Consider the following 56,283-nt stretch of genomic DNA (forward strand, 5'->3'; position numbering starts at 1 on the left):
GGCAGGACCTGGTAGATCGCCATCACGTCCATGAAGCTCTGGTGCTTGGCCGCGATCATGCAGCCGGTGGTAGGCGGCGTGCCGCGAAACTCGAACCGCAGGCCGATCATCCAGCCCGCCATCCACATCACCGCGCGGGCATACCATTGGCAGGTGTTGCGCGCCCCGTCGGCGTGCAGCAAGGCATAGGGCAGGAACACGATCCCCATCACCGCCATCAGAAGGTAGGATACGGCGCTGAACACGAGCGAGCGCATCCACTGCAGTGCATATCTCATAGATGGGACCTCAAGGTGGCGTTGGCCGCAAGCCGCGTGGCGAGAAAGGCGATGACGGCACACAGGACCGGGATCAGCAGCGGCACCAGCCAGCCCGGGCCCGTGAAGCCAAGCCCGGTCAGGAAACCGTCCGCCGGCCCTTCGGGAATGAGCAGGATACAGGCCATCCCCGCCGCGGTTCCGGCGACGGCACCGGCGGCGGCCCGCAGGGTGAAGCGGCGCACGAAGGCCCGCGCGATGTAGCTGTCGCGCGCCCCCACCAGTCGCAGCACTCGGATGACCTGCGCATTGGCCGACAGCGCCGATTGCGCGGCCAGCGTGACCATGGCCGCCAGCGCGCCCAGGATCAGCAGCAGGGCCGCCCAGCCCAGCGTGCGCAGCCGGTTGGCCGCGTCGACCAGCGGATCGCGCCAGCGGGTGTGATCGTCGAGGACGGCGCCGGGCACCTCGGCCTGCAGGCGCGCGCGCAGACCGGTGGCGTCGTAACCCGCCTCGGTCTCGACGATCTCGATCAGTTGCGGCATCGGCAGCGCGTCGAGCGGCAGGTCCGGGCCGAACCACGGTTCCAGCAGCGCCTGCTCCTCGGCTTCGGTCAGCGCCCGCGCCTCGGCGATGCCGGGGGTCTGCTCGAGCACCTGCAGGGCAGCGGCGGTCTGCGCCTCCACCTCCACCGCGGGGGCGGAGATGCGCAACGTCGAGGTGCGCGCCAGTTCCTGCGCCCAGCGGTCCGCCAGCCGCCCGGAAGAGACCGAGAACGCAAGTGCGAAGACCGCGAGAAAGGCCATCGCGGCGGCAGTGAACACCGTCAGGCGTGCCGTGAACCCGGAGGGCGGAACCGCGCGATCCGCCTGGCCGTCGCCGCGCAGCAGGGTCCAGAGCGCAGACAACCGTCCGGTCACAACGTCACCCCCGACTCCAGCCGTCCCCGCGTCAATCGCAGAAGCTGTGCGTTCACCTGCGACTTGGCCGCGCGGATCAGGTTCAGATCGTGGGTCGCGATCAGCACCGTCTTGCCCATGCGGTTGAGTTCCACCAGCAAGGTCAGCAGCCGCTGCGACATCTCCCAGTCGACGTTGCCGGTGGGCTCGTCGGCCACGATCACGTCGGGCGACGTGATGACCGCGCGCGCCAGGGCCGCGCGCTGGCGCTCCCCGCCGGAAAGCTGCGGCGGCGTCTGGTTCGCCTGCCGCGTCAGGCCGACCCAGCCGATCAGATCGTCGAGGTTCTGCGCCGCCTCGTCGGCCCGGCCGGAGACCTGCAACGGCAGCGCCACGTTCTCGGCCACGGGCAGATGGTCGAGGAACTGGCAATCCTGGTGCACCACGCCGATCCGACGCCGCGTGAGCGCCATCTGGTCGCGGCTCATCTCCGCTGCGTCCTGACCGAAGAGGGCCACCCGTCCCGACGTCGCCAGAAGATCTCCGTAGATCAGCTTCAGCAGCGTGGTCTTGCCTGCCCCGGACGGCCCGGTGAGAAACAGGAAGGACCCCGGTTGCACCGAAAGCGACAGGTCCGCGAACAGCGTGTCGCCCCCGTAGGCGTAGGATACGTCCTCTAGTTCGATCACCGACGGCCCCGCCTCGTTTTCGGTCGCCCTGTTTTGCCTAAATCTGCAACAGGTTACAATGCAAACCGCGCCGCTCCCTTTCCCGCGAGGTTCGGCAAGGCTAGTCTTGTCCCAGTCGGTCCGGGTCGGGCGGCGTATCGAGAGGTCCACCATGGCGAGCATCCGGTTGATCTGCCCCAATTGCGGCGCAACCTACGAGATCGAGGCCAGCGCGATCCCCGACACCGGGCGAGACGTGCAATGTTCCAACTGCGCCCACATCTGGTTCGAGGAACCGACCCGTCCCTTGGCCGAGGACACGGCGACGGCGGACCCAAGCGCCCCACCCGCCGAGCACGACACGCCGCCGAGCGGCGCGAAGGCAGCGGCAGAGGTCGAGGCCAACCCCACGGCGGCCTTCGGTCCTGAAAGTGCCGCGTCGCCAGACGATTCACCCGAACCGGGGCCGACGGTCAGCCGCCGCCCGACGATTTCGGTCAAAAGGCGCGCCGTAACCCCGGTCGAGCCCTCGGGCGATGATGATACGGCGACCGGCGCAGACCGCGCGGCGGATGTCCCATCCCCCGAGCCCGCGCCCGTGGCGGCATCCGCCGGCATCGATACCACGGCAGAAGCGACCGAGGACGGCCCGACCCCGCCCGCCGTCCAGTCGTCGCGCCGCACGCTCGATTCGTCCATCGCCGAGATCCTGCGCGAAGAGGCCGCGCGCGAAGAAGCCGCGCGCCGGGCCGAGGCCGGGGCCGCCGACCCCTTCGAAGAGCAGGGCGACCTGGCCCTCGACCCGCCGCCCGCGGCACCGGTCGAACCCCGCCGGGCCGAGGCGCGCGCCGATCGTCCGCGCAGCACGCCCGAGGTGGCGACCGGGAAAAGCCGCGGCGACGTCTTTCCCGACATCGAGGAGATCAACTCCTCGCTCGATACGCATCGCGTCACCGACCCCGACCTTTATGACGATCACGCGAAGACCAGATCGCGGCGCGGCGGGTTCCTGACCGTGCTGGGGTTGATCGTGCTGGCGATGCTGGTCTACGCGATGGCCGACGAGATCGGTCAGTCCCTGCCCGCGCTCGCGGATCCGCTGGACGGTTACGTCGATGTCGTGGATGTGGCGCGTCTCTGGCTCGACGCACAGGCCCGCGCGCTGGCGGATCTTCTCAACGCGGGCTGAGGGGCCTTCGCCGCGTGCCGTCCCGCCATTGGCCGGGTACGGAACACAAGGCGCACCGGTTTTCACGCTCTTACAGACCGTTTTCCCCGACGGTGTTTATCACGGCCCGGACAATGGCCGGCCCCGCGGCCTTTCGTGAGCGGCCCTAGAACCGATCCAGCAACCGGTTGAGATAATCCCGCTCGACCTGCGGGCGGTCCTGCTCTCCCGAGCGGCGGCGGAGTTCGTTGAGGAGATCCTCCGCCCGGCGGTAGGTGTCTTCGCCTTGCAGCATGTTCTCGTCGCTGCCGAACTGACCCGAATTGCCCAGCTGACGGCCCAGCGGATCGCGGCGGGAGGGCTGGACGTCGCCGCGCGCCTCGCCTTCGGCCTGGCCCTGGCCGGGTTGCTGGTCGTTTTCGGCCAAGGCCTCTCCCAGCGCGCGCATCCCGTCTCGCAACGCGTCGAGCGCTTCGGCCTGCCGGTCGATCGCCCCGCCCAGATCACCGTCGCGCAAGGCGTCCTCGGCGCGGTCCATCGCCCCTTCGGCCCGGTCGAGGCTGCGGCCCGCCCGGTCCCCTTCCTCGCCGCCGATGCCGGGAATCTGCCCGCGCTGGCGGTTCAACTCGTCACGCAGGGCTTGTTGACGTTGGGCGAGGCTTTCGCCGTCCTGCCCGGGCTGGCCCGGACCGCCCTGACCCTCTTGCGGTTCGCCGCCGGGCTGGCCTGGCGCGCCCGGTTGCCCCGGCTGCTGGCCCTGCCCCGGTTGCTGTCCGGGCTGCTGTCCTTGCTGCCCCTGGCCCGGCTGTCCGGGCTGCTGTCCTTGCTGGCCGGGCTGTTGGCCCTGCTCCGGACGGCGCTGGCGCTGCAGGTCGCGGAATGCGTCGTCCGACAGCTCCTGCTGCTCGCGCAACGTGTCGGCCAGATCCTGCATCGACTGCTCACCGGGCGTGCGCGGCCCGTCACCCTGCCCGTCACCTTGCGTGATACGCATGTTCTCGAGCATCTGGTTGAGCTGTTCCATCAGCGCCTGCGCCTCGGCCATGCGCCCTTCCTGCATCAGCTCCTCGATGCGGTCCATCATCGCCTGCAGCTGATCCTGGCTCATCTCGGTCGAGTTCTCGGACATGTCGGGCTGGTCGGTGCCATCCTCGCCCGGCTCCATCTGGTCGGCCAGCATCTGCATGTAGTCGTCGGTAGCGGCGCGCAGCTCGTCCATCAGCTCCGCGATCTCCGCCTCCGAGGCACCGTTACGCATCGCCTCTTCCAGCCGCTCCTGCGCCCGGCGCAGGCGTTCGCGGGCGTCGGCCAGCGTGCCGTCCTCCAGCTGGATCGCAAGATCCCACATCGCCTGCACCAGCTCCGCCTCGTTCTCTTCCGAAAGACCGGACTCGTTGAACGATTCCAGCCGCCGGATGATCTGGCGCAGTCGCAGGTAGGTCGTATCGTTGGTGAAGATATCCTCTGGCAGGTAGCTGATGGACCGCAGCACGCGGGCGACGCGGGGGCCGTTGTCGTGGCTCCACATCAGGTCGCGGCGCTGTTCGATCACGGCGCGGGCCATCGGCTGGAAGAACCGGCGCCCCGGCAAGGTCAGCGGTGTCGCAGCACTGGAGCCTTCGTTGCCCGCGGCGTCCGTCACCGTCAACGTCAGCGTCACCGGCAGGTTCGCGAGCGGATGCTGGGACAGGTTGTCGATCAGCGCTTCCTCGAACTCGGCGCGGTCGCCGCCGAAGGGCATCGGCAGGTCCAGCACCAGCGGCTCCACCGGGTCCGGCGCGACCGCCAGCCCGTAGCTGCGCTCCACCGCGTCGAGGTCGAGCGCTATGGTCGCGACTCCGGTTTCCACCCCGTAATCGTCCGAGGCGGTGAAGGGCTGGCTCAACTCGCCCATGGCGTCGGCCTCGATCTCGCCCGAAAGCGCGACCTCGGGGGCGGCATCGGCGATCACCTCGATCTGCCAGGCCGCGCCGCCGGGCCCGTCGATCGAGAGGATACCCGGAGAGGCCACCGTGAAGCTTTGCTGCGGCTCAGAGGCGGGGGGAATCTCCTCGGTGCGATCCGACACGGTCTCGGTCACGGTCAGCGCGCCGACCTCGCCGTAAAGCCGCAGGGTGATGTCCGACCCCGCCGGCACGGCCAGCGGACCCGGCGGCTGGTCGGCAAGGTAGAGCGTCGGCTTGCCGGTATAGGCGGGCGGCGCGATCCAGCCTTCCCAGACGGGACCGGTCGCCAGCGCCTCGCCACCTTGCGCGATGGTGGCGACGCTGCCGATCCGCAGCACGGAGCCGAAGAGCAGCGCGCAGACGAAGAACAGCAGGGCGATGAAGCGCAACCCATAGGGATCGTTCCGGCTGACGCGCAGATCGCCCGGCACGGCCCGCGCCCCTTCGGAGGCGCGGCGCATCCGGGCCACGTGGGCCTGCCAGACGGCTTCCGAATCCGCGTCGCCCGACCCGATGGCCTGGCGATCCGAGAGGGCCGCGATGGGGCGACCGGGCAGGCTGGCGTCCAGACGGGCCGTGGCCTCGGCCCGGCTGGGCCAGCGGAACCGGCGCGCGCCCCAGATCACCGTGGCGCAGATCGCGACGAGGGATGCGATGGCGAAGGTCCAGAAGACCTCCAGCGGCCAGCGGTCCTGCCAGCCGAACATCAAGGGCGCGAGGACGACGAAGACCACCGTGCACAACGGCCAGAATGCGCGGGTCGCGCGTTCGGCCACCAGTCCCGCGCGCGTCAGCGACACGGGCCGTTTCAGGTGCGGCAGATCGTCGTTCGGATGGGTCAGGCCCGGTCCTCCGGCGCTGGATCAGGCCGTGCGGGTCACAACCATGCGGGAAGTGTATCGCGCGCGATCATTTCGTCAAAGGTGGGACGCGCCCGGATAACCGCGAATTGATCGCGCTGCACCAGCACCTCCGGCACCATCGGGCGGGAGTTGTACTCGCTGCTCATCACGGCGCCGTAAGCCCCCGCCGAGCGGAAAGCCACGACGTCCCCCGGGCCCACCTGCGCCATCTCGCGCCCGCGGGCGAATGTGTCACCGCTTTCGCAGACCGGCCCGACCACGTCATAGGTCGCGCGTTCGGCCCCCGGCGCGGGCTCGACCAGGGGCACGATATCGTGGTGCGCGTCGTACATCGCGGGGCGGATCAGATCGTTCATCGCCGCGTCCAGGATCAGGAACTGGCGGTCCGCGCCCTGCTTGACGTAGATCACCTCGCTGACGAGAAGGCCCGCGTTGCCCGCGATCAGGCGGCCCGGCTCGATCTCGATCTCGCAGCCCAGGTGGCCGACGCTTTCACGGATGAGCGCGCCGTAATCGCTGGGCAAGGGCGGGTTGGCGTTGCCGGTGGCGTAGGGAATGCCAAGACCGCCACCGAGGTCGAGGCGCCTGATGTCGTGCCCGTCCGCGCGTAGGGCCTCGGTCAGGTCCGCCACCTTGCCGTAGGCGGCGCGAAAGGGCTCCAGCTCGGTCAACTGGCTGCCGATATGCACATCGATGCCGATGACCTCGATCCCCGGCAGGCGCGCGGCATGGGCATAGACGTCGCGGGCGCGGTCGATGGGGATGCCGAACTTGTTCTCGGACTTGCCGGTGGCGATCTTGGCATGAGTGCGCGCGTCCACGTCCGGATTTACGCGGATCGTGATCGGCGCCCGCAGGCCGAGCGAGACGGCGACCTCGGACAGCGCCTCCATCTCGGGCTCGCTCTCGACGTTGAATTGGCGAATGCCCCCCGTCAGGGCCGTGCGCATCTCGCCCTTCGTCTTGCCCACGCCGGAGAAGACGATCCGGTCGCCGGGGATGCCCGCCGCCCGGGCGCGGCAATATTCGCCTTCGGACACCACGTCCATGCCGGCACCCGCATCCCCCAGAAGCTGGATGACCGCCTGGTTCGACAACGCCTTCATCGCGTAGCAAACGAGGTGGTCCATACCCTCCAGAGCCGCATCGAAAAGCCGGAAATGCCGCAGGAGGGTCGCGCTGGAATAGACGTAGAACGGCGTGCCGACGGCTTGGGCAATATCCCGCAAGGGCACGTCCTCGGCATGCAACTCGCCGTCGCGGTAGAGAAAATGGTCCATCGCGCGCCCCCGCCCTTCAGTCAGCGCCCTCTTAGCAAATCCCGGGCGGGGCGCAATGGGACCGCGGGCGGCGTGCCGTCGCGCCCGGAACCACCATGCCGCACCGCGTCAGCGGACGGGCCTTGCGCGCAAAAACAGGTAAAGCGGCAACCCGCAGCTCACCCCGATGCAGAAGGTGGCCGGGATCGCGAGCAAGGCTTCCCAGTTGCGCCGCACCGCGACCTCCACCAGGACCCACAGGGTCAGGGTGATCGCCGCGATGGTCAGATCCCAGGTCAGGCCCGTGGTGGCCGCGTTCACGTACCAGGCATCTATCATGCCGCCGAGCGACCAGCCCTCGGTCCGGAACCAGGCGATGAACCAGGCCATCGGATGCACCGCCCCCCAGACCGCCAGCGCGGCCCAAAGCCAACGCAGAGGCGTCATGTCCCGCAGCAGGTGCGTCATCGCCCGATGCTCAACGGGATGCCCGCAGCACCCAGCCGCAGGCCGCCGGGTCCGATCGCCACGCGCCCCACCCCGTCCGAGACGCTGACCGCGGGCGACACGCCCCCCGCCCCTACGCCGATGCTGGGAGCGACCACGGGCGTCCGCGCCTGCGGATCGCCCTGCACGCCGCAGGCGCTCAGCAGCGCCAGCGCCAGTGTCAGGCCAAATGCTCTTTCCATGCCGCGATCGCCTCCCTCACCCGGACCGGAGCGGTGCCCCCGAAGCTCGTGCGGGAGGCCACCGAATTCTCGACCCCCAGCACGTCGAAGACGTCCTGACGAATACCATCGTGCACCGACTGCATCTGCGCAAGGCTCAGGTCGGGCAGGTCGCAGCCCTCGCTTTCAGCCATCGCGACCAGGGAGCCCGTCACGTGGTGCGCCTCGCGGAACGGCAAGCCCAGCTCTCGCACCAGCCAGTCGGCCAGGTCCGTCGCCGTCGAAAAGCCGGTCGCGGCGGCCGCCCGCAGCGCCTCGCGGTTGGCGGTCATGTCACCCACCATGCCCGCCATCGCGGCCAGGCTCAGCATCAGGTTGTCCGCGGCGTCGAAGACCTGCTCCTTGTCTTCCTGCATGTCCTTGGAATAGGCCAGCGGCAGACCCTTCATGACCGTCACCAGCGCCACGTTCGCCCCGAAGATCCGCCCGATCTTGGCGCGCAGCAGCTCTGCCGCGTCGGGGTTGCGCTTTTGCGGCATGATGCTGGATCCCGTCGACCATTTGTCCGACATCTTCACGAAGCGGAACTGGGCCGAGGACCAGATCACCAGCTCCTCCGCCAGCCGGCTCAGGTGCAGCGCGCAGATGGTTGCCGCGCCAAGGAACTCCAGCGCGAAATCCCGGTCCGACACCGCATCGAGGCTGTTGGCCATCGGCCCGTCGAAGCCCAGCGCCTCTGCCGTCATATGCCGGTCGATCGGGAAGGACGTCCCCGCCAGCGCCGCTGCCCCCAGGGGCGAGAGGTTCATCCGGCGGCGCGCGTCCGCGAACCGCGCGCGGTCCCGGCCCAGCATCTCGACGTAGGCCAGCATGTGGTGGCCCCAGGTCACGGGCTGCGCCACCTGAAGGTGCGTGAACCCCGGCATGACCCAGTCCGCCCCGGCCTCCGCCTGGCCCAGCAACGCTTGCTGCACCGCCTTCAGCGCGGCATCCGCGGCGTCGCACTGGTCGCGCACCCAAAGCCTGAAATCGACCGCCACCTGGTCGTTGCGCGACCGCGCCGTGTGCAGACGCCCCGCGGCCTCGCCCAGGATCTCCTTCAGGCGGGCCTCCACGTTCATGTGGATGTCCTCGAGCGCCGCGGAAAACCGGAAATCCCCGCCCTCGATCTCTGACAGAACCGTGAGAAGGCCTTCCCGGATCGCCTCGGCATCGTTATCAGAGATGATGCCGGTCGCGGCCAGCATCGCCGCATGGGCGCGGCTGCCTTCGATGTCCTGCGGGGCAAGACGGCGGTCGTAGTCGATCGAGGCGTTGATCGCCTCCATGATCGCGTCGGGGCCGGCGGCGAAACGGCCGCCCCACATGGTGTTGGCGTGGTCGGTCATGGCGGAAGGGACCCAGGTTGGCGTTGCGGAAATCACGGTTGATCTACATGGGCGCTGCCGCGCTTGCAATCGCGCTGGCGGCGCTGACCCTGTCACCGGGCGGCCAGGCGGCCGAACCGGTCGACACCGCGGACCTGCAGGCGCTCGCGACCGGTGACATGCGCAAGCTCACCTGGTCGGACGGCGCCGAGGTTCCGGCCATAACCTTCCAGACCGAGGACGGAACCGAGGTTACTCTGGCAGATTACGCCGGCACGCCGGTGGTGCTGAACTTCTGGGCCACCTGGTGCGCGCCCTGCCGGGTGGAGATGCCGCACCTCGCCCAATTGCAGGATGACCTTGGCGATACCGCCACCGTCCTCACCGTCGCCACGGGCCGCAACGATTCCGCCGCGATGGACCGCTTCTTTCAGGAGATCGGCGTCACCAACCTGCCCAAGGCCCGCGATCCCGACCAGAGCATGGCCCGCAGCCTCGGCGTTCTGGGCCTGCCCGCCACCTTGCTGATCGACCCCGAAGGACGCGAGGTCGCGCGCCTGCTGGGCGAGGCCGATTGGTCCTCGGACAGCGCCCGCGCCATCGTCACCGCCTTGGCCGACGGTTGAGGCATCCAGCGCCCCTCCGTTCTGAAAGCATCCCCCCGGCAAGACGTCCCGCAGGCTCCTCCCCCAAGCCGCGGCGCTGGGACTGCGCCTCAGGCGCGGCCCGCCTCCGCCGACAGCAGCAGGGGATTTATGCCCAGCCGGGCCAAGGCGCCCGACCACATCGCCCGCGCCTCGCCGAAGACCAGCGCGGGATCGGCGTCGCCCACCAGCCAGCCGTTGGCGGCGATCTCGCGCTCCAGCTGTCCCTCCGCCCAGCCCGCATAGCCCAGCGTCAGGACGCAGGATGCGGGCCCTGCCCCCTCGCCCAGCGCCTCCAGCACGTCGCGGGTCGCGGTCAGGCAAAACCCGGGCGCGATCCGCGCGGTACTTTGGGCAGAGGTGTAATCGTCCCCGTGCAACACGAACCCGCGCTGGCGCTCCACCGGGCCGCCGAAGCGCACGGCCACGTCGCGCGGGGCGCCGGGCGTGATCTCCATCTGTTCGAGCACGGCCGCGAAGTTCACCCCGTCCAGAGGCTTGTTCACGATCAGCCCCATCGCGCCGTCGTCGGAATGTTCGCACAGGAACACGACCGAACGTGCGAATCGCGGATCGTCCATGTCGGGCATGGCGATCAGAAGGCGGCCTGTGAGGGAAAGCGTATCGGACATGCGCGGATCATGCGCGCAGCGGCGGTGCGGTGCAACCGGTCACGTCCCTGCGAGATCGCGCGCGCCCTCTTCCCCACAGCACCCGGATACGGCACGAGGAACGCCATGAAGTACCTGTCGATCCTCTTCGCCCTGCTCGTCACCAGCGCCGTCTCCGCCCAGACGGTCGAGACGCGGCTGACGATCCTGCCCGGCTACCAGACCGCGGAGGGCACCCGCATGGCGGCCTTGCGGCTCGACCTGCCGCCGGGGTGGAAAACCTACTGGCGTGCCCCGGGCGACGCCGGGATCCCGCCGCTGATCACCGTGGAGGGGGCACCCGGCGCCCGAATTCATTGGCCGACGCCGCGTGCGTTCGACCAGAACGGCATGCGCTCGATCGGCTATGCCGAGCGTTTGACCCTTCCGGTCGAACTGCCCGCGGGCACGACACGACTTTCGGGCACCATGGACATCGGCATCTGCCACGACGTCTGCGTCCCGGTGGAACTGCCGTTCGCGGCGGACCTCGGCGCGCCCGGCCCGCCGGATCCGGCGATCCTGGGGGCGCTTCTCGACCAGCCGCAGCCCCGTGGCACCGCCGTTTGCGAGGTCGCCTCCGACACTGACGGTTTGCGCCTGACCGCGACCTTGCAAACCCCCTCGACCGGCGCGCCCGAGGCGCTCGTCATCGAGACCGCCGATCCTGCCATCTGGGTCTCGGAGCCGCAGATCGACCGGACCGGAGATCGCCTGGTCGCCACCGCCAGGCTGAAGCGCGGCGCCGATGCCTTCGCGCTGGATCGCAGCGGCCTGCGGTTCACCCTTCTGGGACGCGACCGCGCGACCGAGATCATCGGCTGCACCGGCACCTGAGGCCCGCCTTCTCCACGCACGAGAGGCGGTCCCCTTCGATCAAGACTCGCGCCCCCGGCGCCCAGCGTCATCGCAACGCCCTTCGGGCCGCGACGCGCCGCCCCCCTGCTTCTTCTAGCCCAAAAATACCTGTCCCGCCGGCGAGGCGTCTTGCAGGTTCCGCCCGGACCACCGCCGCCGCGATGCGCACCGCAGCCGCGCGCCCCGCTCAGCCGGCCGTGCGCGACCCTCTGCGCAACCCGAATCCCACCAGCGCCACGGCATAGATCGCGACCAGCCCCGCCCCCGACAGCGCAAGGAACGCCGCAAGGGCCGGCCATACGCCCGAGAGGATCGGCGCCAGATCCGCGACGAACGGCCAGGCCGCGCCGGTGATCAGGACCGGGACGAGCGTGGCGGCGAAGGCGGCCAGGACCCAGGCCGCCCCGATCCGCGCGGGGCGTGCCATGCCGGAATGACGCGCGCGCAGCCCCCGGCGGGCCGCGGTGACCTGGCGCGCGACATCCGCCTGCATCGCCATCAGCGATGGCACGACGACCAGCACCAGCACCATCCCGAACCCAAGCCCGTAGACCAGCGTCACCACAGTCGGCTTGAGAAACTCGGCCTGCGTCGACCCTTCGTAAAGCAACGGTGCCAGGCCCAGCACGGTTGTCAGCGTGGTCAGCAGCACGGGCCGCAGGCGATTCACCGCGCCATCGATGATCGCAGGCACGAGGCCGCGGTCCCGCGCGAATTCGTCGACGGTCGTCACCAGCACGATGGAATCATTGATGATGATCCCCACCATCCCGATCATGCCGATCACGGTGAACAGGCTCATCGGAATGTCCCAGGCCCAGTGGCCGTAGATCGTGCCCACCAGGCCGAACGGCACGATCGCCATCACCACGAGCGGCCGGGTCCAGCTTCCGAAGATCCAGGCAAGGCTCAGGTAGATCCCCGCCAGCACCATGATGAGCGCATTGCGCGCATCGGTCAGGAACGCGTCCTCCTGCTCGCTCAACCCCGAAAGCTGCGTCTGCACGCCGAACCGCTCCTGGATCCGGGGCAGGATCGTGTCGTTGATGGTTTCCTTCACCGCCGTCGCGCGGGCGGCGTCCTCGTCGGCGAGATCGCCGATCACGCTCAGAAGCGGAACCCCGTTCTCGCGCTGGACGGTCGAGAATCCGGTGCGGCTCGTGACCGAGACCACGTCGGCCAGCGGCACGTAGACGCCCGCTTCCGTGCGGACCTGCGTCCGGTCGAGGAAATCCGCCGACAGCTCGTCCTCGGGCAGTTCCACCCGGATCGTGGCAGAGCGCACGCCATCGGGAAAACTCGCCGCCTCGATCCCGCCCAGCCGGTTGCGCAGGGTGCGGCCCAGCGTGTCGATGTTCAGCCCCAGCGCCTGACCCTGCGGCGTCAATTCCAGCGAGAGCTCCTCCTTGTCGTAAGCCAGCGTATCCTCCAGCCCGCTGACCTCGGGGAACTGTGCAAGCTCCGTCTTCAGCGCCTCGGCCGCGGATTTCAGCGTGACCGCGTCTGCGCCGAAGATCTGGATGTCGAGCCCGTCGCCCCCCGGCCCGCCGCCCCAACGCCGGAAGCTGACCGTCTCGGCCAGGGGGTGCTGGACGTAGGTTTCCTGCAGGCGAGAGACGAAGTCGGACGAACTGAAGGGCCGGCTGTCCGCATCCGTCAGGCTGATGCTGACGGCGCCCAGCTGGTCGGGCTCCTTCTGGTCGGCCCCCGCGATGCCCCGCCCTGCGGAACCGCCGATCTCCGCGATCACGTAGGTAACGGGATTGGCCCCGGTCTCTTCTTCGAAGGAAGCGGCGGTGGCCTCCACCGCGCGCTGCATCTCGCGCAGCATCTCGACCGTGTCGCTGCGGGTGGCGGCGGGCAGCATCGCGAAGTTGCCCGTGACCTCTCCCTGCTCGGGCTGCGAGAAGAAGCGCCACTGCACGTCCCCGCTGATAAAGAGCGCGATCTGGCTGCCCAGGATAGCCACGACGCCCGCGAAGACGGGATAGCGCGCGCGGATGATCAGCGCCATGAGCGGGCGGAAGATCCGGTCGCTGAACCAGGAGAACCCGCGGTTCACCGCCCGGCTGGGCGCGTCGTACCAGGCCTGGCCGGAGGATGGCCCGATGGAATGGCTCAGGTGGTGCGGCAGGATCAGGAAACATTCCGCCAGCGAGGCGATGAGCACCACGATCACCGTGAACGGGATGTCCGCGATCAGATCCCCGAAGCGTCCGCCCACCGCCACCAAGCCGAAGAAGGCGATCACCGTCGTCAACGTGGCCGAGAAGACGGGGCTGAACATGCGTTTCGCGGCGTTCTCGGCGGCGACCTTGGGCGGCTCGCCCAGTTCGCGGGCACGGTAGTCGGCGTGTTCGCCCACCACGATGGCGTCGTCCACCACGATGCCCAGCGTCAGAATGAGCGCGAAGAGCGAGATCATGTTGATCGTGACACCGGTCAGGTACATCAGGAAGATCGCCGCGAGCATCGCCGCGGGGATCCCCATCGCGACCCAGAAGGCGGTGCGCGCATTGAGGAAGACGAAAAGCAGCAGCACCACGAGACCGAGCCCCATCAGCCCGTTCTCGAACAGAAGGTCCAGCCGGCCTGTGATCTGGTCGGCCCGGGTGTTGATCAGGTCGATCGTGGTGCCGGCGGGCAAAATCGCCTGCAACTCGGCCGCGACCTCCTCGACCGCGCGCTGCAGGCCGATGGCGTCGCCGTCGGCACTGCGCGTCACGCTGATCTGCACCGCCGGGTTGTCGCCCACGAAGTAGGCGCGACTGCGGTCGGCCCCTTCGACCCGCACCTGGGCCACGTCGCCCACGGTCAGGGTCGACCCGTCGGGTTCGGCGCGCAGGGCGATGGCCTCGATCTCTTCCGCCGAGCGCTTGGCCACACCGGTGCGCAGCCGCGCGGCGCCGGAGACATCGCCCGCGGGACTGCCGGTCGCCTCTTCGCCGAGGCGGGCGGCGATGTCCGACAGGCCTATGTCGTGCTCGATCAGGCTGATCTGCGGCACCTCGACGATCGTGGAGGGGGCGGCGATCCCCTCGACGCTGGCCTGCGTCACACCGGCCTCGAAAAGGCGTACGACCATCTCGTCGGCGAAGCGGCCCAGTTGCGCGACGCTGACGGGCCCCGTCAGCACCACGTCGGTCACCCGGTCCGACCAGCCGCCGCGCCGCACGTTGGGTTCCTCGGCATTCTCGGGCAGGCCGGACACGCCGTCGATGGCCAGTTGCACGTCCTCCGCCGCCCGGTCGATATCGGTGCCCGGCGCGAAGTCGAGACGGATCCGGGCGGAACCTTCCGAGGAGGTCGACTGGCTGTCCGTCACCCCCTCGACCGCCAGCAGCGCGGGGCCCAGGATCTGGACGATGCCTTCGTCGACAGACTCCGCCCCGGCACCGTCCCAGGCGACGCTGACGGTCATGCCGTCCACGACCACGTCGGGGAAATACTGCGCGCGCATGTTAGGCCAGGCGAAGACGCCGGCGGCCAGCATCAGGACGAGAAGCAAATTCGCGATGGTGCGGTGACGCACGAAATAGGACAGAAGACCGCCCGCGTTCATCCGCCCGCGGTGCCCTCGATGCGGGCGATCGTCTCCGCCGGAACTTCGGGCGCGTCGAGCTGTGCAAGCAGCCGCGTCTTCACCGCCTCGGGCATCTCGCTGCCCTCGACCAGCGACTTGAGTGCCGCGCGCCGTTCGTCGTCCAGCGCCACGGGCGGGTCCGGCTCTGCCGGCGTGCCATCCTCGGACAGGGGACGGACGCCGATCCCGGCGCCCAGCAGGGGCGAGCGTTCCGACACGATCCGCGCGCCGGCCAGGTCCTCAGCCGCGATCAGCACGTCGTCGCCCTGCCGGCGCAGGATGCGGGTCTGGCGGCTTTCCAGCCGGTCTCCCTCTCCCACGACCAGCACCGTCTCGTCGGCCGCGACCGCCGTCGCGGGCACGCGGGCCACGTCGTCGAGGCTGGGTTCCTCGACCACGACGGTCACGAAATCGCCGGGACGCAGGGCCGCCGCCCCGTCGAGGGTCGCGAACAGAAGCCGCCCGGTCTGACCTTCGCCCACGGCGCCGCCGACCCGGTCGATCCGGCCCTCCGCGGTCACCTCGTCGCCGCCACCCAGCGAGACGCGCACCGGCAGCCCCTCGATGCCACCCGCCCCGGCCACCAGCCGCGCGAACTGCGCGGTCGAGACCCGGAAGGACACGTCCAGCAGGTCGGGATCCAGCAGGACGGCGAGCTGTTCGTTCGCTGTCACCCGGGTTCCTTCCGCGATGGCCACCTCGGACAGGATCCCGGCGAAGGGCGCCTCGACGGTGGTGTCCTGCAGCGTGCGGTCGGCCTCCGTCAGGTCGATCCGCGCCCTGTCGAGCGCCGTGGCCGCAGCGTCGATCCGCGCCTCGGCACTGGCGAGCGCCTGCCGGCGGGTCAGCACGCTGCCCTGCGCCGAGGACAGGGCGAGCTCGGCTTCCTCGACGCTCGACTGGGTGCCGACGCCACGGTCGGCCAGGTCGCGCGCCCGGTCCAGGCTGGTCTGGCGCAGGCTCACCTGCGCCTCCGCAGCCGCAAGCTCGTCGCGGGCCAGCTCCAGCCCGCGATCCGCGTCGCGCACCTCGGCCTGGGCATCGCGCTGATCGGCTGCGGTGCGGTCGCGGGCGGCCTGCGCCGTGGCGGGATCGATCCGCAGCAGAACCTCGCCGGCCTCCACCGCGCCGCCGTCGACCAGCGCGTCTGAAACCTCCAGCACCGTGCCGCTCGCGCCCGCGCGCAGGTCCAGAGTACGACGGCTCAGGATCTCTCCGAACGTGCGCAACTGCGGCGACAGGGTGCTTGGGACGACCTCCGTCACGTTGACGGCGAAGACCCGCTCGCGGGACGGGAAGCTGCGGGGCTCCTCGTTCATCTTTGCCACGACCGCACCGCGCACCGTGCCGATGGCCACCGCCAGCAGCGCCAGGGTGGCGGCGAGCAGGAACACTCCGGTCAGGCTTCGGCGCAGGAAGCGCATGGGCAATCCTCGTCAGGGTCCCGATCTAGCTAAGCCCCTCCGGGCCGGGGGCCAAGCGATTAAACCCGGGGGCCGTTCACTTTCGCCGGCGATGCTCGTCGAGCCGCGGCAGGATCTCGACGAAGTTGCAGGGCCTGTGACGGTAATCGAGCTGCCAGCGCAGGATCTCGTCCCAGGCGTCCTTGCATGCGCCGGTCGACCCCGGCAGCGCGAAAAGATAGGTGCCCATCGCCACCCCGCCGGTGGCCCGCGACTGCACCGCACTTGTGCCGATCTTGGTCATGCTGACATGGGTGAAGACGGTGCCGAAGGCGTCGATCTCCTTCTCGTAGACGTCGCGATGCGCCTCGACGGTCACGTCGCGCCCCGTCAGTCCCGTCCCGCCGGTCGAGATCACGACGTCGACGGCCGGATCCCGGCACCAGTCGCGCAGCTGGCCCGCGATGGCGTCCCGGTCGTCGCGCAGGATCGCGCGGGCGGCAAGCACATGCCCTGCCGCCTCGAGTCGCGCCACGAGCGTGTCGCCCGAGCGGTCGTCGTCCGCCCCCCGGGTGTCGCTGACCGTCAGGATCGCGATGCGCACCGGGATGAACTCGCGGGTCTCGTCGATGGTGCTCATGGCATGTCCCTCAGTTTCGCCTTCAACGCCAGCAGGTCGGCCCAGGCCTCGCGCTTGGCGGCGGTGTTGCGCAGAAGGTAGGCGGGATGGAACATCGGCAAGGCCGGACGTCCCAGGACCTCGACCCAGGTTCCGCGCATTCGCGTGATGCCCTGACGGCCCAGCATCGCCCCGCAGGGGGTGTTGCCCATCAGGACCAGCACGTCCGGCGCGGCCAGTGCGACGTGACGCTCGACGAAAGGCACCATCATCGCGACATCCGCCTTTCCGGGCGTCGCATTGCCCGGGGGCCGCCACGGCAGCACGTTGGTGATGTAGACGCCCTGGCCCGGATCCTGCGCCGCCCGGTCCAGCCCGATGGCGGCCAGCATCCGGTCCAGAAGCTGGCCCGCCTCGCCCACGAAGGGCTTGCCGACCCGGTCCTCGTTGGCTCCCGGCGCCTCGCCCAGGATCATCACCCGCGCCCCGGGCGTGCCGTCCGAGAAGACGAAATTGCGCGCCCCGCGCTTCACTTCACACAGATCGAAATCCGCCTGCGCCTTCGCCAGCGCCTCCAGGTCCGCCGCCGCCGCCGCCGCGTCACGGGCCAATCGCACGGGGTCCAGCGCCTCGGTCGTTACGGGCGGCGGCGGCGCCTTCGCCTCTGCCGCCTTCGGCGCGGGCTTCACCGCCTCTAGCGCCGTGCGGTCCACGGGCGCGTCGCCGATGGCATCCACCGCCCCCAGTTCCACCTGCCAGTCGAGCAGTGCCAGATCCGACCAATACGATTCCATGTCCCCCGAATACCCCGCCCCGCCCCCGAAGGGCAGTCCCCCAGTTTCATCTGGCCATACAAACTCCGGGGGGAGGCCGTAGGCCGGGGGGCTGGCCCCCCTCCGCCGCCCGCCCTATAAACCGTCCCTAGAACAGGAGCCCGCCCATGACCTTCCGCGCCCGCCACCTGCTGGGGATCGAGCATCTCGCCCCCGACGAGATCACCACGCTCCTCGACCTCGCCGACACCTACGCCGAGGCCAACCGCAGCGGCACCGCCCCCCGCGATAGGCTGGCGGGGCTCACGCAGATCAACATGTTCTTCGAGAATTCCACCCGCACCCAGGCCAGCTTCGAGCTTGCGGGCAAGCGGCTCGGCGCGGACGTGATGAACATGGGCATGCAGACCTCTAGCCTGAAGAAGGGAGAGACGCTGATCGACACGGCGCTGACGCTCAACGCCATGCACCCCGACCTGCTGGTGGTGCGGCATCCCTCCTCGGGGGCCGTGGACCTGCTGGCGCAGAAGGTGAACGCCGCCGTGTTGAACGCGGGCGACGGGCGGCACGAGCACCCCACGCAGGCGCTTCTGGACGCGCTGACGATCCGCCGCGCCAGAGGGCGGCTGCATCGCCTGTCGATCGCGATCTGCGGCGACATCGCGCATTCCCGCGTGGCGCGCTCGAACATCCTGCTCTTGGGCAAGATGGAGAACCGCATCCGTCTCATCGCCCCGCCCACCTTGATGCCCAGCGGCATCGCCGACTTCGGGGCCGAGGTCTTCACCGACATGCGCGCGGGCCTCGACGGTGCCGACGTGGTGATGATGCTGCGCCTGCAGAAGGAGCGCATGGACGGCGGCTTCATTCCCTCGGAACGCGAATACTTCCACCGCTACGGGCTGGATGCCGAGAAGCTTGCCTACGCCAAGCCCGACGCCATCGTCATGCACCCCGGCCCGATGAACCGCGGGGTGGAGATCGACGGCACCATCGCCGACGACATCAACCGCTCGGTCATCCAGACCCAGGTCGAGATGGGCGTCGCCGTCCGCATGGCCGCGATGGACCTGCTGGCGCAGAATCTGCGCGCCGACCGCGCGGCGGCCTGAAACACAGCCCCCCGGACCCGATCCGGGACCTCGTCCCGCCAGGCGCGCCCTGCCGTTCCCCGCACGCAGCGATGCCATCCCGGCGCGCCGCACCGTACTGGCACGTTCTTGCGGAACCCGGTCCGCGGGCCTGCGTTGACGCCGTAATCCCTGCTCAAGGCCCTCGCATGACCCTGACCATCCCGGCCAACGACCACGGCCAGATCCGCATCTTCTCCCTCACGCCGCCCGTGGCGCAGTCCCTGATGGAGGCGGAACCCCAGGCCGTTCACCGCGCGCTGGGCGCGAAAGATCTGAACATGGACTTCGTGGACGTGGTGGACACGCGCAACCTCGCGGGGTTGAGCCTGCTGGACTACCTGCACCAGGGCTACGACGTGCCGGCGGACGCCGCCGACAACGCCGCGCTGCGGGGTATCGACGGACCGGTCATCTTGGTGATGTCGCGTGCCACCTCGGGGCGCGAGGTCACGCTGACCCCGGTGCAGGGCGTGCGCCACGTCACCACCGTGGGAGAGCCCGTGCGTCTGGCGGTCCCCTCCAGCCCGCTGCCAAGCGCCACGGCAGAGGGCAACGTCCGCCCCGGCAAGGCTGTGCCATCGAATGGCGCCATCTCCGGGCGGGTTGCGACGATAGCACTTCTGGTGCTGTTCGTCCTTGTCGCCGTGATGATCTGGATCGCGGCCTGAACGAAGGCCCGCGCCCACGCGGATCCGTATCCGCAACCGGGCGCTCATAGCAAAAAGGGCGGCCCGAAGACCGCCCTTTCCCACGGGGATGACCGCGTTTATTCGGGGATGTCGCCCTCGATGCCCTCGACGTAGAAGTTCATGCCCAGCAAGGTCTCGTCGTCTGCCGTCTCGCCGTCGGCCAGCCATTCGGACCCGTCCTGCCGATTGATCGGCCCGGTGAACGGGTGATAGGAGCCGTCGGCGATCCGGTCGCGCAGATCCTCGGCGGAGGCCTTCACCTCGGCGGGTACGGCCTCGGTGATCTCGCCGATGCCCACCATGCCCTCGTCGATCCCGTGCCAGACGTTCGACGTCTCCCAGGTGCCGTCCATTACGGCGCCCACGCGCTCGATGTAGTAGGGTGCCCAGTTGTCGATGATCGACGAGACGCGCGGCATCGGCGCGTATTCCGCCATGTCCGAGGCCTGACCGAAGGTATAGACGTTGCCCGCCGCCTCGGCTGCAGCTTGCGGCGCGGTCGAATCGGTGTGCTGAAGGATCACGTCCGCGCCCTGTTCGATCAGCACGTTGGCGGCCTCGGCCTCCTGCGCGGGGTCGAACCAGGTGTAGGCCCAGACGATCTTGAACTCGACGTCCGGGTTCACTTCCTTGGCGTGCAGGTAGGCCGCGTTGATGCCCTGGACGACCTCCGGAATCGGGAAGGAGCCGATGTAGCCGATGACGTTGCTTTCCGTCAGGTGACCCGCGATGTGACCCTGCACCGCCCGGCCTTCGTAGAAGCGGGCGTTGTAGGCGCTGACGTTCTCGGCCGTCTTGTAGCCGGTCGCGTGTTCGAACTTCACGTCCGGGAACTTGGCGGCCACGTTCATCGTGGGATCCATGTAGCCGAAGGACGTGGTGAAGATCAGGTCCGCGCCGTTGAGCGCCATTTCGGTCATCACGCGCTCGGCGTCGGGGCCTTCGGGCACGCTTTCGACGTAGACGGTCTCCACCGCGTCGCCGAATTCCTCCTCGACGGCCTGGCGGGCTTGGTCGTGCTCGTAGGTCCAGCCGCCGTCGCCGACGGGTCCGACGTAGACGAAGCCGACCTTCGTGGGGTCGTCCTGGGCCATGGCGGGGGCACCGAAGGCCAGGATGGCGGCGCTGGTGGCAAGCAGGGTTCTGCGGTTCATGGATACTCTCCTGTTGGGTGGCCTCTAGCGGGCCGCGTGAAAGATCTTGCCCAGCGAGCCCGGGCTGCGTCCGGCCGACATGATGACCAGAACGGCGATGGTGGCAAGGTAGGGCGTCATCGACAGGTACTCGACCGGGATCGCGACACCCGCCGCCTGAAGGTTAAGCTGCAATACGGTGACGCCGCCGAAAAGATAGGCCCCGAGCACAAGCCGCCCGGGCCGCCAGCTGGCGAAGACCACGATCGCCAGCGCGATCCAGCCCGCCCCCGCCGTCATGCCCTCGGTCCATTGCGGCACCCGCACGAGGCTCAGGTAGGCACCCCCCAGGCCCGCGCAGGCCCCGCCGAAGGCGATGGCCAGCATCCGGGTCCGACGCACGGAATAGCCCAGCGCATGGGCCGCGTCGTGGTTCTCGCCCACCGCGCGCAGGATCAGCCCCGCGCGGCTTCGGTTGAGAAACAGCCAGACGCCCAGCACGATGAAAAGGCCCAGGTAGACCATCGGGTCGTGCCGGAAGACGATGGGCCCGATCACCGGGATGTCCGACAGCAACGGCACGTCGAGATCGGGGAAACTCGGCGCCTTCACCCCGATGTAGCCCTGGCCCAGAAGCGCGCTCAGCCCCAGGCCGAAGAGTGTCAGCGCCAGCCCCGTCGCCACCTGGTTCGACAGAAGGTACTGGGTCAGCACCCCGAAGACGAGGCTCAGCGCGGCCCCGCCCACCGCCGCCCCCGCGAAGCCGAGCCAGGGGCTGCCGGTGTTCACCGCCACGATGAAGCCCACGACGGCGCCGGTGATCATCATCCCCTCGACCCCGAGGTTCAGCACGCCCGCGCGCTCCGCCACCAGTTCACCGATGGCGGCGAGCAGGATCGGCGTGGCGGCCACCATCAGCGAGGCCAGCAACAGGATCGGGTTGATCGAACTCAGATCCATCAGGCAAGGCTCCTTTTGCGGAACCGCAGGCGATAATGCGTCAGCACGTCCACCGCCAGCAGGGTGAAGAGCAGCATGCCCTGCAGCAGGCTGATCGCGGCGGAAGGGAGGCCCAGGCTCGACTGCGCGATTCCGCCGCCGATGTAGGTCAGCGCCATCAGCGCGCCCGCCGCGAGGATTCCCAGCGGGTTGAGCCGGCCCAGGAAGGCCACGATGATCGCCGTGAAGCCGTAGCCCACGTTGAAGTCGATGCTGATCTGGCCCGCCGGTCCCGCCACCTCGAACAGGCCCGCGGCCCCGGCCAGCGCGCCCGACAGCCCCATGCACATCAGGATCATCCGCGCGGGACTGACCCCCGCGAAACGCGCGGCCCGCGGGGCCTGACCCGCCAGCCGCACGTGGAAACCGAACAGATGCCGCGACAGCACGACGTAGGCGAAGATCACCGCGATCAGCGCCGCCACAACGCCCCAGTGCAGCCCCGAGCCTTCGATCAGGTCGAGGTTCGCAGAAGAGGTGTATTGCGCAAGGTTCCGGCTGCCCGGAAAACCCATGCCGTCGGGGTTGCGCATGGCCCCCAGCGCCATCGCGGCCAGAAGTTGCTCGGCCACGTAGACCAGCATCAGGCTCACCAGGATCTCGTTGGTGCCGAAACGCACGCGCAAGAGCCCCGGGATCATCGCCCAGGCCCAGCCTCCCAGCGCGCCCGCGATCACCATGAGCGGGAAGATCAGCCAGCGCGCCTCCATCGGGTAGAGCGCAAGCGCCACGCCCGCCCCGCAGATGGCACCCATGATGTACTGACCTTCCGCGCCGATGTTCCACACGCCCGCGCGAAAGCCGAACGACAGGCCCACGGCGATCAGCACGAGCGGCGCACCCTTGATCAGGATCTGCGGTCGGTAATACCAGGCGAACTCCGAGAAGACCGGATCGAAGAAGATCGTCCGGATCACCTCCACCGGGTTCTTGCCGAGGGCGGCGAACATCAGCCCCGAGAGGACCATCGTCAGCGCAACCGCCAGAAGCGGCGACGCCCAGGCCCAGGTCCGCGACGGCTGCGGCCGTTTTTCCAGCGCGATCATGCGCCCCCTTTCCGATGGCCGCGCCACCGCGCCCCACCAGGCTTCTTTGGATTGAAAATACTTGCCCCGCCGGCGAGGCGTCCCGCACTCTGAGGATGTGCCGCCGCTTGATGCGCCGGGCGATAGGTCGGTCCCATCCCGGCTCCGTCACTCGGCCACATGCGCGACCTCCATGTCGTGCGCGCCGCCCAGCATCAGGCCGACGTCGTGCACGCTCAGCCCTCGCGCCGGACGCGACGCGCTCAACCGGCCCTCCACCAATGCGCAGAACCGGTCGGAGACCTCCATCAACTCGTCGAGGTCCTGGCTGATGACGACGATCGCCGCCCCATCGTCGGCGAGGCTCAGAAGGGCCTGCCGGATCGCGGCGGCGGCCGCGGCGTCGACCCCCCACGTGGGCTGATTGACCACCAGCACGCGCGGCTCTTGCAGGATCTCGCGCCCGATGACGAACTTCTGCAGGTTGCCGCCGGACAGCGACCGCGCCGTGTTGCCGGGACCCGGCGTGCGCACGTCGAAGGAGGCGATGACCTCTTCGGCGAAGGCGCGCGCCTGCGGCCAGCGCATGAAGCCCCGCCGCGCCATCCCCTTGCGCGTGGTGGCCGTCAGGGCCGCGTTCTCGGTCAGGGTCATGTCGGGGGCCGCGGCGTGGCCCAGGCGTTCCTCCGGCCCGCACAGAAGGCCCAGGTCGCGGCGCGCGTTCACCCCCGCCCGGCCGATCGGCGTGCCGTCGAGGCGGATCATCTCCGCATCGACCGGCATCTCGCCCGACAGCGCCGCGACCAGCTCGTCCTGGCCGTTGCCCGCGACCCCGCCGATGCCCAGCACCTCGCCCGCGCGGACCTGGAGCGTCACGTCGCGCAAGGGCGTGCCGAAGCGGTGCGGTGCCGGCGCCGAAAGCTTGCGCAGGTCCAGCAGGATCGGCCCCTCGGGGCGGCTGGCGCGCACCGGGCTTTGCAGCACCTGCCCCACCATCAGCTCCGCCATCTCCCGCGGTCCGGTCCGGCGCGGGTCGCAGGTCGCCACCACCTCGCCCAGCCGCAGCACGGTCGCCGCCTCGCAGAGCGCCTCGATCTCCCCCAGCTTGTGACTGATGTAGAGGATCGCGGTCCCCTCCGCCGAGAGCTTGCGCAGGGTGGTGAAGAGGATTTTCACCTCCTGCGGGGTCAGGACCGAAGTGGGCTCGTCCATGATCAGAAGCTTGGGGTCCTGCAACAGGCAGCGGACGATCTCGACCCGCTGGCGTTCTCCGGCGGAGAGGTCGCCCACGATCCGCGCGGGATCGAGCGGCAGGCCGTAAAGCTCCGACACGCGGGCCACCTCGCTCGCGATGGCGCGGGGGCTGGGCGGGTCGTCCATGCCCAGCACGATGTTCTCCGCCACCGTGAGCGCGTCGAACAGGCTGAAGTGCTGGAACACCATGGCGACGCCCGCGCGCCGCGCCTCCGCCGGGTCGGAGGGTGCGAAGGCCGCCCCGTTCATCGTCATCGTGCCGCTGTCGGGTTTCACCAGGCCGTAGATCGTCTTGACCAGCGTGGATTTGCCAGCCCCGTTCTCGCCCAGGAGCGCGTGGATCTCCCCCGGGGCGATGTCGAACGAGACGTCCCGGTTCGCCACGACGCCGGGGTAGGCCTTGGTGAGTCCGGTCAGGCTCAGCAATGGCTCGGTCATGCGCGGCGGGTCTCCTGCTGGGTGGTCCGGGCCATCATCGCGACGGCGACCCCGATGGCAATGGCCTGCGGGTGTTTTCCCAAAGACGGATCCCCGATGGGACAGGCGATGCGCGCGATTTGGGCGGGCGCGTGCCCCAGCGCCTGCAATCTGCCCCGGAACCGCGCCCACTTGGTGGCCGATCCAATAAGGCCCGCGCCCGCGAAGCTGCGGCTCAGGATCGCGTGGCACAGGTCCAGGTCGATGGCATGCGAATAGGTGACGATCAGGTGGTGCGCGTCGTCCGGCGCATGGGTGAGCGCGCGCGGCATGTCGGCGGCCACCAGGGGCGTCACGTGCTCCATCGGCGGCGGCATCCGGTCAGCGGCATCATCGATCAGCGTCACGTCCCACTCGGGCAGCGGCGCCATGACGCGGGCCAGCGCGCGTCCGACGTGGCCCGCCCCCCAGATCCACAGCGGAGCACCGGGCGCGCGCTCAAGCCCCTCGGCGGGCGCAAACTCCAGCGTGACCGACCCGCCGCAGCACTGCCCCAGCGCCGGACCAAGCGGTACCGTCTCGGTCGCGGGGCCCGCCCCTAGCGCCAGCATCGCGCGGGCGCGCTTGATCGCCTGCCATTCCAGCGCGCCGCCACCGATGGTGCCCTCGGTCCGGTCCGCGCCGACCCACATCTGCGTGCCCGCCTCGCGCGGCACGGATCCGCTCGTGCGTGCCAGGATCACGCGGATCCCGCTCACGCGCGCGCCCGGGTGACGGCGGCCAGGATCGCCTCGCAGGTGGCGGGCGCCTGCAGGTCCGGCCAGTTCGGCCCGCTGGCCGCACAGGCATCCGACAGCGCCAGGAAGGCCGAGACGCCCAGCATGAACGGCGGCTCCCCCACCGCCTTCGAGCGGTAGATCGTCGCCGCCGGGTTCGGCTGATCCCACAGGTCCACGTTGAAGACCGGCGGCCGGTCCGAACAGGCCGGGATTTTGTAGGTGCTGGGCGCATGGGTCTTCAGCCGTCCGGCGTCGTCCCAGACCAGCTCTTCCATGGTCAGCCAGCCGGCGCCTTGCACGTAGCCGCCCTCGATCTGGCCGCGGTCGATGGCGGGGTTCAGGGACGCGCCCGCGTCGTGCAGGATATCGGTGCGCAGGATGCGGTTCTCGCCCGAGAGCGTGTCGATCACCACTTCCGTCACCGCACAGCCTTGCGCGAAGTAGAAGAACGGCCGCCCCTGCCCCTTGATCCGGTCCCAGGCAAGGTCCGGTGTCTTGTAGAACCCCGTCGCACTCAGGCTGACGCGGTTCTGGTAGGCGGTCGCGGCGGCCTTTGCGAAGGGCATCTCGTCCCCGGCCACGGCCACCTTGCCGTCGCGGAAGACGACCGTGTCGGGCGCGACCTGGTGCAACTCCGCCAGGCAGGCGGCGATCCGGTCGCGGATCGTGTCGCAGGCGTCTGCCACCGCCATCCCGTTCAGATCCGCCCCCGAGGACGCCGCCGTCGCCGAGGTGTTGGGCACCTTGCCCGTGTCCGTCGCCGTGATCTTCACCGCGTCCCGACCGACGCCGAAGCGGCTGGCCGCCACCTGCGCGACCTTCTGGAACAGCCCCTGCCCCATCTCGGTCCCGCCGTGGTTCATGTGGATCGAGCCGTCCTGGTAGACATGCACCAGCGCGCCCGCCTGGTTGAGGTGCGTCAGCGTGAACGAGATCCCGAATTTCACCGGCGAGAACGCGATCCCCCGCTTCAGTACCGGCTGACGGGCGTTCCAGGCGTCGATCTCCGCCCGCCGCGCCGCGTAACCGGATGTCTCCAGCAGCCGCTCGGTCATCTCGTGCAGGATGAAATCCTCCACCGCCATCCCGTAGGGCGTGGTGTTCACGTGACCCGCATCGACGGCGTGCCGATCGTCGGCCTCGACCTGCGATCCGCGGGACGCCACGTCGACGTCCTTCATCTGGCCCGGCAAACTCTCGGGGGGGGCCGCAGGCCGGGGGGCAGACGGCCCCCCTCCCAGCGCGTCCATCCCGCGGTAATAGTTGATCCGGCGCACCTCCACCGGGTCGAGGCCCAGCGTCCGCGCCGCGTGATCCAGCACCCGCTCGATCCCCAGCAGACCCTGCGGCCCGCCGAAGCCGCGGAAGGCCGTGGCGCTTTGCGTGTTCGTCTTGAGACGGTGAGAGGTGATCCGACAGGCGTCCAGCAGGTAGGCGTTATCGGCGTGCAGCATGGCCCGGTCGGCCACGGGCAAGGACAGGTCCATCGCCCAGCCGCAGCGTGCGTAATGGGTGAAGTCGACACCCACGAGGCGCCCGTCCGCGTCGAAGCCCGCGTCGTACTCCACCCGGAAGTCGTGGCGCTTGCCGGTGATCGTCATGTCGTCGTCGCGGTCGTAGCGCATCCGGGCGGGGCATCCCGTGCGCGCGGCCACCACGGCGCAGGCGACGGCCAGCGCGTTGCCCTGGCTTTCCTTGCCGCCGAAGCCGCCGCCCATGCGCCGGACCTCGACCCTTACGGCGTGCATCGGGACCTCCAGCGCCTCGGCCACCTTGTGCTGGATTTCCGTGGGGTGCTGGGTCGAGGAATGGATCAGCATGTCCCCTTCGTTGGGCACGGCCAGCGCGGCCTGCCCTTCGAGGTAGAAATGCTCCTGCCCGCCGATCTCGATCCGGCCCTCGATGCGGTGCGCCGCCTGCGAGAGCGCCGCATCCACGTCACCCTTGGTCCAGACGCGGGGTCCGTCCTCGAACCGGCTGTCGGCGGCGAGCGCCTGTTCGACCGTCAGGATCGGCTCCTGCGCGTCGTAACTCAGCTTCGCCCGGGCCGCGGCCCGCCGTGCGGCGCCGTGGCTGGTGGCCACGACCAGGAACACCGGCTGGCCCGCGTAGTGCACGGTGCCGTCCGACAGCAGCGGCTCGTCGTGGTTCGAGGGGCTGACGTCGCAGCCGTTCGGCAGATCCTCCGCGGTCAGAACGTCCCTGACACCGGGGGCCGCGCGCACGGCGTCGAGGTCCATGGCCGTGATCCGACCCCGCGCGATGGTGGACAGGCCGAAGGCCAGGTGCAGCGCGTTGGCGGGGGTGGGAATATCGTCGACGTAGCGCGCGGCCCCGGTGACGTGCAACGCACCCGAATCGTGCGGCAGGGGCTTGGCGACGCTCATGCCGACACCTTGCGGACATCCGTATCCGTCCCGGTCAGATCCGCGTGGTAGCGCAGCAGCAGGTTGCGCGCGGCCTGAAGCCGGTAGGCCGAGGTGGCGCGCATGTCCGTCAACGGCTCGAAATCCGCCTCCATCGAAGGCAGCGCGGCCTCGATCGTCTCGCGCGACCAGGGCTGGCCGGTCAACGCGGCCTCCACCTTCGCCGCCCGCGCGGGCACCCCCGCCATGCCGCCGAAGGCGATCCGTGCTGTCGTGATCGTACCCTCCGCGATCTCCAGGTCGAAGGCCCCGCAGACGGCAGAGATATCCTGGTCGAACCGCTTGGATATCTTGTAGACCCGGTGGTTGCCCCGCCCCTTGGGGATGGTGACGCCGGTCACGAATTCGCCGGGGGCGCGGTCCTGCTTGCCGTAAGCCAGGAAGAAATCCTCCAGCGGCAGATCACGCAGCACCGGGCCGCAGCGCAGGTGCAGCGTGGCACCGAGGGCGATGAGCGCGGGCGGATTGTCCCCGATGGGAGATCCGTTGGCGATATTCCCGCCGATCGTCGCGGCGTTGCGCACCTGCACCGAGCCATAGCGGCGCACCATCTGCGCGTAGGAGGGATATTCCCCCTCCAGCGCCTCCAGCACGCGGGTCATGGTGACGCCGGCGCCGAAGCGGATCGCGTCCTCCGTCTCCTCGATATGCTGCAAATCGGCGCAGCGGTTGAGGAACGCCACATCGCCCAGGGCGCGGAACTGCTTGGTGACCCAAAGCCCGACGTCGGTGGCCCCGGCGATCAGCGTGCCCTCGGGGTGGGCGGCGTACCATTCGGCAAGCGCGTCCTCGGTCGCCGGGGCGAAAGGTGCCTCGGCCTCGACGGGGGTGTCGTCGCGCATGTGCGTCGGGACGGGCGTGCCTTCGGCTGCCTTGGCCGCGCGCACGATGGGGGCGTAGCCCGTGCAGCGGCACAGGTTGCCCGCCAACTGGTCGTCGTGATCGGTCCGTCCCGCAAGGTGGCCCGCCGCCATCGTCACGGCCACGCCGGGCGTGCAGAAGCCGCACTGGCTGCCGTGGTGGTCGACCAGCGCCTGCTGCACGGGATGCAGCGTGCCGTCGGGCGCCGATAGGCCCTCGACCGTGCGCACCGCCTTGCCCGCCAGTTGCGGCATGAACAGGATGCAGGCGTTCAGCGTCCGGGTGCCGTGTTCGTCCGTGACCAGCACCGAGCAGGCCCCGCAGTCGCCTTCGTTGCAGCCTTCCTTGGTGCCGGTCAGTCCGCGCTCTTCGCGCAGCCAGTCCAGAAGCGTGCGCGTGGGCGGGGTGTCGACCTGGGCGACCTCGCCGTTGAGGCGAAAGGTGATGTCCATGTGTTTGTCCGCCGCGGTACCAGATGATCCGGGATCGGGGCGCGTCGATGCGGCGTAGACGCGGCCCTCGGCGCAGAAAACCGGATGACGTCCCGTTTTGCAAGGGTCGAGCGCCGGTGTCGCCGCGGACCGCACCAACGGGTCAGGTCGGCGCGGGGGCGCTCAGCCGTCGGTCGCCTTGCCTGTCGCGCCGGCCTCGCGCGGGGCGGCGACGAGCTTTCGCGACTGTTCGGCCAGAACCGCGGCGAGAAAGCAGATCGCGATGGCGGCAAGCGGCAGCACCCAGGGAAACCAGGCGTTGTCCGGCTCGATGTCCATCAGGATCTGTCCCGCCAGCGCCAGGATCGTGCCCAGCGAAAAGACCAACAGCCCGTGCCGCCCGAACAGCCGCAGCGGCGCCGCCGCGCGCGCCGCGCAAAGCCGCGTGACGATCGGCAGGCACGACAGCACGTAGGCCAGCGCCAGCGCATGCACGAAGCGCGGCGCGGCCAGGTAGGTCTTGGTATGCGACACGATGTTTGAGGGCGCACCCGCGTTGCCCAGTCGCGCCATCTGGTGGTTCAGCGCGGGGCCCAGCCCCGGCCAGTAGCGCCAGGCCAGCACCAGCAGCAGGACCCCCGCCGCCAGGGCGAAGAGCGGCCGGCTGACGGGCACGAGCCGTGCCCCCGCCCGGAGACGGATGCCCGTCAGCAGTCCGATCAGGAAGATCGCCTGCCAGGCCGGCGGGCTGAAGAACCACCCGCCCGTTCCGGGATGGGCCGGGATGTTCAGGCGATACGCCCCCGCGACGAACCACAGGGCCAGGCTCGCGCCCAGCGTGATCCAGGGCGCGCGCAAGCCCGCCGCGATCATGAAGGGGGCCGCCAGCAACAGCACGATGTAGGCGGGCAGGATGTTCACGTAGCCGATCTGGTAGCCCAGCGTGGCAAGCCCCACGAGCGCGGCGCGGGTCTCCTCGAAGATGCGGGCCAGGTTGTGCATCTCGCGGAAGGCGCCGTGATAGAATGTGTCCGCCGACCACGAGAACAGCGCGATCGCCACCACCGTCAGCAGGATCTGCACCTGGTAGAGCGTCCAGCTGCGCTTCCACATCGGCCGCATCGCGGGCCAGAGCCGTCCAGAGCCGTCCAGCCAGCGCGCAAGGCCGGGGGCATAGGCGATCCCGGCCGCGACCCCGGACATCAGGAAGAACGCCTCCGCCGCGTCGGAGAAGCCGATGCTGCGCACGGTCAGGATCTCCCACGGGTTGCCGGGCATGTGGGTGACGATGATCATCGCAAGCGCCAGACCGCGGAACGCGTCGATCCGTGGATCGCGCCGCGCGGAAGGCGCCGCCACACCGCCCGTCACGGGCGCCGCGGCGGGCTCAGACCGGGCGGGCGAGTTCGTCATCGGTCACCGCGCGCAAGGGGGTCGTCTGCATGGCCAGCGTCCGGTAGGCCGCGACGACGGGGGGAGGTGCGATCTCTTCGGGGACGGTGAAGATCCCGCCCGCGCCCGGGCGCGACGTCACGGCGATCAGCAGCGGGGCCGCGATCATCGGCAGCGCCACCGGGAGCAGCCAGAGCACGAGGTCGGGCGCCATCCAGAAGGTCAGCACGGCCATGGCGATACCGCTCAGCGTGACCCAGGACGCGGCCTGCCAGGCCTCGGCCAAGGTCAGCCGTCCTTCGCCGCGCGCGGTGGCGGGCCAGCCGCCGTCCTGTCCGGACAGGACCTGCAACACGGCGCGGGTCTGGTACATCAGCATGACCGGCGCGATCAGCGCCGTCAGCAGCGTCTCGGCCAGCACCGACAGGGCGGACCGGGCCCAGCCCCCGTGCGCCCCCGCGCGGCCCGAGGCCGTGGCCTCGATCAGGATCGCGAGTTTCGGCAGCAGGAGCAGTCCGACGATCCCCACCGCCAGCGCCACGATCTCGTGCGTGCGGTCGTCCGGGAACACCGGGAACAGCTGGCGCGGTTCGGGAAAGTAGTCGGGGCCGACGACGGTCTGCGCCGACAGGAAGGACACGACCAGGAAGGCCCCCCAGGCCAGCGCCACGAGGTAGGACGCGATGCCTTGCGCGAAGACGAACCGGCTCCATCCCTTCAGGCCGGGGGCGGCGAGCAGGCGCATGTGCTGCAGGTTGCCCTGGCACCAGCGGCGGTCGCGGCGGGCGAAGGCCAGCAGGTTCTCGGGGCCTTCCTCGTAGGACCCGCCGATCCGGGGATCCATCTCCACCCGCCAGCCGCCGCGGGCCAGCAGGGCCGCCTCGACGTAGTCATGGCTCAGGATCGTGCCGCCGAAGGGCGGCAAGCCCTGCAGCTCCGGCAGGCCGCAGCACCGGGACAGCGCCTCGACCCGGACGATCGCGTTGTGGCCCCAGAACGGTCCGGTGTCGCCCTGCAGCCGCGCCAACCCGCGCGAGAAGACCGCCGAGTGGAAGCTGGCCGCGAACTGCATCGCCCGCCCGAAGATCGACTGCGCGCCGACGATGACGGGCAGGGTCTGCAAGAGCCCCAGCGACGGATCCGCGTCCATCCGCGCGATGAGGTGGGCGATGGTCCGCCCGTCCATCAGGCTGTCGGCGTCCAGGATCACCACGTGGACGTAGGCCCGACCGGACCGGCGGATGAAATCCTCGACGTTGCCGGCCTTGCGGCCGTGCCGGTCCTTGCGGTTGCGGTAATAGACGACGGCCCGCCCGTCCCGCGCGAAGAGCGGCGCGAAGACGGCCTGTTCGCGCGTGACGTCCTGCGTCCCCGCGGTGTCCGAGAGGATGACGAAGTCGGGCGCGATCCCCGCGTCGGCGACCGAGGCGCGCATCGCCTCGATCCGCGCGCGCACGGCCCAGGGGTCCTCGTTGCAGATCGGGATCAGGATGGCCGTGGGGGACGGGCCGCCGGGGCGTGCGGGCGGCATGCTCAAGGGCGCGAGCCCGCGCAATCCCAAAACGGCCTGCGCCGCCCCCCAGGCCAGCCAGGCGGTGGTCATCAGGAGCAGCGCGACCCGCAGGGTGTCCCAGACGACCATCGACGGCGGTCCCGCGTGGGCGAGCGTCGCCGCGGCCACCAAGGCGCAAAGCGTCGCGGCCCCGATCGCCAGGATCCGGCAGATCCGGACAGTCCCGCCGTCGAGGTGACGGTCGCGGTCAGGCACTCTTGATCGTCAAATGGGCCAGGAGGCTGGCAAGCCAGGGCCTGCGCCTGCGTTCGAGCATCTGGCGCGGCATGTCCAGCGGCGCCTGCGGCAGGGGAGATGGCCCCTGCGCCGCGCCCGAAAGTTCCGTCACTCTGTCATCCATTGGTAGATCCATGTTTCCGTCAGGACACGGTCGTCCGACGCAAGTTCCGCCTTCAATTCGACGATCGCCTCGGGGTCGGCCTTCACGTCCAGGACCAACCGCCAGGCATTGCCCCGGTCTGCGTCGAGCCGTTCGAGGACCTCGCCCACGATGCGCCCGCCCGTCACGACCGTACGCGCTGTAACTTCGTGCGCCGCATCGGGTTCCCCCAGGGCGCCCCCTTCGAAGTCGATGACGAATTTTCGCTGGTCGCGCAGCGGCTCGACGCCTGCAAATCCGCCGAAACCGGCCAGTGTGCGCGAAATTCGGGCAAGGGACGTATCGGCGGTCGGCGGCGACATCCCCCAGTGAAGGCGGTAGGATGTGCCCCACGCGTCCCCGGCCTTGAAGGCGCGTTCGGGCACCCAGAAGGCGACGATGTTGTCGTTGGCCTCGAGGTCCGAAGGGATCTCGATCAGGCGGACCGAGCCCCGGCCCCAATCCTCCGAAGGCTCGACCATCAGCGAGGGACGCGCCTCGTAATGCGCGCCCGCGTCCAGGTAGTCCTCGAACCGGCGGTGTCGCTGGATCAGCCCAAAGGCCCGCGGGGATTGCGCCCAGAGGTAGGAATTGCCCAGGCGCGGCGGATTGTTGAGCGGACGCACCAGGCTCGTCTCGCCGCTACGTAGCAAGAGCGCCTCGCTGTCGTGCACGCGCGTGCGGTAATCCTCGAACGGACCCTCGTCGTTCGGCCCGAAGAGGAACATCGACGTGAGCGGCGCCACCCCCAGCTGGTCGATGTCGCGCCGGAAGAACAGGCGTAGCGTCACGTCGATCGTGGTGGTCTGCCCCGGCGTGACGACGAAGCGGTAGGCCCCCGTCACGGACTGGCTTTCCAGCAGCGCGTGGATCGTCACCGCATCGGCCTCAGGCTGCCCCCGTTCCAGCCAGAACTCGCTGAACCGGGGGAATTCCTCCTCACCGCCGGTCGCCGTGTTCACGGCCAGGCCGCGTGCGCTCAGCCCGTAGCGGTTGCCCTGCCCCAAGGCACGAAAGTAGCTGGCACCCAGGAACGAAAGAACCTCGTCCAGCCGGTCGGGATCGTTGAGCGCCGCGTTCACCTTGAAGCCCGCCACGCCCGGCAAGGCGATGTCGGGGGTCATCAGCTCGGCCGCTTCGCCGTAGTAGTCGAAGTTCGCGGCGGTGAAGTCGAGCGGACGCGCCAGGCCGTCCTCGACCTCGTTGAGACGGACCGTCGCGTCGAAGAGCCATCCGGGGTGATAGGCATGTACCACCGGACCCGAAGAGCGGTCCGCCCAGACCGCGGTCTCTTCATTGAACTGGATCTGGCGATAGGTGTCGTAATCGAGCTTCGCGAAGGGCCCGCCGAGCGCCTCCGGCGTCCGGTCCGGCGCTGCGGCCGCAGCCCGGGCCCGTTCGATCAGCGCATCGAAGGAAAACGGCGCGCCTTCGCGATCCTGCGCGCTTGCAACCGGCGCATGGACCATCACGGCCGCCGCCGCGCTGCCGAGAAGAAGAAAGGCGCGGCGCGAAAAGGGGACGGGCGGGACGACTGCCATGACGAAGAGAATCCAAGGGTATGCTGCGGCGCAGAATTTGCCGGGTTTGCGGGAATGTCCAGATGCGACCGCAACTTTGGCGGGTTCTCGCATCTTTCGGCGCCAGGCATCGGCGGCGATCCACCCACACGGATCCTGGTCTGACGCGGCCTTTACTGCGGCGCTGCGGCATCGTCCAGAGCCGTCGCAAGGTCACCTGCACACACGGAAAATTCCGGACCGGGCCCCGATCTTCGGGACCGATGTCCAAAGGGGCGGCAGGATCACCTGGCCCCTGCCACTCCGGTCGTCAGCGCGAAAGCCACGCGTCCGCGAACACGCCCAGGTCCGGGGCGATGTAGGTCGGTTTCGCCACGGCACCCGAGGGGAAAAGCGCGTTGCCGGGGCGGGTGATGAACGCCCCCTCGCCGCCCAGCGCCTGCATGCCCAGCGTGTCCCACAGGTGGGCCGCCACGAGGCACAACCGGGCCGGCGCGACCTGCAGATGGTCGCAGACAAGCTGGTAGCATTCGGGTGCGGGCTTGAAGCGGCGGACGTCGGCCACGCTGTAATGCGCCTCGAAGAACTCCGCGATGCCGGCCCGTTCCATCGGGGTCGGGCTCTCGGCGGGTGGTGAATTGGTCAGCGTCACCATCCGCACCCCGGCCGCGCGCAGGCGCGTCAGCGCAGGCACTGCGTCCGCGCAGGCGGGCATGTGCGTGATCAGGTGCAAGAGCTCCTCGGTATCGGCGTCCGAGATGGCCACGCCTTCCGTCTCGCCCATCATCCGCAGCGCGCCCTTGGCCAGATCGGGGAAGGCCGCGTAGGCACCCGCCAGCGTGGCCGCGTTGGAATAGAGGATCATCTGCGAAAACCACAGCGCCCGCGCCCGTCCCCCACCGAAGAGCCGTTCGAACAGCGGATCGAGCGTCGTCAAGTCGAGCAGCGTCTCGTTGACGTCGAAGACGAGGATATCGGCACGGTCGGTCATGGTGGGACTCCCTTGCCGCATGAGCTAAGCCGCGACGCGCCCGCGACAAGCGATGTTGCGGAGGCCCCCGCGATCGGGTCTGCTGTCCGCATGAGCACACCGTCCCCTCTCGACGCCACCCGGTCGCAGCGCCGGACCGTCCGCCCCCGACGCGTCGACAGGGCAACGCACGCCCCGCGCACGACTTTCGACGCCGCGCCCGGCGCCGGGCGGAGGCAGACGCGATGACCGACGTCCTGATCATAGGCGGCGGTGTCGCGGGGCTTTCCGCCGCGGCCCAGATCGCGCCGCACGCGCAGGTCACCCTGCTGGAGCGCGAACCGCACACGGGCTATCACAGTTCGGGCCGGTCGGCGGCCTTGTTCGAGCAGAACTACGGCAAGCCAACCACGCGCGCCCTGAACGAGGCGAGCTTCGCGGCCCACCGCGACATGGGCGTGCTCAGCCCGCGCGGGTTGATGATCGTGGGCCAGGCGCACGAGGCGGACCAATTCGCCGCCGACGCGGACGACATGCAGCTCATGCGGATCGACATGGACGAGGCCCGCGCCCGCGTGCCGATCCTGTCCGCGGCGATCACCCAAGCCGCCTATTTCGACCGCGCGCAGGACATCGACACCGATCTTCTGATGCAGACCTACGCGAAGACCCTGCGTCGGCACGGCGGGGACATCCGCACCTCGGCGGAGGTCACGGCCATCGTGCGCGACCGCGCCGGCTGGCGCGTCACGACCCCCGCGGGCGAGATCGAGGCCCGCACGCTGGTGAACGCGGCCGGCGCCTGGGCCGACCGGATCGCCGTGCTTGCGGGGGTGGCGCCGCTGGGCCTGCAACCGCTGCGCCGCTCGATGGCGCGGCTGGCGGCCCCCGGCGGGCATGATCTGCGCGGCTGGCCGATGCTCTTCGGTCCGGGGGAAAGCTGGTATGCCAAGCCCGACGCGGGCGCGCTGCTGGTCTCCCCGGCGGAGGAGGACCCGGTCGAGCCGATGGACGCCTGGGCCGACGACATGGTGCTGGCCGAAGGGCTCGCCCGCTACCAGGAGGCCGTCACCGTGGAGGTCACCCGCCCCATTGCCACCTGGGCAGGTCTGCGGACCTTCGCGCCGGACCGATCGCTGGTGCTGGGCCGCGACGGGGCGGAGCCGTCCTTCGTCTGGTGCGCGGGCCAGGGGGGCTACGGCGTGCAATCCTCGCCCGCGGCGGGGCGTCACGTGGCCGACGTCGTGCTGGAGCGCGCACCCCAGATCGGGGAGCGCGTCGCCGCAGCCCTCTCCCCCGCGCGCCTGCGAAGCTGAGCGCATCGGCGCGGGCAGCCCCCGAAGGCACATTCCGCGAGTCGCGGCGAAATTCGCCGAAGGGCGACCGCGCGCCTATTCTCCCGGCACCGAATCGACCCTATGTCGATGGTTCAAAAGACCTTCCGAAAGACCCCGCCCGCATGCCCCACGCCCACCCTTCGAGTCGTCCCGCCCAGCGCGGGGATCACCCGTCATGAGCCCCCGGCCCCGGCGTCTGACGCAGGAATTGCAACGGCTGGACCGACAGTTTTCCTGGGTGCGGCGGCGGCATCCGCGGATCGGCGGCATGGTTCACCGGCTCAGCCGGCCCGGGTGGGCGCTGGTACGTGTGCCCGTGGGGGTGTTCTTCATCGCGGGCGGACTGCTCGCGATTTTGCCCGTCTTCGGCCTTTGGATGATCCCGCTGGGCCTTCTGTTGCTTGCCGTCGACGTGCCGCGCCTGCGCCGCCCGGTCGCCGCCGCGATCATCCGCCTGCGCCGCCGGGCCGAGCTGTTCCGCGCCCGCAGGCGGGACCGAAAGTAGTCAGACGAGCGCCATGAAGGCGGGCCAGGCCTCGGGGTCGAGGACGGTCTTGTCGCGACAGCCCGGGTTGCAGAACCCGAAGGTGCGGCCTTCCATCTTCAACAGGTGCGTGACCGGCTTGCCGGAATAGGGGCAAGTCGCGTTCTCGGGGACACCTGCCTCCACCGCCGTCGCGGCGCGCGGGGACGGCCCGGGCCAGGGGGCCTTCGGCAGAGGAAGCGCGTAGGGCGTCGGGTCGTAATGTTTCATGAGGCCCATGGCCCGCCAGCGCCGGATCGCGGGATCGGCCAGATGCGCCGCCACGTAGTCCTGCGCCGCCGCGCCCACCGGCAGGCCGTAGGTCGCGATCCGCAGCGCCACCGGCGCAAAGAAGACATCCGCCAACGAGTAGGCCCCGAAAAGCCAGGGGCCGCCTGCCCCGTGACGGCTGCGCGCCAGCGACCAGAGCGTCTCGATCCGGGCGAGGTCCGCGCGGACGGCATCGCTCGGGGCGAACCCCTCCCAGGCGTGGGTCAGCATCATCGGGCAGTCGCTGCGCAATGCGCCGAAGCTCGCGTGCATCTCGGCCACCAGCGACCGTGCCAGCGCCCGTGCGCCGGGGTCGGTGGGCCAGAGGCCCGCGTCGGGATGCGCCTCCGCCAGCGTTTCGGCCATGGCAAGGCTGTCGATGATCACGTGGCCGGCGTCCGTCCGCAGGACCGGCACCGTCCGGGCGGGGGCGAGATCGGCCAGGTCCCGCGCCATCGTCCCGTCGTAGAGTCCCACCATGTGCGTCCGGTACGGCAGGCCGAAGGCCTCCAGCATCAGCCAGCCGCGCAGGGACCAGCTGGAAAAGCTGCGGTCACCGATGAACAGATCGTAGGGCACGGGCCTCTCCTTTTGCGCAACCCTACTCCGGGGCCGCGGCCTTGCGCCAACGCCGTTTCGTGATGACGCCGATCACGCCAGGTGATTGACCGGGCCAAGCTGCCATGCGCCGTCGACCCGCCGCATCCGCGTGGCACCCAGGGGGTCGATCCGGTGCCCCATCGCCTCGTAGGCGGTGCCGCCCGCGCGGGGAAAGAGCGACATGATCGTCCCCATGTGCGCCACGACGATCAACTGCGCGTGGCGCTCCAGCAGCCGGTCGATGCAGGCGCCCACCCGGGCGGTCACCTCGTCCCAGGTTTCCCCGTCGGGCGCGCGCAAGCTACCCGGCGTTTCCCAGAAGGCGCGGGACAACTCGGGATCGCGCGCACTGACCTCCGTGTGGTGCAGACCGTCCCAGGCACCGAAGTCGATCTCCCGCAGATCGCGCGCGTCCGGCAGGCGGGGACGCGTCCCCTGCAGCGCATCGGCGGTGGTGACCGCGCGGATCAGATCGGAGGAGACCACCGGGGCCTGCGGCAGGTATGCGTCCAGTCGCGAGAGCGCGCCGCTGTCGGACAGATCGGCGGGCACGTCGCGCCAGCCGGTCATCGTCGTCTGGTGCGTCGGCCCGTGCCGGACCAGCCACAGGGTGCTCACGGCAGATCCCCCTTCAGCGCAAGTGGCAGCCCCGCCATCACCGCGACGACCCGGTCGGCACGGTCGGCGATCTGACGGTTCAACCCGCCCTGCAAGGTGCGGAACCGTCGGGCCAGCGCGTTGTCCGGCACGATCCCCTGCCCCACCTCGTTGCTGACGACGACGGTCGGCTCCCGGCGGCGGTCCAGCGCGGCCAGAAAGCCCGCGGCCCCGCCTTCGTCGAGCGTCTCGTCGCGCAGCAGCAGGTTCGACAGCCAAAGCGTCACGCAATCGACCAGCACGATCCGACCCGCCGGCACCGCGTCCAGGGCTGCGGCAAGATCGAGCGGCGCCTCCATCGTGGTCCAGTCCGGCCCGCGCTGGTCGCGATGCCGTGCTATCTTGGCCCGCATCTCGTCGTCGAAGGCCTGTGCCGTGGCGATGTAGCTGCGCGGCCGATCCATGCCCATCACGAGGCTTTCGGCGTAGAGGGACTTGCCCGACGCGGCCCCTCCTAGAACGAATGTAAGGCCCTGCAACTTTTTCACGGAACTTTATCTTCCTCCTCGGGTTTTCAGGGCAACACAAAGCTGTTGCCGAACCCGAGAGCAACAGCAACTCAGGGGATTTAAGATGGCGTTCGACGGATTTTCCGACCAGACCTTGTCACGCACGGCCATGAAAGCCGAATTGCTGGATGCCGAGACCGAACTGCGTCTCGCCTACGCCTGGCGCGACGAAGGCTGCGAGAAATCCCTGCACCGTCTCATCACCGCCTACATGCGGCTAGCTATCTCGATGGCCGCGAAGTTCAAGCGCTACGGCGCACCGATGAACGACCTGATCCAGGAAGCCTCCGTCGGGCTGATGAAGGCGGCGGAGAAGTTCGACCCCGACCGCGGCGTGCGGTTCTCGACCTATGCCGTGTGGTGGATCAAGGCGTCGATCCAGGATTACGTGATGCGCAACTGGTCGATGGTGCGCACCGGGTCGACCTCCAGCCAGAAGTCGCTGTTCTTCAACATGCGTCGCGTCCAGGCCCGGCTGGAACGTGAGGCCGCCGCCGAGGGGCGCAAGCTGGAAGGCCACGTGATGCGCCAGCTCATTGCCACGGAAGTGGGCGTGCCGCTGCACGACGTCGAGATGATGGAAGGCCGCCTCTCGGGGTCCGACTACTCGCTCAACGCCACGCAATCGGCGGAGGACGAGGGCCGCGAGTGGATCGACGCGCTGGAGGACGACAGCTCCCAGGCGGCGGAGAACGTGGAACTGACCCATGACAACGCCTGCCTGCGCAACTGGCTTCTGACCGCGCTGTCGGACCTCAACGACCGCGAGCGGTTCATCGTGCGCGAACGCAAGCTGCGCGAGGATCCCAGGACGCTCGAAAGCCTCGGCACCGAACTGGGCTTGTCGAAAGAGCGCGTGCGCCAGCTGGAGGCCGCGGCCTTCGGCAAGATGCGCAAGAACCTCGAATCCCAAAGCCGGGAAGTGACGAACTTCTTCGCATGAGGCGCTTGCTCGCGCTTCTGTGCTGCGCGACCCCCGCGGTCGCGGATGTCGGCCCGCTGCCACGGGCCGACATCTACGTTCTGGGCGAAACCCACGACAACCCGGCCCACCACGCGGTCCAGGCCGAGCTCGTCGCGCGCGTAGCGCCCGCGGCCCTCGTGTTCGAGATGATCGCCCCCGAGGATGCCGCGGCGGGGGCCGGGATCGACCGCTCCGACGGCGAAGCGCTGGCCGAGGCGTACCGGTGGGACGCGCTGGGTTGGCCCGATTTCGCGATGTATCACCCGATCTTCGAGGCCGCCCCCGATGCGCAGGTCATCGGGGCCCAGGTCGGTCGCGAGGATCTGGCCTCGGCCATGCGCAGCTCCGCCGAGGACGTGCTGGGGGTCGGCGTCGTGGGGTTCAACCTGTGGCCCCGCTCGGGTCCGGTGATGGAGGCGCTGATCGCGGATCAACGTGCCGCCCATTGCGACATGCTGCCCGAGGACATGCTTCCCGGCATGGTCGAGGCGCAGCGGCTGCGCGATGCGATGCTGGCCCTGGCGGCGCGCGATGCGGTGGACGACACCGGCGGGCCGGTCGTGGTCATCACCGGCAACGGCCACGCCCGCACCGACACCGGCGTGCCTTTCGTGCTCGATGCGCTTTCGCCCGACCTCGCGGTCTGGGCGCTGGGCCAGTTCGAAGAGCCCCCGGAGCCGGGCGCGCCCTTCGACGCCACGGCCGTCTCGCCCCCGGTGGATCGCGGCGCCCCCTGCGCGACGTTCCGCTAGGCCTAGGGAAGCGGAAGGCGCTGTCCCGCGGCCACGATACCTCTCCCCCGGCCCGACGGTGCGCACCCCTGCCGCGTTGCGCCCGCCCGATCCCGTGCTACATGGAACACGGCGCAAAAAAGGAGCCTGCATGCTGGCGCAGCGACGTATCCTTCTGATCATCGGCGGCGGCATCGCGGCCTACAAGTCGCTGCTGCTGATCCGCATTCTGCGCGGCGCGGGCGCAGCCGTGACGCCCGTGATGACCCGCGGGGCGGGTGAATTCGTCACCCCGCTCAGCGTCTCCGCCCTGGCGGGGGAAAAGGTCTACGACAGCCTCTTCGATCTGACCGACGAGGCCGAGATGGGGCATATCCAGCTGTCGCGCGTCGCCGACCTGATCGTCGTGGCGCCCGCCACCGCCAACCTGATGGCGCAGGCCGCAACCGGGCAGGCGGGCGATCTGGCCACGACGCTGCTTCTGGCGACCGACACGCCGGTGCTGATGGCGCCCGCGATGAACGTGCGCATGTGGCAGCATCCCGCGACGCAGCGCAACCTCGCCACCCTGCGCGCCGATGGCGTAACCATGGTCGGCCCCGATGAGGGCGACATGGCCTGCGGCGAATACGGCCCCGGCCGGATGGCCGAACCGGAAGCGATCCTGGCCGCCATCGAGGCGCGCCTCGCGAAGGGCCCGCTGACCGGTCGGCACGTCATCGTCACCTCCGGCCCCACGCACGAGCCGATCGACCCCGTGCGCTACATCGCCAACCGCTCCTCCGGGGCGCAGGGCACCGCGATCGCGCGCAGCCTGGCCGCCCTGGGTGCCCGCGTGAGCTTCGTCACCGGTCCCGCCGCGGTGCCGCCCCCCGAGGGGGTCGAGGTCATCCGCGTCGAAACCGCGGCCCAGATGCACGATGCGGTCATGGCCGCCCTGCCGGCGGAGGCCTGCATCATGGCCGCCGCCGTGGCGGACTGGCGCGTCAGCAACGCGGGCGCGCAGAAGATGAAGAAGACCGGGACCGGCCTGCCCGCGCTGGAGTTCGCCGAGAACCCCGATATCCTTGCCGCCGTCTCCGGCCTCGGCGACGGCCGCCCCCGCCTCGTCGTGGGCTTCGCCGCCGAAACCGAGGATGTCACCGCCCACGCCACCGCCAAGCGGGCGCGCAAGGGCTGCGACTGGATCCTCGCCAACGACGTCTCGGACGGCACCGGCATCATGGGCGGGACCGAGAACGCGGTCACCCTGATCACCGCGGACGGGGCCGAGGACTGGCCGCGCATGGGCAAGGGAGAGGTGGCGGACCGGCTCGCGCAACGGCTGGCGGAGGCGCTGGGATGAGACTGCGGGACGCCTCGCCGGCGGGGCGGATATTTTTGGCCAGAAGAAGCAAGGGACCTGCCAGATCGGCGAGCGGTCGGGATCAGTCGAAGGCTCTGAGGGCCTTGTCCAGCGGGCCTGTCCGTTCGGGCGGAGGATCCGCGTGAGGATCGCCGTGGCCCACGTGGCGGGTGCCGACGCGACGCTGCCGCTGCCGCGCTACGCCACGGCGGGGGCCGCGGGGGCGGACGTCTGCGCAAACTTTCCCGATCGGAAAACGATCCCGCTCGCGCCCGGCGCGCGCGTCGCGGTGCCGACGGGCCTGCGGTTCGGCATACCCCCGGGGGTCGAGGTACAGGTGCGTCCACGCTCGGGGCTGGCGTTGAAGCACGGGGTGACGGTCGCCAACGCGCCCGGCACCATCGACGCCGACTACCGCGGCGAGGTGCGGGTGCTTCTGGTGAACCTGGGGACCGAACCGGTCGAGATCGCGCACGGGATGCGGATCGCGCAACTGGTCGCAGCCCCCGTGTTGCGCGCCGACTTCGCACCGGGCGAACCGGACGACACCGCGCGCGGCGCGGGTGGGTTTGGATCGACGGGGATCGACCCATGATCATGGTCTTCGCCATGATCGCCGCGATCTGGGGGATCGGGGCTGCGATGAAGGCGCCCCGCTCGGCGCGCTGGGTGATGACCGGCATCCTGCTGCTGGCCGTCGTGTTGGCGCAACTGGTGCTTCCCCCGGACAACGGCCTGCGCCAGGCTACGGGCGGCGACGTGCGGCTGTGGCTGCTGCTGATCGGGTTCGGCGCGCTCGTCTGGGCCTACCGCCGGGCCCTGCGCGCGCTGAAATCCCGTGCCGCTCCGCCGCCGCAGGACGCGCTGCCGCCGCGAGAGGGATTTTCCGAGAGCGAATTGAACCGCTACGCCCGGCACATCATGCTGCGCGAGGTCGGCGGCCCGGGACAGACCGCGCTCAGCCGCGCGCGGGTTCTGGTGGTGGGCGCCGGGGGGCTGGGCTCGCCCGCGCTGCTCTACCTCGCGGCCGCCGGGGTCGGCACCATCGGTGTGATCGACGACGACGTGGTCGAAACCTCGAACCTGCAGCGCCAGGTCATTCACCGCGACGGATATATCGGCAGCCCGAAGGTCGCCTCGGCCAGCCAGGCGCTGCGCGAGTTGAACCCGCATGTCGCGATCCGGCCCTACCACCGGCGTCTCGACGCGGAAATCGCGGAGGAGCTGATCGCCGACTACGACCTCGTGCTCGACGGCTGCGACAACTTCGACACGCGCTACCTGGTGAACCGGGCCTGCGTGGCGATGGACACGCCGCTGATCGCCGCCGCGATCACCCAGTGGGAAGGGCAGATCGGGCTTTACGATCCCGCGCGCGGGGGCCCGTGCTTTGCCTGCGTCTTTCCCACCGCCCCCGATCCCGGGCTGGTGCCGACCTGCGCCGAGGCGGGCGTCATCGCCCCCCTGCCCGGCGTGATCGGATCCATGATGGCGGTCGAGGCGCTCAAGACCCTGACCGGCGCGGGCGCGGGATTGCGCGGACGGCTGATGATCCACGACGCGCTCTATGCCGAAAGCCGCACCCTCAAGACCGCGGCGCGGCCCGACTGCCCGGTCTGCGCTGGCAAGGGCTTGCGCCAGGCCTAGGCGCGCGGCACTCTGACCTCCGTCGTCCTTTCCCCACAGGAGCCTGCCCCATGAAACTGATCGCCCCCCTCGCCGCTGCCGTCCTGGCCGGTGCCGCCAGCACCGCCGCGGCCCAGGTCCTGCCCGATCTGGGTGGCCAGACCGTCGCCGTCGCCGTCGAGAACGCCTACCCCCCGCTGCAATTCGTCCAGGACGGCGAGGCGATGGGCTGGGAATACGACGCCATGGCCGAGATCGCCGAGCGGCTGAACCTGACCGTCGATTACCAGACCACCAGCTGGGACGCAATGATCCCCGCCGTGGCCCAGGGCCAGTACGACATGGGCATGACCGGCATCACGATCCGCGAGGACCGGGCCGAGGTGGTGGATTTCTCCGACAGCTACATGACCTCGGAAATGGTGATGCTGGTGCGCGGCGACGAGGATCGCTTCGCGGACGCCGCCGGTTTCGCCGCCGATCCCGACCTGCTGATGGCCGCCCAGCCCGGCACGACCCCCTTCTACGTGGGCGTCTACGACGTGCTCGACGGGGACGAGGCGACACCGCGCATCGTCAAGATGGAAACCTTCGGCGCCACCGTGCAGGCGCTGCGCGCGGGCGACGTGGACCTGGTGCTGACCGACGGGACGGCGGGGCAAGGCTACGTCGACGCCAGCGACGGCGCGCTCAAGATCGTGGGCGAGAAGCTGGGCACCGAGGATTTCGGCTTCATCTTCCCGCAGAACTCCGAACTGGTGGCCCCCGTGAACGCCGCCATCGCCGAGATGCGCGAGGACGGCACGATCGAGGCGCTGAACACGAAGTGGTTCCTCGACTTCAAGATGGGTGAATAAGGCGCGCGGGGCAAAGGCGGACGACATGCGCCTTCCGCCTTGCCCGGCCCCCGACCCCTGCGGCACGGCCCCTCATGCGTGAGCCTGCGCGCGATCGCGACTTTCCCTGGTGGCTTCTGGCCGTCGTGGGTCTGGGGCTGTGGATGTTCTTCCAGGTGGCCACGGACGAAGCCTACCGCGGTGTCCTGCCGACGCTGGCCAAGGGCATCCGGATCACCGTCTTCGTGGCCGTGGTGTCCTACGGTCTGGCCTGCGCGCTGGGCCTGGCGCTGGCGCTCATGGCGCTGTCGCGCATCACGCTGCTGCGGCAGATCGCGCGGTTCTACGTGGAAGTCATGCGCGGCATCCCGATCCTCGTCCTGCTGCTCTATGTGGCCTTCGTGCTGGCGCCCGCCCTGGTTTCGGCCTGGAACGCGCTGGGCCTGCCCGAGGCGCGGACCCGCGATTTCAGCCTGCTCTGGCGCGCGATCATAGCGCTCACGCTGGCCTATGCCTCGTTCCTGGCAGAGGTTTTCCGCGCAGGCCTGCAATCGGTCGACGAAGGTCAGATCGAGGCCGCGGAGGCGCTTGGCCTGACCGGCTGGCAGCGCTTTCGCCACGTCGTCTGGCCCCAGGCGCTGCGCACGGTCCTGCCGCCTCTCGGCAACGACTTCGTCGCGATGGTCAAGGATTCCTCGCTGGTCTCGGTGGTGGGCGTGGCGGACGTCACCCAGCTGGGCAAGATCACCGCCGCGGGCAACTTCCGCTACTTCGAGACCTACAACGTCGTGGCGCTGATCTACCTGACCATGACGATCGGGCTGTCCATCGCCCTGCGCCGCTTCGAGCGGGGCCTGCGTCGCTGAGGCGCGCGCGCGGATCCGCCGAAAGCCATGGCCCGGCGCCGGTGCGCCCCCCTTGCCCGGGCTGCGGGTGGCAGAGGACGGCCCCGGCGCCTAGATGTGAGGGAAAGGAGACATTCATGACCAACCCGCTTCTGACCGACTGGACCACGCCCTTCGGCCTGCCGCCCTTCGACGCGATCTCGGACGAGGATTTCAAACCGGCGGTCGAAACCGCGCTCGAAGAGGCGCGCGCCGCCATCGACGCCATCGCGGCGAACGACGAGGCACCGACGTTTGCCAACACCATCGATGCGATGGCGCTTGCTGAACGGGACCTCGACCGGGTGCTGGGCACCTTCTACGGCGTGGCGGGGGCGGACAGCACGCCCGCGCGCGAGGCGTTGCAGCGCGACTTCGCGCCGATGCTCTCCGCGTTCTCGTCCTGGATCAGCGCCCACAAGGCGCTTTTCGCGCGGATCGACGATCTGTGGCACCGCCGCGTCGACCTCGACCTGACGGAGGAACAGCGCATGGTGCTCAAGCTGTCCCACCAGGGCTTCGTGCGCGGCGGCGCGCAGCTAGAAGGGGCGGCGAGCGACCGGCTGCGCGACGTGAAGTCCCGGCTGTCGGTGCTGGGCACGCAGTTCAGCCAGAACCTGCTGGCCGACGAGCGGTCCTGGTCCATGCCCCTGTCGGACGCGGACCTGGCCGACCTGCCCGACTTCGTGGCCGACGCGGCCCGCGCCGCAGGCGAGGCGGGCGACCACGACGGGGCGGTGGTCACGCTGTCGCGCTCGCTCATCGTCCCGTTCCTGCAATTCTCGCCGAACCGGGCCTTGCGCGAACGCGCCTACGCCGCCTGGACCGGGCGCGGCATGACGGGGGGAGAGACCGACAACCGCGCGCTCACCGCCGAGATCCTCGCCCTGCGCGCAGAGCGGGCGGAGCTTCTGGGCTACGACAGCTTCGCCGACTACAAGCTCGAGCCCGAGATGGCCAAGACGCCGCAGGCCGTGCGCGATCTGCTGATGCAGGTCTGGGAACCGGCCAAGGCCGCCGCGGAAGAGGACCAGGTCAAGCTCACCGCCATGCTGCATGCCGACGGCCAGACCGGCCCGCTGGAGCCCTGGGACTGGCGCTACTACGCCGAGAAGCGCCGCCAGGCCGAGCACGATCTGGACGAGGGCGAGATCAAGCCGTTCTTCCAGCTCGACCGGATGATCGAGGCGGCCTTCGACTGCGCCAAGCGCCTGTTCGGGCTGGAGTTCGCGCCGCTCGACGCGCCGACCTATCACCCCGACGTGCGCCTGTGGGAGGTGACGCGCGACGGCGAACACGTCGCCGTCTTCATGGGCGACTACTTCGCGCGCGCCTCCAAGCGATCCGGGGCGTGGTGCATGGCGATGCGCAGCCAGCAGCGGCTGGCCGGCGACATCCGTCCCATCGTCGTGAACGTCTGCAACTTCGCCAAGCCCGCCGTCGGCAAGCCCGCGCTCTTGTCCTACGACGACGCGCGCACGCTGTTCCATGAGTTCGGCCACGCCCTGCACCAGATGCTCTCCGACGTGACCTACCCGTCCGTCAGCGGCACCTCCGTCGCGCGCGATTTCGTGGAACTGCCCAGCCAGCTTTACGAACACTGGCTGGAAGTGCCGGAGGTCCTCACCAAATTTGCCACCCACGCCACCACGGGCGACGCCATGCCCGAGGAGATGCGCGACCGCGTTCTGGCCGCGGCGACCTTCGACATGGGCTTCCAGACGGTGGAATACGTGGCGAGCGCCTTGGTGGACCTCGAATTCCACGCGGGCGAGCCCCCCGCCGACCCGATGCAGAAACAGGCCGAGATCCTCGAAGAGCTTGGCATGCCCCACGCCATCGGGATGCGCCACGCGACCCCGCATTTCGCGCATGTCTTCAGCGGCGACGGCTATTCCAGCGGCTACTACAGCTACATGTGGTCGGAAGTCATGGACGCCGACGCCTTCGCCGCTTTCGAGGAGGCAGGCGATCCCTTCGATCCCGCGCTTGCGAAAAAGCTGGAAGAGACGGTCCTCTCCTCCGGCGGCTCGATCGAGCCTGACGCGCTTTACACCGCCTTCCGGGGCCGGATGCCGGGGGTGGAGGCCTTGCTGAAAGGTCGCGGACTCGCGGCCTGACGCGACCCGCCCTGCACTTGTGGGGGGCGTCCCGACCGGGACGCCTCCGTTCAGCCCAGCCGCTCGACGGCTTCCAGAAGCAGGCGCATCTCGTCGGCGAGGGCCGCCTCGATGGCGAAGGCGTCATCGGGGCCGTCCGATCCGGGGTCTTCCTCGGGGACCTGGACCGTGGCGCGGTCGCGCATCATGGCCTGCACCTCTTCCCCGTGGGCGCGCACCAGGTGCGCCAGCACCAGGCGTTGCGCGATCAGGCGGCCTTCGAGCGTTTCATTCGTCATCTCGTTCGTCATCGCGGGATCCCTTGTCAAAGATACGGCCTTCACGACCAGGGCGCACCGGATCCTTGTGGATCAGCACGTCCGTCTGTGGATATGCGTCGAGGATCGCGTGCCGCAACCCCGCGCCGATGTCATGGGCCTGCAGAAGCGACTGGTCGCCGTCCAGTTCGATATGCAGGTTCACGAAGACCTGGCTGCCCGCGCGGCGCGTCTTGAGGTCGTGAAAACCCCGCACGCCGGGGTGGTCGCGGGCAAGCCGCTCGATCCCCGCGATCATCGCGGGATCGGCCTGGGCGTCCATCAGCGCGTTCCAGGCCTCGCGCCCGATCCGCAGGGCCCCCACGGCCAGGAAGACCGCGGCGCCGAGGGCCACCACGCTGTCGACCTGCCCGATTCCCAGCGCCGAAGACGCCCAGAGCGCCACGATGGCCCCGACGTTTGGGACGAGATCGCCCAGGTAGTGCAGCGAATCGGCCCGCACCACGGCATTGCCGGTCCGCGCGGCGACGCGGCGCTGCCAGACCACCAGCCCCAGCGTCAGCACGATGGCCAGCACTACGACCGCGATGCCCGATCCCTCGTTCTGCGGCAATGCGACATCGTCCTGCAGCAGCCGCCAGACCGCGACGCCCGCGATGGCTGCGGCGGACAGAAGGATGATGACCGATTGCGCGAGTGCGGCCAGATCCTCGGCCGAGGAATGGCCGAAGTTGTGATCCTCGTCAGCGGGCTTGGCGGCATAGGCGATGGCCGCCAGCGCCCCCAGCGACATCATCAGGTCCATGGCCGAATCCGCCAGCGTCGCCGCCACAGCGAGCGATCCCGTCGTGTCCAGCGCCCAGAGCTTCGCCACGACCAGCGTCAGTGCCACCGCAGAGGACAACAGCCCCGCCGACAGGTTCAGACGGGTGTGCGACGCCTTCTCAGCGTCCGACATCGTCGAGCGACGCCCCCCAGAGCGCCTCTTGCGGGGCCCATCCGGAGTAGCCTTGCGCGTCCAGCTCGCACCAGGCGGCCTCGCAGGCCTCCAGCCGGGCCACGACGCCGCGTTCGAGCACCGCGCGTTCGGGGGCATCGGCCTCGGGGCGGGTGCGCAAGGACAGCATGTCGGCCTCCACCAGGACCGAGCGCACGCCGGTCAGCATCGTGTAATGCACCCAGCCGCCCTGCCCGTCGCGATCCGCCACGCGGCGCCAGTGACCGTATTCGGCCGTGATCAGCAAGGGCATGCCGCGCCGCTGGAACACCCAGTCGATCCGGTGGGTCAGCGACGGGCCGCGGCGCACGTTCGCCTCGGACGCCTTGAGGCTGACGAAGCGCGGCATCGGAAGGTTGGTCACCGGCCCCAGGCGCGGGCCGTCCGTGGGAGCCTCCGCCCCCTGCGCGGTGAGAGGCCCGGCAAGGGCCACGGCCAGAAGGACGGACAGGGCCCGCAGCGTGTGACGCAACATCATCATGTTCATAGCCTACCCGATCGAATGCCGGGGCGCATCGGTTCTTGTGCCGCGCCGTCCCCGGTGGCAACCTGACAGGCGGGCCAGGAATTTGAAAGCCGTGACGGGGATGCGATGCCGGGGAAAAATCTGACTGTTGTCGTCACGCGACGGTTGCCCGAAGCGGTGGAGACGCGGCTCAGCGAACTCTTCGACGCCCGGTTGCGCGACAGCGACGCCCCCATGACCCGCCAGGAACTGGCGCAGGCGGTGCAGGACGCCGACGTGCTGGTGCCCACGATCACCGACCAGATCGACGCGGGCCTTCTGGGCCAGTCCGGGGAGCGGCTCAAGCTGATCGCGAACTACGGGGCCGGCGTGGACAACATCGACACGGCCACCGCCCGCCAGCGCGGAATCCTCGTCAGCAACACGCCGGGCGTGCTGACCGACGACACCGCCGACATGACGATGGCGCTCATGCTCTCGGTGGTGCGCCGCATCCCCGAAGGCATGCGCATCGCGCAAGGAGAGGACTGGGCCGGCTGGTCGCCCACCTCGAACCTGGGCGGACGGCTGGGCGGCAAGCGGCTGGGGATCCTCGGCATGGGCCGCATCGGCCAGGCGGTAGCACAGCGCGCCCGCGCCTTCGGGATGCAGATCCACTACCACAACCGCCGCCGCCTGCGCGATGACGTCGAAGCCGAGTTCGAGGCGACATACTGGGAAAGCCTCGACCAGATGCTGGCGCGCATGGACGTCGTCTCGGTGAATTGCCCGCACACGCCCTCCACCTTTCACCTGATCAATGCGCGGCGGCTGAAGCTGATGAAACCTTCGGCGGTGATCGTGAACACCTCCCGCGGTGAGGTGATCGACGAAAACGCCTTGACCCGTGCGCTGCGCGCGGGCGAGCTCGGCGGCGCCGGTCTCGACGTCTTCGAACGCGGCCACCAGATCAATCCGCGGCTGAAAGCGCAGCCCAATGTGATCCTTCTGCCCCACATGGGATCGGCCACGGTGGAAGGCCGGGTTGAGATGGGCGAAAAAGTGCTAATTAATATCAAGACCTTTGCCGACGGCCATCGTCCGCCCGACCTCGTCGTGCCCGGAACGATGTGAGCCCAGGCCACAACTGGAGAGATACATGCGCCATCTGACACTTTGCGGACCCGTGGTCGTGCTGGGACTGCTTTCGGCCTGCGCCGAAGTCCCGCCCGCCGGACCCTTCGACGGCAACCAGGCGGGAACCGCCCAGGCGGTCGTCCTGACACCGCCGCCGATCGCGCCGCCGCCGCCGCCCGCGCCCGTCTCGACCACGCCGCTCGATTCCTCCTCCGGCGTGGAGACGGCCAGCAGCCGCGTCATCCGCTCGACCGACATGGCCCCGCCGCCGCTGGAAACCGGTGTCGTGGGTGATATCCCGCCGCCCCCCGCCACCGGCACCCCGGACGAGACCGAGGACGACGCAGCCTGAACGCGCCTCGTCGGCCCAAGGCCCGCGCCGCCCACGCTTGGCGGCGACGCGGCGGGGTTCGGCGACGGGCACGCTTTCCTGCTTCGGAACGACAGAAAGGGCCGCGGAATGCGGCCCTTTTCACGTGCTCTGTCAGGGTCTTGCCAAATCTCTACCAGTCGCGTTCCACGACCGGCGCGTAATCCATCGCGGAAAAACGCAGCATGTTGTTGTCAGCGCGGCCTGCAACAGGATCCATTCCCGCGCAAGCGGTCAGACCCATCACTGCAACCGCCACCATAAGTGCGGTACGCATCGTCTCTGCCTCATGTCAAATCCACCTCTTGCGGGCGGTGTCGTCACATTGGAAACACATCGGGGCAAAATTAAGGCAGCCCGCGCCTCAATTGTGGTAGAAATGGGGCGCACGGCGACAATAGACGGCTAACCCACTGAATTGAAAGATGAAAAGGCGACCCCAACGCGCCACCCCATTGTTTCCAAATCAGCGATAAACCTCGTCCTCGGTCGGAAACGCCCGGTCCTTGACGTCCTGCGCGTAGCGTTTCACCGAATCCTCGATCATCGGGCCGAGCTGGCCGTAGACCTTCACGAACTTGGGCGTCCAGGGATTGAGGCCCAGCATGTCCTCCAGCACCAGGATCTGTCCGTCGCAGCGCGCGGAGGCACCGATGCCGATGGTGGGAATCTCCACCGCCTCGGTGATCCGGTCGGCCAGGTCCTCGACCACGCCCTCGACCACGACCGCGAAGGCACCGGCCTCCGCCACGGCGCGGGCGTCGTCGATATGGACCTGCCACGCCGCCTCGTCCCGGCCCTGCACCTTGAAGCCGCCCATGGTGTTCACCGATTGCGGCGTGAGACCGACGTGGGCCATGACCGGAATGCCCCGGTCGGCGAGGAAGCGGATCGTCTCGGCCATGCGCGCGCCGCCTTCCAGCTTCACGGCACCGCAGCCGGTGTCTTTCATGATGCGCGCCGCGTTGCGAAACGCGACCGATGGCGATTCCTCGTAGGTCCCGAAGGGCATGTCCACCACGATCAGCGCCTGCTTCGTGCCCCGCACCACGGCCTTGCCGTGCATGATCATCAGATCGAGCGGCACGCCCACGGTGCTGTCCATCCCGTGCATCACCATGCCCAGACTGTCGCCGACGAGGATGAAGTCCGCGTACTTGTCGACGATGGCCGCCGTATGCGCGTGGTAGCTGGTGAGCGACACGATGGGCTCGCCCCCCTTGCGGGCCGCGATCTGCGGGGCGGTGGTGCGGCGGACCTGGGTCTGGCTGCTCATGGGGTGATCTCCTTCTGGTCGATCAGCAGGACCTCGCCGAAGCGGGCGCTGATCATGAGCCCCACGGGTCCCGTCGCGGGCCCATCGAGGGGGATGAACGTGTCGGCGGCGACGATGTCGAGTCCTTCGAGCGCGGCGCGCGCCTCCCGCGCCACCTCGGACCGGATCGTGGCCTCCGCCTCCTGCGCGGTGCCGCCGTCCCGCAGCACCTGCACACCTTGCGTCAGCGCCCGGTGCAGCACCGGCGCCGCCGCGCGGTCCTCTGCCGCAAGCCGCAGGTTGCGCGACGACAGCGCCAGGCCGTCCGCCGCCCGCACCGTGGGAACGCCGTGGATCGCGATGGGCACATGCAGGTCGGTCACCATCCGGCGGATCACGGCAAGCTGCTGGTAGTCCTTCTCGCCGAAGTAGGCGGCATCGGGCTGGACGATGTTGAAGAGCTTCGTCACCACGGTCGCCACGCCGCGGAAATGCCCGGGCCGCACGCCGCCGTGCAGGATGCGGGCCAGCCGCGTCGTCTCGACGATGGTCTCGGCGCCGTCCGGGTAGATCGCCGCGACGTCCGGCAGGAAGACCGCCGACACCCCCGCCGCGCGCAGCATCGCGATGTCCGCGTCTTCGGTACGGGGATAGGCGTCGAGGTCCGCCGCCTCTCCGAACTGGGTGGGATTGACGAAGATCGTGGCGACGACCGAAGGGTGATCCTTTGCCGCCCGCGCGACCAGCGCCATGTGACCGTCGTGCAGCGCGCCCATCGTCGTCACCAGCCCGACCGAGCCCGCGGCGCGCAGGTCCGCCACGGCGGCGCGGATCTCGGGGATGGTGCGGCAGATCTTCATGGGCGGCCCTCTTTGCGCCGAAGGTGTAGGCAGAGGTCGCCGCGGGAGCAAGCGGATCGGACGGGACCGAAGCGCGATGCGCGCAACGTCGCGGCGATCCTCCTGCGGCGCACGGCGGTCCTGCGAGTCGGACGGAAGAAGTCCGGGAATCCTGCGGCACGCGTCGTGCGAGAAGAGGCGCGCGTTCGCGTCGGTGGAGGGTGCGGGACGCCTCGCCGGCGGGGCGGATATTTTCAGAACAGAGATTGCCTCGCGCCGCGCGCGCCCCGCCGCCAGGAGGGGGGAAGCCTCCGGACCGGGGCGGTGGCGGTCCGGGATCCGCCGACGGGTCGGTTTTCGGCCATATTCGGTCGGATGGTTTGCGCGGGACGGCGCGGCGCCGGGCATGTAGGCTTTGCACAACATCAGCCCGAAGGATTGCGCCCATGCAGACCACCGTCAAAGCTCTTGTCATCGGCGGCGGCGCCGTGGGGACCTCGATCGCCTACCACCTCGCCAAGGCCGGGTGGAAAGACGTCATGCTGCTGGAGCGGGACGAGCTGACGAGCGGTAGCACCTGGCACGCGGCGGGGTTGCTGCCCTATTTCAACATGTCCTACGCCACGACCTGGATCCACGACCATTCGATCAAGCTCTACAAGACGCTGGAAGAGGAAACCGGCCTGAACGCGGGCTTCGCCGTCGTGGGCAACCTGCGGATGGCCGCCTCGAAGGAGCGGATGGACGAATACATGCTCTACGCCGCCACGGCAGAGACGGTGGGCGTGCCCTTTGAATGGCTGACCCCGAACCAGATCAAGGACCGCTACCCGCTGGTGCACACCGACGATCTGCACGGCGCGATCTTCCATCCCACCGACGGCTACATCAACCCCGCCGACGTCACCATGGCCATGGCCAAGGGCGCCCGCCAGCGCGGCGTGATGATCGAGCGCAAGTGGCAGGCCGATGCCTTCCACTGGACGGGCGAAGCCTGGGAGGTCACCTGCACCAAGATGATCGAGCGGGGCGGCAACCTGGTCCCCTCCGAAGAGCAGATCGTCATCACCGCAGAGCATGTCGTCACCGCCTCCGGCAACCACGCCCAGCGCACGGCCAAGATGCTGGGCATCAAGATCCCCGCGATCCCCGTCGAGCACCAGTTCGTCGTGACCGAGCCCGACAAGCGCCTGCAGGAGTGGCGCGCCGCCGGCAACCCCGAGCACCCGGTCCTGCGCGACGCCGATGGCAAGTGGTACGTCCGTGAAGAGCGCGGCGGCTGGATCCTCGGGCCGTATGAATACGGCGCCCCGGCCCGGTTCGAATACGGCGTCCCCGACAGCTTCCGCGCGGACCTGTTCCCGCTCGATCTCGACCGGATCGAGGAGGAATACATGTCCTTCATCCACCGCATCCCCTCGTCCGAAGAGGTCGGCCTGAAGGACGATTTCAACGGACCCATCTGCTACACCCCCGACGGCAACCCACTGGTCGGCCCCGCGCCCGGCCTGCGCAACATGTGGCTGGCCGAGGGCTTCAGCTTCGGCATCACCGCGGCGGGCGGCACCGGCCATTACCTTGCGCAGATGATGGTCGAAGGCGAGGCCGAGATCGACATGGCGAGCCTCGACCCCAAGCGCTACGGCGACTGGATGACCGTCGACTGGGCCAAGCGCAAGAACGAGGAAGCCTACGCCCACGTCTACATCCTGCACCACGCGGATGAAGAGCGTCCCGCCTGCCGCCCCCTGCGCACGGCCCCCTGCTACGACCGCATGAAGGCGCGCGGCGCGCAATTCGGCTGGGTCGGCGGATGGGAGCGCCCCAACTACTTCGGGCCCTTGGACGCGGACGACAACTTCGACCACGACAGCCGCTCCTTCGGACGCGGCGGCTGGTGGCAGCACGCCGTGGACGAGGCCCGCGCCATCCGCGAAGGCGTCGGGATGATCGACGCCACCGCCTTCGCCAAGCACCGGGTCTGGGGTCCGGGCGCCGCGGCCTTCCTCGACTGGTTCACCACCAACAAGCTGCCCAAGGTCGGCCGCATCAACCTGACCTACGCCCTGACCGAGGCCGGCACGACCCGCACCGAATACACCATCGTGCGGCTGGCCGAGGATGACTTCTACCTTGTCTCGGCGGGCGGGTGGCACGCCTACGACGAGGACTTCCTCAAGAAGGCCATCAAGGACAAGGAGCCGGAATTCGGCCGCATCAACTTCGAGGACGTCACGACCAAATGGGGCGTCTTCGCCGTCGCGGGCCCGAAGTCGCGCGAATTGCTGCGCTCGGTCATCTCCGACGCCGATCCCGACACGGCGCTGTCGAACAAGCGCTTCCCTTGGCTCTCCGCCCGGCAGATCGAACTGGGCATGTGCCCCGTCAACGCGATCCGCGTGGCCTATACCGGGGAACTGGGCTGGGAGCTGCACCACCCGATGGAGATGCAGAACTACCTCTTCGACCTGCTCGAAAAGGCGGGCGAACCGCTGGGGCTGAAACTGGTTGGCGCACGGGCGCAGAACTGGCTGCGGCAGGAGAAATCCTATCGCGCCTTCGGCACCGAGCTGGGCCGCGACGCCACCCCGCTGGAGGCTGACCTGCCGCGTTTCGTCGATCTGTCCAAGGACTTCCACGGCAAGGCGGCGATGGAGGAAAAGGGCATCCGGTCGAAATGCGTGACGCTCCTGATCGACGGCCCCGATGCCGCCGACCCCTGGGGCCGCGAGGCGATCTACGCGGGCGACACCAAGGTCGGCCGCCTGACCTCCGGCGGCTATTCGGTCGCCTTCGAGAAGAGCATCGCCATGGGCTACGTCGATCCCGCCCACGCCGAGGTCGGGACCAAGCTGAAGGTGCGGATGCAGCGCAAGCTCTGGGACGCCGAGATCGTCGAGGACAGCCCCTACGATCCCAGGAACGAGCGCATCCGCAAGGACGCCTGAACCGAGGCCTGGAATGCCGCCGGCGCTGGGGGCTCTGCCCCCGGCGCTGACGCGCCTCCCCCGGAGTTTATCTGGCCAGATGAAGGGGGATCGCCCTTCGGCAGGGGACGGGGGATCGGACGGCCGGCGTTAATCTTTCGTAAACCATCGGCTGCTTGACTGGTCCCGAACCATCGGAGACCGCGATGACATCCCTTGCCCATACCATTGCGCTCGACGGGGTCGAGGCGCGGCTGGTGGAGGTGCAATGCGCCATCACCCCCGGCGTGCCCGCCTTCGCGCTGGTGGGCCTGCCCGCGAAGGCCGTGACGGAATCGCGCGAACGGGTGCGGGCGGCGCTGACGGCGATGGCGGTGTCGCTGCCCAACGCGCGGATCACCATCAACCTCTCCCCCGCGGACATGCCGAAGGAAGGCGCGCACTTCGACCTGCCGATCGCGCTCGCGATCCTGGCCGCCATCGACATCGTCCCGAAGGAGGCCGTGGCGGAGACCGTCGCACTGGGGGAGTTGTCGCTCGACGGCAAGCTGATCGCGGTCCCCGGCGCCTTGCCCGCCGCCGTGGCCGCGGGCGAAAGCGGACGCTCGCTCACGGTTCCGGCGGCCAGCGGGGCGGAGGCGGCCTGGGTCGGCGACGTGAAGGTCTTCGCCCCCGCCAGCCTGCGCGATGCGATCGACCACCTGACGGGCCGCCAGCCGCTGGACCCCGCCCGCGCGGGAGAGGTCGCGGACATGGCGGCCCAGCCCTGCCTGTCGGATGTGAAGGGCCAGGAACGGGCAAAGCGCGCGCTGGAAATCGCCGCTGCCGGTCGCCACCACCTGCTGATGGTGGGGGCGCCGGGGTCGGGAAAGTCGATGCTGGCGGCGCGGCTGCCCGGCCTTCTGCCCGCGCTCAGCCCGGTGGAGGCGTTGGAGACCTCGATGATCCATTCGGTCGCGGGTCTCATCACCGACGGTGGCATCAACCGCGCCCGGCCGTTTCGCGAACCGCATCATACCGCCTCCAGCCCTTCCATCGTGGGCGGCGGGCGGCACGCCAAACCGGGGGA

The 56,283-nt window shown here is 69.5% G+C and carries 53 protein-coding genes (2 of these 53 running past the window's edge); 19 read left to right on the plus strand and 34 right to left on the minus strand.

Annotated features, from left to right (window positions below; translation table 11 throughout):
• The 3 genes in view from EU805_RS14085 to EU805_RS14095 are tightly spaced (each overlapping or abutting the next) and all read right to left on the minus strand, a layout consistent with a single transcriptional unit that may run on beyond the window.
• Positions 1–278, minus strand: partial view of a 1-acyl-sn-glycerol-3-phosphate acyltransferase gene (locus EU805_RS14085; protein WP_129764629.1) — the 5' end (the start) only. It extends 496 nt beyond the left edge of the window; the window shows 278 of its 774 coding nt (coding positions 1–278); the start codon lies at positions 276–278; its stop codon lies beyond the left edge, outside the window.
• Complete coding sequence (locus EU805_RS14090; protein ID WP_129764630.1) at positions 275–1,177, minus strand: ABC transporter permease; 903 nt, start codon at positions 1,175–1,177, stop codon at positions 275–277. Before EU805_RS14090 ends, EU805_RS14085 begins: the two co-directional genes overlap by 4 nt.
• Entirely contained in the window at positions 1,174–1,845 is a 672-nt protein-coding gene (locus EU805_RS14095; protein ID WP_129764631.1) for a cell division ATP-binding protein FtsE, read from the minus strand. The genes EU805_RS14090 and EU805_RS14095 overlap by 4 nt, the downstream gene beginning before the upstream one ends.
• 106 nt (positions 1,846–1,951) lie before the next feature.
• Here EU805_RS14095 and EU805_RS14100 point away from each other — a divergent pair, with 106 nt between their 5' ends.
• On the plus strand, positions 1,952–3,013 hold the full coding sequence (locus EU805_RS14100) for a zinc-ribbon domain-containing protein (protein WP_165351959.1): 1,062 nt from the start codon (positions 1,952–1,954) through the stop codon (positions 3,011–3,013).
• A gap of 145 nt (positions 3,014–3,158) precedes the next feature.
• Here EU805_RS14100 and EU805_RS14105 read toward each other — a convergent pair whose 3' ends face one another.
• The 5 genes from EU805_RS14105 to argH all read right to left on the minus strand — a co-directional run bounded on the left by EU805_RS14105 (position 3,159) and on the right by argH (position 9,116).
• Positions 3,159–5,738, minus strand: coding sequence for a TIGR02302 family protein (locus tag EU805_RS14105; RefSeq protein ID WP_242494175.1), 2,580 nt, complete (start codon positions 5,736–5,738; stop codon positions 3,159–3,161).
• A 77-nt stretch (positions 5,739–5,815) separates the two neighbouring features.
• Positions 5,816–7,081: a diaminopimelate decarboxylase gene (gene lysA, locus EU805_RS14110; RefSeq protein ID WP_129764634.1), complete on the minus strand. Its 1,266-nt coding sequence runs from the start codon at positions 7,079–7,081 to the stop codon at positions 5,816–5,818.
• A gap of 108 nt (positions 7,082–7,189) precedes the next feature.
• Complete coding sequence (locus tag EU805_RS14115) at positions 7,190–7,507, minus strand: DUF2834 domain-containing protein (RefSeq protein WP_129764635.1); 318 nt, start codon at positions 7,505–7,507, stop codon at positions 7,190–7,192.
• Positions 7,508–7,524: 17 nt separating this feature from the next.
• A complete protein-coding gene (locus EU805_RS14120; protein WP_129764636.1) occupies positions 7,525–7,749 on the minus strand; it encodes a hypothetical protein in 225 nt (74 codons plus the stop codon).
• Positions 7,728–9,116: an argininosuccinate lyase gene (gene argH, locus EU805_RS14125; protein WP_129764637.1), complete on the minus strand. Its 1,389-nt coding sequence runs from the start codon at positions 9,114–9,116 to the stop codon at positions 7,728–7,730. Before argH ends, EU805_RS14120 begins: the two co-directional genes overlap by 22 nt.
• 47 nt (positions 9,117–9,163) lie before the next feature.
• Between argH and EU805_RS14130 the strand changes: the two genes are divergently transcribed.
• Positions 9,164–9,721: a TlpA disulfide reductase family protein gene (locus tag EU805_RS14130; RefSeq protein ID WP_129764638.1), complete on the plus strand. Its 558-nt coding sequence runs from the start codon at positions 9,164–9,166 to the stop codon at positions 9,719–9,721.
• 89 nt (positions 9,722–9,810) lie between these two features.
• Here EU805_RS14130 and EU805_RS14135 read toward each other — a convergent pair whose 3' ends face one another.
• Complete coding sequence (locus EU805_RS14135) at positions 9,811–10,371, minus strand: YqgE/AlgH family protein (RefSeq protein WP_129764639.1); 561 nt, start codon at positions 10,369–10,371, stop codon at positions 9,811–9,813.
• A gap of 105 nt (positions 10,372–10,476) precedes the next feature.
• Between EU805_RS14135 and EU805_RS14140 the strand changes: the two genes are divergently transcribed.
• On the plus strand, positions 10,477–11,226 hold the full coding sequence (locus EU805_RS14140; RefSeq protein WP_129764640.1) for a protein-disulfide reductase DsbD domain-containing protein: 750 nt from the start codon (positions 10,477–10,479) through the stop codon (positions 11,224–11,226).
• A 208-nt stretch (positions 11,227–11,434) separates the two neighbouring features.
• Here the strand turns inward: EU805_RS14140 and EU805_RS14145 are convergent, their stop codons facing one another.
• From EU805_RS14145 to EU805_RS14160, 4 genes are all read right to left on the minus strand, one after another.
• Complete coding sequence (locus tag EU805_RS14145) at positions 11,435–14,809, minus strand: efflux RND transporter permease subunit (protein WP_129764641.1); 3,375 nt, start codon at positions 14,807–14,809, stop codon at positions 11,435–11,437.
• On the minus strand, positions 14,806–16,254 hold the full coding sequence (locus tag EU805_RS14150) for an efflux RND transporter periplasmic adaptor subunit (RefSeq protein ID WP_129764642.1): 1,449 nt from the start codon (positions 16,252–16,254) through the stop codon (positions 14,806–14,808). Before EU805_RS14150 ends, EU805_RS14145 begins: the two co-directional genes overlap by 4 nt.
• Positions 16,255–16,330: 76 nt before the next feature.
• The gene (gene moaB, locus EU805_RS14155) at positions 16,331–16,873 is read right to left on the minus strand and encodes a molybdenum cofactor biosynthesis protein B (RefSeq protein WP_129764643.1); all 543 of its coding nucleotides are present in this window, start codon (positions 16,871–16,873) and stop codon (positions 16,331–16,333) included.
• Entirely contained in the window at positions 16,870–17,646 is a 777-nt protein-coding gene (locus EU805_RS14160; protein ID WP_129764644.1) for a uracil-DNA glycosylase, read from the minus strand. Before EU805_RS14160 ends, moaB begins: the two co-directional genes overlap by 4 nt.
• A 146-nt stretch (positions 17,647–17,792) precedes the next feature.
• On the opposite strand from EU805_RS14160, the gene EU805_RS14165 reads away from it, so the two are divergent.
• A complete protein-coding gene (locus EU805_RS14165) occupies positions 17,793–18,737 on the plus strand; it encodes an aspartate carbamoyltransferase catalytic subunit (RefSeq protein ID WP_129764645.1) in 945 nt (314 codons plus the stop codon).
• Positions 18,738–18,904: 167 nt separating this feature from the next.
• On the plus strand, positions 18,905–19,426 hold the full coding sequence (locus EU805_RS14170; RefSeq protein ID WP_129764646.1) for a hypothetical protein: 522 nt from the start codon (positions 18,905–18,907) through the stop codon (positions 19,424–19,426).
• A gap of 98 nt (positions 19,427–19,524) precedes the next feature.
• Here EU805_RS14170 and EU805_RS14175 read toward each other — a convergent pair whose 3' ends face one another.
• From EU805_RS14175 to EU805_RS14225, 12 genes are all read right to left on the minus strand, one after another.
• Entirely contained in the window at positions 19,525–20,601 is a 1,077-nt protein-coding gene (locus EU805_RS14175) for a BMP family ABC transporter substrate-binding protein (RefSeq protein ID WP_129764647.1), read from the minus strand.
• A 24-nt stretch (positions 20,602–20,625) separates the two neighbouring features.
• Positions 20,626–21,540, minus strand: a complete 915-nt coding sequence (locus tag EU805_RS14180; RefSeq protein WP_129764648.1) for an ABC transporter permease — start codon at positions 21,538–21,540, stop codon at positions 20,626–20,628.
• Positions 21,540–22,625 (minus strand): ABC transporter permease, encoded by a 1,086-nt coding sequence (locus tag EU805_RS14185; RefSeq protein WP_129764649.1) that lies wholly within the window; start codon positions 22,623–22,625, stop codon positions 21,540–21,542. Before EU805_RS14185 ends, EU805_RS14180 begins: the two co-directional genes overlap by 1 nt.
• A 147-nt stretch (positions 22,626–22,772) precedes the next feature.
• The gene (locus EU805_RS14190; RefSeq protein WP_129764650.1) at positions 22,773–24,296 is read right to left on the minus strand and encodes an ABC transporter ATP-binding protein; all 1,524 of its coding nucleotides are present in this window, start codon (positions 24,294–24,296) and stop codon (positions 22,773–22,775) included.
• Complete coding sequence (gene xdhC / locus EU805_RS14195) at positions 24,293–25,033, minus strand: xanthine dehydrogenase accessory protein XdhC (protein ID WP_129764651.1); 741 nt, start codon at positions 25,031–25,033, stop codon at positions 24,293–24,295. The genes EU805_RS14190 and xdhC overlap by 4 nt, the downstream gene beginning before the upstream one ends.
• Positions 25,030–27,441 (minus strand): xanthine dehydrogenase molybdopterin binding subunit, encoded by a 2,412-nt coding sequence (gene xdhB / locus EU805_RS14200; protein ID WP_129764652.1) that lies wholly within the window; start codon positions 27,439–27,441, stop codon positions 25,030–25,032. The genes xdhC and xdhB overlap by 4 nt, the downstream gene beginning before the upstream one ends.
• Positions 27,438–28,793: a xanthine dehydrogenase small subunit gene (gene xdhA / locus EU805_RS14205; protein WP_129764653.1), complete on the minus strand. Its 1,356-nt coding sequence runs from the start codon at positions 28,791–28,793 to the stop codon at positions 27,438–27,440. The genes xdhB and xdhA overlap by 4 nt, the downstream gene beginning before the upstream one ends.
• Positions 28,794–28,955: 162 nt before the next feature.
• A complete protein-coding gene (locus tag EU805_RS14210; protein ID WP_129764654.1) occupies positions 28,956–30,185 on the minus strand; it encodes an OpgC family protein in 1,230 nt (409 codons plus the stop codon).
• Positions 30,160–31,932: a glucans biosynthesis glucosyltransferase MdoH gene (mdoH, locus tag EU805_RS14215; protein ID WP_129764655.1), complete on the minus strand. Its 1,773-nt coding sequence runs from the start codon at positions 31,930–31,932 to the stop codon at positions 30,160–30,162. Before mdoH ends, EU805_RS14210 begins: the two co-directional genes overlap by 26 nt.
• Positions 31,925–32,065, minus strand: coding sequence for a hypothetical protein (locus EU805_RS17480; RefSeq protein ID WP_165351960.1), 141 nt, complete (start codon positions 32,063–32,065; stop codon positions 31,925–31,927). Before EU805_RS17480 ends, mdoH begins: the two co-directional genes overlap by 8 nt.
• Complete coding sequence (locus EU805_RS14220; RefSeq protein WP_242494176.1) at positions 32,062–33,636, minus strand: glucan biosynthesis protein; 1,575 nt, start codon at positions 33,634–33,636, stop codon at positions 32,062–32,064. Before EU805_RS14220 ends, EU805_RS17480 begins: the two co-directional genes overlap by 4 nt.
• Positions 33,637–33,925: 289 nt before the next feature.
• On the minus strand, positions 33,926–34,606 hold the full coding sequence (locus tag EU805_RS14225; protein WP_129764656.1) for a haloacid dehalogenase type II: 681 nt from the start codon (positions 34,604–34,606) through the stop codon (positions 33,926–33,928).
• Positions 34,607–34,830: 224 nt separating this feature from the next.
• Here EU805_RS14225 and EU805_RS14230 point away from each other — a divergent pair, with 224 nt between their 5' ends.
• Both EU805_RS14230 and EU805_RS14235 read left to right on the plus strand, forming a co-directional pair.
• Complete coding sequence (locus EU805_RS14230) at positions 34,831–35,901, plus strand: FAD-binding oxidoreductase (protein ID WP_129764657.1); 1,071 nt, start codon at positions 34,831–34,833, stop codon at positions 35,899–35,901.
• A 196-nt stretch (positions 35,902–36,097) separates the two neighbouring features.
• Entirely contained in the window at positions 36,098–36,427 is a 330-nt protein-coding gene (locus EU805_RS14235) for a hypothetical protein (protein WP_129764658.1), read from the plus strand.
• Here EU805_RS14235 and EU805_RS14240 read toward each other — a convergent pair whose 3' ends face one another.
• The 3 genes from EU805_RS14240 to cobU form a co-directional block, all read right to left on the minus strand.
• Positions 36,428–37,294 carry a glutathione S-transferase gene (locus EU805_RS14240; RefSeq protein ID WP_129764659.1) on the minus strand — a complete coding sequence of 289 codons (867 nt, stop codon included), beginning with the start codon at positions 37,292–37,294 and terminating at the stop codon, positions 36,428–36,430.
• A 72-nt stretch (positions 37,295–37,366) separates the two neighbouring features.
• Complete coding sequence (locus EU805_RS14245; protein WP_129764660.1) at positions 37,367–37,933, minus strand: histidine phosphatase family protein; 567 nt, start codon at positions 37,931–37,933, stop codon at positions 37,367–37,369.
• Positions 37,930–38,460 carry a bifunctional adenosylcobinamide kinase/adenosylcobinamide-phosphate guanylyltransferase gene (gene cobU, locus EU805_RS14250; RefSeq protein ID WP_242494177.1) on the minus strand — a complete coding sequence of 177 codons (531 nt, stop codon included), beginning with the start codon at positions 38,458–38,460 and terminating at the stop codon, positions 37,930–37,932. Before cobU ends, EU805_RS14245 begins: the two co-directional genes overlap by 4 nt.
• 85 nt (positions 38,461–38,545) lie before the next feature.
• Between cobU and EU805_RS14255 the strand changes: the two genes are divergently transcribed.
• From EU805_RS14255 to EU805_RS14290, 8 genes are all read left to right on the plus strand, one after another.
• A complete protein-coding gene (locus tag EU805_RS14255) occupies positions 38,546–39,424 on the plus strand; it encodes an RNA polymerase factor sigma-32 (RefSeq protein ID WP_129764661.1) in 879 nt (292 codons plus the stop codon).
• Positions 39,421–40,197: a ChaN family lipoprotein gene (locus tag EU805_RS14260; RefSeq protein WP_129764662.1), complete on the plus strand. Its 777-nt coding sequence runs from the start codon at positions 39,421–39,423 to the stop codon at positions 40,195–40,197. Before EU805_RS14255 ends, EU805_RS14260 begins: the two co-directional genes overlap by 4 nt.
• A 130-nt stretch (positions 40,198–40,327) precedes the next feature.
• Positions 40,328–41,521, plus strand: a complete 1,194-nt coding sequence (coaBC, locus tag EU805_RS14265; protein ID WP_129764663.1) for a bifunctional phosphopantothenoylcysteine decarboxylase/phosphopantothenate--cysteine ligase CoaBC — start codon at positions 40,328–40,330, stop codon at positions 41,519–41,521.
• Between the two features lie 142 nt (positions 41,522–41,663).
• Positions 41,664–42,116 carry a dUTP diphosphatase gene (dut, locus tag EU805_RS14270; RefSeq protein ID WP_129764664.1) on the plus strand — a complete coding sequence of 151 codons (453 nt, stop codon included), beginning with the start codon at positions 41,664–41,666 and terminating at the stop codon, positions 42,114–42,116.
• A complete protein-coding gene (locus tag EU805_RS14275; protein ID WP_129764665.1) occupies positions 42,113–43,168 on the plus strand; it encodes a HesA/MoeB/ThiF family protein in 1,056 nt (351 codons plus the stop codon). The genes dut and EU805_RS14275 overlap by 4 nt, the downstream gene beginning before the upstream one ends.
• 50 nt (positions 43,169–43,218) lie before the next feature.
• Complete coding sequence (locus EU805_RS14280; RefSeq protein WP_129764666.1) at positions 43,219–44,004, plus strand: transporter substrate-binding domain-containing protein; 786 nt, start codon at positions 43,219–43,221, stop codon at positions 44,002–44,004.
• 74 nt (positions 44,005–44,078) lie between these two features.
• Positions 44,079–44,849: an amino acid ABC transporter permease gene (locus tag EU805_RS14285; RefSeq protein WP_129764667.1), complete on the plus strand. Its 771-nt coding sequence runs from the start codon at positions 44,079–44,081 to the stop codon at positions 44,847–44,849.
• Between the two features lie 116 nt (positions 44,850–44,965).
• Positions 44,966–46,987, plus strand: a complete 2,022-nt coding sequence (locus EU805_RS14290) for a M3 family metallopeptidase (RefSeq protein ID WP_129764668.1) — start codon at positions 44,966–44,968, stop codon at positions 46,985–46,987.
• A gap of 50 nt (positions 46,988–47,037) precedes the next feature.
• Here the strand turns inward: EU805_RS14290 and EU805_RS14295 are convergent, their stop codons facing one another.
• From EU805_RS14295 to EU805_RS14305, 3 genes are read right to left on the minus strand one after another with little or no spacing between them, the layout of a single operon-like run.
• Positions 47,038–47,277 (minus strand): hypothetical protein, encoded by a 240-nt coding sequence (locus EU805_RS14295; RefSeq protein WP_129764669.1) that lies wholly within the window; start codon positions 47,275–47,277, stop codon positions 47,038–47,040.
• Complete coding sequence (locus EU805_RS14300; RefSeq protein WP_129764670.1) at positions 47,255–48,202, minus strand: cation diffusion facilitator family transporter; 948 nt, start codon at positions 48,200–48,202, stop codon at positions 47,255–47,257. Before EU805_RS14300 ends, EU805_RS14295 begins: the two co-directional genes overlap by 23 nt.
• On the minus strand, positions 48,189–48,719 hold the full coding sequence (locus EU805_RS14305) for an SH3 domain-containing protein (RefSeq protein WP_129764710.1): 531 nt from the start codon (positions 48,717–48,719) through the stop codon (positions 48,189–48,191). The genes EU805_RS14300 and EU805_RS14305 overlap by 14 nt, the downstream gene beginning before the upstream one ends.
• A gap of 114 nt (positions 48,720–48,833) precedes the next feature.
• Here EU805_RS14305 and EU805_RS14310 point away from each other — a divergent pair, with 114 nt between their 5' ends.
• Positions 48,834–49,820: a D-glycerate dehydrogenase gene (locus EU805_RS14310; protein ID WP_129764671.1), complete on the plus strand. Its 987-nt coding sequence runs from the start codon at positions 48,834–48,836 to the stop codon at positions 49,818–49,820.
• 25 nt (positions 49,821–49,845) lie between these two features.
• Complete coding sequence (locus tag EU805_RS14315) at positions 49,846–50,175, plus strand: hypothetical protein (RefSeq protein ID WP_129764672.1); 330 nt, start codon at positions 49,846–49,848, stop codon at positions 50,173–50,175.
• 151 nt (positions 50,176–50,326) lie between these two features.
• Here EU805_RS14315 and EU805_RS17485 read toward each other — a convergent pair whose 3' ends face one another.
• The 3 genes from EU805_RS17485 to panC form a co-directional block, all read right to left on the minus strand.
• Positions 50,327–50,470: a hypothetical protein gene (locus EU805_RS17485; RefSeq protein WP_165351961.1), complete on the minus strand. Its 144-nt coding sequence runs from the start codon at positions 50,468–50,470 to the stop codon at positions 50,327–50,329.
• 189 nt (positions 50,471–50,659) lie between these two features.
• Positions 50,660–51,469 (minus strand): 3-methyl-2-oxobutanoate hydroxymethyltransferase, encoded by an 810-nt coding sequence (panB, locus tag EU805_RS14320; RefSeq protein WP_129764673.1) that lies wholly within the window; start codon positions 51,467–51,469, stop codon positions 50,660–50,662.
• Entirely contained in the window at positions 51,466–52,308 is an 843-nt protein-coding gene (gene panC / locus EU805_RS14325) for a pantoate--beta-alanine ligase (RefSeq protein WP_129764674.1), read from the minus strand. The genes panB and panC overlap by 4 nt, the downstream gene beginning before the upstream one ends.
• Before the next feature lie 425 nt (positions 52,309–52,733).
• Here panC and EU805_RS14330 point away from each other — a divergent pair, with 425 nt between their 5' ends.
• Together EU805_RS14330 and EU805_RS14335 are read left to right on the plus strand one after the other, a co-directional pair.
• The gene (locus EU805_RS14330; RefSeq protein WP_129764675.1) at positions 52,734–55,235 is read left to right on the plus strand and encodes an FAD-dependent oxidoreductase; all 2,502 of its coding nucleotides are present in this window, start codon (positions 52,734–52,736) and stop codon (positions 55,233–55,235) included.
• A 185-nt stretch (positions 55,236–55,420) separates the two neighbouring features.
• A protein-coding gene (locus EU805_RS14335) for a YifB family Mg chelatase-like AAA ATPase (protein ID WP_129764676.1) crosses the window boundary here: on the plus strand, positions 55,421–56,283 show its 5' portion. It continues 676 nt past the right edge of the window; only the first 863 of its 1,539 coding nucleotides appear in the window; its start codon is at positions 55,421–55,423; the stop codon falls past the right edge of the window.

Origin of the sequence: Salipiger sp. IMCC34102 (assembly GCF_004145405.1) — a bacterium.
Classification (GTDB): Bacteria; Pseudomonadota; Alphaproteobacteria; order Rhodobacterales; family Rhodobacteraceae; genus Loktanella.

Bases quoted from the DNA above. Each gene is read 5' to 3' on its own strand.
- xdhB (WP_129764652.1), bottom strand. From the start codon at position 27,441: ATGAGCGTCGCCAAGCCCCTGCCGCACGATTCGGGTGCGTTGCACGTC.
- EU805_RS14140 (WP_129764640.1), top strand. From the start codon at position 10,477: ATGAAGTACCTGTCGATCCTCTTCGCCCTGCTCGTCACCAGCGCCGTC.
- panC (WP_129764674.1), bottom strand. From the start codon at position 52,308: ATGAAGATCTGCCGCACCATCCCCGAGATCCGCGCCGCCGTGGCGGAC.
- EU805_RS14150 (WP_129764642.1), bottom strand. From the start codon at position 16,254: ATGCGCTTCCTGCGCCGAAGCCTGACCGGAGTGTTCCTGCTCGCCGCC.
- EU805_RS14260 (WP_129764662.1), top strand. From the start codon at position 39,421: ATGAGGCGCTTGCTCGCGCTTCTGTGCTGCGCGACCCCCGCGGTCGCG.
- EU805_RS14145 (WP_129764641.1), bottom strand. From the start codon at position 14,809: ATGAACGCGGGCGGTCTTCTGTCCTATTTCGTGCGTCACCGCACCATC.
- EU805_RS14135 (WP_129764639.1), bottom strand. From the start codon at position 10,371: ATGTCCGATACGCTTTCCCTCACAGGCCGCCTTCTGATCGCCATGCCC.
- coaBC (WP_129764663.1), top strand. From the start codon at position 40,328: ATGCTGGCGCAGCGACGTATCCTTCTGATCATCGGCGGCGGCATCGCG.
- EU805_RS14175 (WP_129764647.1), bottom strand. From the start codon at position 20,601: ATGAACCGCAGAACCCTGCTTGCCACCAGCGCCGCCATCCTGGCCTTC.
- EU805_RS14235 (WP_129764658.1), top strand. From the start codon at position 36,098: ATGAGCCCCCGGCCCCGGCGTCTGACGCAGGAATTGCAACGGCTGGAC.
- EU805_RS14310 (WP_129764671.1), top strand. From the start codon at position 48,834: ATGCCGGGGAAAAATCTGACTGTTGTCGTCACGCGACGGTTGCCCGAA.
- EU805_RS14315 (WP_129764672.1), top strand. From the start codon at position 49,846: ATGCGCCATCTGACACTTTGCGGACCCGTGGTCGTGCTGGGACTGCTT.
- EU805_RS14190 (WP_129764650.1), bottom strand. From the start codon at position 24,296: ATGACCGAGCCATTGCTGAGCCTGACCGGACTCACCAAGGCCTACCCC.
- EU805_RS14290 (WP_129764668.1), top strand. From the start codon at position 44,966: ATGACCAACCCGCTTCTGACCGACTGGACCACGCCCTTCGGCCTGCCG.
- EU805_RS14180 (WP_129764648.1), bottom strand. From the start codon at position 21,540: ATGGATCTGAGTTCGATCAACCCGATCCTGTTGCTGGCCTCGCTGATG.
- EU805_RS14275 (WP_129764665.1), top strand. From the start codon at position 42,113: ATGATCATGGTCTTCGCCATGATCGCCGCGATCTGGGGGATCGGGGCT.
- EU805_RS14160 (WP_129764644.1), bottom strand. From the start codon at position 17,646: ATGGAATCGTATTGGTCGGATCTGGCACTGCTCGACTGGCAGGTGGAA.
- EU805_RS14130 (WP_129764638.1), top strand. From the start codon at position 9,164: ATGGGCGCTGCCGCGCTTGCAATCGCGCTGGCGGCGCTGACCCTGTCA.
- EU805_RS14230 (WP_129764657.1), top strand. From the start codon at position 34,831: ATGACCGACGTCCTGATCATAGGCGGCGGTGTCGCGGGGCTTTCCGCC.
- EU805_RS14280 (WP_129764666.1), top strand. From the start codon at position 43,219: ATGAAACTGATCGCCCCCCTCGCCGCTGCCGTCCTGGCCGGTGCCGCC.
- EU805_RS17485 (WP_165351961.1), bottom strand. From the start codon at position 50,470: ATGCGTACCGCACTTATGGTGGCGGTTGCAGTGATGGGTCTGACCGCT.
- EU805_RS14115 (WP_129764635.1), bottom strand. From the start codon at position 7,507: ATGACGCCTCTGCGTTGGCTTTGGGCCGCGCTGGCGGTCTGGGGGGCG.
- EU805_RS14295 (WP_129764669.1), bottom strand. From the start codon at position 47,277: ATGACGAACGAGATGACGAATGAAACGCTCGAAGGCCGCCTGATCGCG.
- EU805_RS14185 (WP_129764649.1), bottom strand. From the start codon at position 22,625: ATGATCGCGCTGGAAAAACGGCCGCAGCCGTCGCGGACCTGGGCCTGG.
- argH (WP_129764637.1), bottom strand. From the start codon at position 9,116: ATGACCGACCACGCCAACACCATGTGGGGCGGCCGTTTCGCCGCCGGC.
- EU805_RS14255 (WP_129764661.1), top strand. From the start codon at position 38,546: ATGGCGTTCGACGGATTTTCCGACCAGACCTTGTCACGCACGGCCATG.
- EU805_RS14210 (WP_129764654.1), bottom strand. From the start codon at position 30,185: ATGACGAACTCGCCCGCCCGGTCTGAGCCCGCCGCGGCGCCCGTGACG.
- EU805_RS14300 (WP_129764670.1), bottom strand. From the start codon at position 48,202: ATGTCGGACGCTGAGAAGGCGTCGCACACCCGTCTGAACCTGTCGGCG.
- EU805_RS14170 (WP_129764646.1), top strand. From the start codon at position 18,905: ATGACCCTGACCATCCCGGCCAACGACCACGGCCAGATCCGCATCTTC.
- EU805_RS14120 (WP_129764636.1), bottom strand. From the start codon at position 7,749: ATGGAAAGAGCATTTGGCCTGACACTGGCGCTGGCGCTGCTGAGCGCC.
- EU805_RS14225 (WP_129764656.1), bottom strand. From the start codon at position 34,606: ATGACCGACCGTGCCGATATCCTCGTCTTCGACGTCAACGAGACGCTG.
- EU805_RS14305 (WP_129764710.1), bottom strand. From the start codon at position 48,719: ATGATGTTGCGTCACACGCTGCGGGCCCTGTCCGTCCTTCTGGCCGTG.
- EU805_RS14220 (WP_242494176.1), bottom strand. From the start codon at position 33,636: ATGGCAGTCGTCCCGCCCGTCCCCTTTTCGCGCCGCGCCTTTCTTCTT.
- EU805_RS14330 (WP_129764675.1), top strand. From the start codon at position 52,734: ATGCAGACCACCGTCAAAGCTCTTGTCATCGGCGGCGGCGCCGTGGGG.
- panB (WP_129764673.1), bottom strand. From the start codon at position 51,469: ATGAGCAGCCAGACCCAGGTCCGCCGCACCACCGCCCCGCAGATCGCG.
- EU805_RS14165 (WP_129764645.1), top strand. From the start codon at position 17,793: ATGACCTTCCGCGCCCGCCACCTGCTGGGGATCGAGCATCTCGCCCCC.
- moaB (WP_129764643.1), bottom strand. From the start codon at position 16,873: ATGAGCACCATCGACGAGACCCGCGAGTTCATCCCGGTGCGCATCGCG.
- lysA (WP_129764634.1), bottom strand. From the start codon at position 7,081: ATGGACCATTTTCTCTACCGCGACGGCGAGTTGCATGCCGAGGACGTG.
- xdhA (WP_129764653.1), bottom strand. From the start codon at position 28,793: ATGGACATCACCTTTCGCCTCAACGGCGAGGTCGCCCAGGTCGACACC.
- EU805_RS14285 (WP_129764667.1), top strand. From the start codon at position 44,079: ATGCGTGAGCCTGCGCGCGATCGCGACTTTCCCTGGTGGCTTCTGGCC.